This window comes from Butyrivibrio sp., from assembly GCF_024699075.1.
The window spans coordinates 1-52,622 of sequence record NZ_JAILQF010000075.1; the positions used below are offsets into that span (position 1 = coordinate 1).

The 52,622-nt window shown below is 39.7% G+C and carries 39 protein-coding genes, 1 tRNA gene and 1 pseudogene; 39 read left to right on the forward strand and 2 right to left on the reverse strand.

What is annotated here, in order from left to right:
• Nucleotides 1-33: 33 nt before the first annotated feature.
• From K6G87_RS02760 to proB, 6 genes are all read left to right on the forward strand, one after another.
• A complete protein-coding gene (locus tag K6G87_RS02760; RefSeq protein WP_296833576.1) occupies nt 34-864 on the forward strand; it encodes an MYG1 family protein in 831 nt (276 codons plus the stop codon).
• Nucleotides 865-1,069: 205 nt separating this feature from the next.
• The gene (locus K6G87_RS02765) at nt 1,070-1,339 is read left to right on the forward strand and encodes a hypothetical protein (protein WP_296833579.1); all 270 of its coding nucleotides are present in this window, start codon (nt 1,070-1,072) and stop codon (nt 1,337-1,339) included.
• Nucleotides 1,340-1,371: 32 nt separating this feature from the next.
• The gene (locus K6G87_RS02770) at nt 1,372-2,523 is read left to right on the forward strand and encodes a glucose-1-phosphate adenylyltransferase (protein WP_296833581.1); all 1,152 of its coding nucleotides are present in this window, start codon (nt 1,372-1,374) and stop codon (nt 2,521-2,523) included.
• Nucleotides 2,516-3,634, forward strand: coding sequence for a glucose-1-phosphate adenylyltransferase subunit GlgD (gene glgD / locus K6G87_RS02775; RefSeq protein WP_296833584.1), 1,119 nt, complete (start codon nt 2,516-2,518; stop codon nt 3,632-3,634). The genes K6G87_RS02770 and glgD overlap by 8 nt, the downstream gene beginning before the upstream one ends.
• 373 nt (nt 3,635-4,007) lie before the next feature.
• A complete protein-coding gene (locus tag K6G87_RS02780) occupies nt 4,008-5,321 on the forward strand; it encodes a flagellar hook protein FlgE (RefSeq protein ID WP_296833587.1) in 1,314 nt (437 codons plus the stop codon).
• Between the two features lie 323 nt (nt 5,322-5,644).
• Nucleotides 5,645-6,442 carry a glutamate 5-kinase gene (gene proB / locus K6G87_RS02785; RefSeq protein ID WP_296833590.1) on the forward strand — a complete coding sequence of 266 codons (798 nt, stop codon included), beginning with the start codon at nt 5,645-5,647 and terminating at the stop codon, nt 6,440-6,442.
• A 118-nt stretch (nt 6,443-6,560) separates the two neighbouring features.
• Here proB and K6G87_RS02790 read toward each other — a convergent pair whose 3' ends face one another.
• Nucleotides 6,561-7,136 carry a hypothetical protein gene (locus K6G87_RS02790; RefSeq protein WP_296833593.1) on the reverse strand — a complete coding sequence of 192 codons (576 nt, stop codon included), beginning with the start codon at nt 7,134-7,136 and terminating at the stop codon, nt 6,561-6,563.
• Nucleotides 7,137-7,276: 140 nt separating this feature from the next.
• On the opposite strand from K6G87_RS02790, the gene K6G87_RS02795 reads away from it, so the two are divergent.
• The 16 genes from K6G87_RS02795 to K6G87_RS02870 all read left to right on the forward strand — a co-directional run bounded on the left by K6G87_RS02795 (nt 7,277) and on the right by K6G87_RS02870 (nt 27,435).
• On the forward strand, nt 7,277-10,408 hold the full coding sequence (locus K6G87_RS02795) for an FtsK/SpoIIIE family DNA translocase (RefSeq protein ID WP_296833596.1): 3,132 nt from the start codon (nt 7,277-7,279) through the stop codon (nt 10,406-10,408).
• A gap of 116 nt (nt 10,409-10,524) precedes the next feature.
• Nucleotides 10,525-12,195 carry a formate--tetrahydrofolate ligase gene (locus K6G87_RS02800; RefSeq protein WP_296833599.1) on the forward strand — a complete coding sequence of 557 codons (1,671 nt, stop codon included), beginning with the start codon at nt 10,525-10,527 and terminating at the stop codon, nt 12,193-12,195.
• Nucleotides 12,196-12,287: 92 nt separating this feature from the next.
• Nucleotides 12,288-13,523 carry a chitobiase/beta-hexosaminidase C-terminal domain-containing protein gene (locus K6G87_RS02805; protein WP_296833602.1) on the forward strand — a complete coding sequence of 412 codons (1,236 nt, stop codon included), beginning with the start codon at nt 12,288-12,290 and terminating at the stop codon, nt 13,521-13,523.
• A 101-nt stretch (nt 13,524-13,624) separates the two neighbouring features.
• The gene (locus tag K6G87_RS02810; protein WP_296833605.1) at nt 13,625-14,500 is read left to right on the forward strand and encodes a sulfide/dihydroorotate dehydrogenase-like FAD/NAD-binding protein; all 876 of its coding nucleotides are present in this window, start codon (nt 13,625-13,627) and stop codon (nt 14,498-14,500) included.
• A 16-nt stretch (nt 14,501-14,516) separates the two neighbouring features.
• Nucleotides 14,517-15,917, forward strand: coding sequence for an NADPH-dependent glutamate synthase (gltA, locus tag K6G87_RS02815; RefSeq protein ID WP_296833608.1), 1,401 nt, complete (start codon nt 14,517-14,519; stop codon nt 15,915-15,917).
• 202 nt (nt 15,918-16,119) lie between these two features.
• Nucleotides 16,120-16,593, forward strand: coding sequence for a hypothetical protein (locus tag K6G87_RS02820; RefSeq protein WP_296833611.1), 474 nt, complete (start codon nt 16,120-16,122; stop codon nt 16,591-16,593).
• Nucleotides 16,594-16,617: 24 nt separating this feature from the next.
• On the forward strand, nt 16,618-17,097 hold the full coding sequence (gene rlmH / locus K6G87_RS02825; RefSeq protein WP_296833673.1) for a 23S rRNA (pseudouridine(1915)-N(3))-methyltransferase RlmH: 480 nt from the start codon (nt 16,618-16,620) through the stop codon (nt 17,095-17,097).
• Complete coding sequence (locus K6G87_RS02830) at nt 17,094-18,149, forward strand: PhoH family protein (RefSeq protein WP_296833614.1); 1,056 nt, start codon at nt 17,094-17,096, stop codon at nt 18,147-18,149. The genes rlmH and K6G87_RS02830 overlap by 4 nt, the downstream gene beginning before the upstream one ends.
• Before the next feature lie 22 nt (nt 18,150-18,171).
• Nucleotides 18,172-19,431 (forward strand): hypothetical protein, encoded by a 1,260-nt coding sequence (locus K6G87_RS02835; protein WP_296833616.1) that lies wholly within the window; start codon nt 18,172-18,174, stop codon nt 19,429-19,431.
• The gene (gene ybeY / locus K6G87_RS02840) at nt 19,415-19,924 is read left to right on the forward strand and encodes an rRNA maturation RNase YbeY (RefSeq protein WP_296833620.1); all 510 of its coding nucleotides are present in this window, start codon (nt 19,415-19,417) and stop codon (nt 19,922-19,924) included. Before K6G87_RS02835 ends, ybeY begins: the two co-directional genes overlap by 17 nt.
• A 64-nt stretch (nt 19,925-19,988) precedes the next feature.
• Nucleotides 19,989-21,518 carry a hypothetical protein gene (locus K6G87_RS02845; protein ID WP_296833623.1) on the forward strand — a complete coding sequence of 510 codons (1,530 nt, stop codon included), beginning with the start codon at nt 19,989-19,991 and terminating at the stop codon, nt 21,516-21,518.
• A complete protein-coding gene (locus tag K6G87_RS02850; protein ID WP_296833626.1) occupies nt 21,515-22,753 on the forward strand; it encodes an aminoacetone oxidase family FAD-binding enzyme in 1,239 nt (412 codons plus the stop codon). The genes K6G87_RS02845 and K6G87_RS02850 overlap by 4 nt, the downstream gene beginning before the upstream one ends.
• 92 nt (nt 22,754-22,845) lie before the next feature.
• Nucleotides 22,846-24,510, forward strand: coding sequence for an NAD(P)/FAD-dependent oxidoreductase (locus K6G87_RS02855; protein ID WP_296833629.1), 1,665 nt, complete (start codon nt 22,846-22,848; stop codon nt 24,508-24,510).
• A 24-nt stretch (nt 24,511-24,534) separates the two neighbouring features.
• Nucleotides 24,535-25,116 (forward strand): 5-formyltetrahydrofolate cyclo-ligase, encoded by a 582-nt coding sequence (locus K6G87_RS02860; protein WP_296833632.1) that lies wholly within the window; start codon nt 24,535-24,537, stop codon nt 25,114-25,116.
• A 29-nt stretch (nt 25,117-25,145) separates the two neighbouring features.
• Nucleotides 25,146-26,213 (forward strand): class II aldolase/adducin family protein, encoded by a 1,068-nt coding sequence (locus K6G87_RS02865; RefSeq protein ID WP_296833634.1) that lies wholly within the window; start codon nt 25,146-25,148, stop codon nt 26,211-26,213.
• A 70-nt stretch (nt 26,214-26,283) separates the two neighbouring features.
• A complete protein-coding gene (locus K6G87_RS02870) occupies nt 26,284-27,435 on the forward strand; it encodes a lactonase family protein (RefSeq protein WP_296833636.1) in 1,152 nt (383 codons plus the stop codon).
• Nucleotides 27,436-27,632: 197 nt separating this feature from the next.
• On the opposite strand, the gene aroC is transcribed toward K6G87_RS02870, so the two are convergent.
• Nucleotides 27,633-28,736, reverse strand: coding sequence for a chorismate synthase (aroC, locus tag K6G87_RS02875; RefSeq protein WP_296833638.1), 1,104 nt, complete (start codon nt 28,734-28,736; stop codon nt 27,633-27,635).
• Between the two features lie 329 nt (nt 28,737-29,065).
• Here aroC and K6G87_RS02880 point away from each other — a divergent pair, with 329 nt between their 5' ends.
• From K6G87_RS02880 to K6G87_RS02960, 17 genes and pseudogenes are all read left to right on the forward strand, one after another.
• Nucleotides 29,066-30,199: a M15 family metallopeptidase gene (locus K6G87_RS02880; RefSeq protein WP_296833640.1), complete on the forward strand. Its 1,134-nt coding sequence runs from the start codon at nt 29,066-29,068 to the stop codon at nt 30,197-30,199.
• Between the two features lie 159 nt (nt 30,200-30,358).
• A complete protein-coding gene (tgt, locus tag K6G87_RS02885) occupies nt 30,359-31,540 on the forward strand; it encodes a tRNA guanosine(34) transglycosylase Tgt (RefSeq protein ID WP_296833642.1) in 1,182 nt (393 codons plus the stop codon).
• A 249-nt stretch (nt 31,541-31,789) separates the two neighbouring features.
• The gene (gene yajC / locus K6G87_RS02890; protein ID WP_330669684.1) at nt 31,790-32,158 is read left to right on the forward strand and encodes a preprotein translocase subunit YajC; all 369 of its coding nucleotides are present in this window, start codon (nt 31,790-31,792) and stop codon (nt 32,156-32,158) included.
• Between the two features lie 227 nt (nt 32,159-32,385).
• Nucleotides 32,386-33,480 carry a 3-isopropylmalate dehydrogenase gene (gene leuB / locus K6G87_RS02895; protein ID WP_296833644.1) on the forward strand — a complete coding sequence of 365 codons (1,095 nt, stop codon included), beginning with the start codon at nt 32,386-32,388 and terminating at the stop codon, nt 33,478-33,480.
• A gap of 23 nt (nt 33,481-33,503) precedes the next feature.
• Nucleotides 33,504-35,099, forward strand: coding sequence for a glycosyltransferase family 39 protein (locus tag K6G87_RS02900; protein WP_296833646.1), 1,596 nt, complete (start codon nt 33,504-33,506; stop codon nt 35,097-35,099).
• A 16-nt stretch (nt 35,100-35,115) separates the two neighbouring features.
• Nucleotides 35,116-36,789, forward strand: a complete 1,674-nt coding sequence (gene ilvD, locus K6G87_RS02905) for a dihydroxy-acid dehydratase (RefSeq protein WP_296833649.1) — start codon at nt 35,116-35,118, stop codon at nt 36,787-36,789.
• A gap of 122 nt (nt 36,790-36,911) precedes the next feature.
• The gene (ilvB, locus tag K6G87_RS02910) at nt 36,912-38,585 is read left to right on the forward strand and encodes a biosynthetic-type acetolactate synthase large subunit (RefSeq protein ID WP_296833651.1); all 1,674 of its coding nucleotides are present in this window, start codon (nt 36,912-36,914) and stop codon (nt 38,583-38,585) included.
• A gap of 77 nt (nt 38,586-38,662) precedes the next feature.
• Nucleotides 38,663-40,162 carry a L,D-transpeptidase family protein gene (locus tag K6G87_RS02915; protein WP_296833654.1) on the forward strand — a complete coding sequence of 500 codons (1,500 nt, stop codon included), beginning with the start codon at nt 38,663-38,665 and terminating at the stop codon, nt 40,160-40,162.
• Between the two features lie 69 nt (nt 40,163-40,231).
• Nucleotides 40,232-41,314: a glycosyltransferase gene (locus tag K6G87_RS02920; protein WP_296833656.1), complete on the forward strand. Its 1,083-nt coding sequence runs from the start codon at nt 40,232-40,234 to the stop codon at nt 41,312-41,314.
• A gap of 276 nt (nt 41,315-41,590) precedes the next feature.
• Nucleotides 41,591-44,200, forward strand: coding sequence for a 1,4-alpha-glucan branching enzyme (gene glgB, locus K6G87_RS02925; RefSeq protein ID WP_296833659.1), 2,610 nt, complete (start codon nt 41,591-41,593; stop codon nt 44,198-44,200).
• Nucleotides 44,201-44,224: 24 nt separating this feature from the next.
• The gene (locus K6G87_RS02930) at nt 44,225-45,253 is read left to right on the forward strand and encodes a mechanosensitive ion channel family protein (RefSeq protein WP_296833662.1); all 1,029 of its coding nucleotides are present in this window, start codon (nt 44,225-44,227) and stop codon (nt 45,251-45,253) included.
• A 218-nt stretch (nt 45,254-45,471) separates the two neighbouring features.
• A tRNA-Thr gene (locus K6G87_RS02935) sits at nt 45,472-45,544 on the forward strand.
• A gap of 272 nt (nt 45,545-45,816) precedes the next feature.
• The gene (argH, locus tag K6G87_RS02940) at nt 45,817-47,196 is read left to right on the forward strand and encodes an argininosuccinate lyase (protein ID WP_296833663.1); all 1,380 of its coding nucleotides are present in this window, start codon (nt 45,817-45,819) and stop codon (nt 47,194-47,196) included.
• A gap of 166 nt (nt 47,197-47,362) precedes the next feature.
• A complete protein-coding gene (gene asd / locus K6G87_RS02945) occupies nt 47,363-48,448 on the forward strand; it encodes an aspartate-semialdehyde dehydrogenase (protein ID WP_296833666.1) in 1,086 nt (361 codons plus the stop codon).
• A 195-nt stretch (nt 48,449-48,643) separates the two neighbouring features.
• A complete protein-coding gene (locus tag K6G87_RS02950) occupies nt 48,644-50,035 on the forward strand; it encodes a hypothetical protein (RefSeq protein ID WP_296833669.1) in 1,392 nt (463 codons plus the stop codon).
• Nucleotides 50,036-50,126: 91 nt separating this feature from the next.
• The gene (locus K6G87_RS02955; protein ID WP_296833671.1) at nt 50,127-52,259 is read left to right on the forward strand and encodes a DNA topoisomerase; all 2,133 of its coding nucleotides are present in this window, start codon (nt 50,127-50,129) and stop codon (nt 52,257-52,259) included.
• Nucleotides 52,260-52,287: 28 nt separating this feature from the next.
• Nucleotides 52,288-52,622 (forward strand): annotated as a pseudogene (locus tag K6G87_RS02960) (UDP-N-acetylglucosamine pyrophosphorylase); the annotation flags it as partial.

Genomic DNA, 52,622 nt, shown 5'->3' on the forward strand with positions numbered 1-52,622 from the left:
TTGTCATAAACATGAAAGGTAGTAAGGTTTAATATGGATAATAATTATATTTATGAAGTCAAAGAAGCTATTACACATGGAGGCGTATTCCACTCGGATGACGTTTTCTCAACAGCTTTTATACAGATACTTAATCCTGAAATAAAGGTTAAAAGACTTATGCAGGTACCGGAAGACTTTGACGGACTTGTATATGATATAGGACTTGGAAGATTTGATCATCATCAAAAGGATAGAAGAGTAAGAGATAACGGAATCCCTTATGCGGCATTCGGACTTCTTTTTGAAGAGTTTGGAACACTTGTAATGTCCAAAGAAGATGCTGTAATATTCGACGAGACTTTTATTCAGCCAATCGATAAGTCAGATAATACAGGATCATTCTGGATGATCTGTGATATCATAAGCGACTTTAATCCTGACTGGATCGAGAACCAGGACAGAGATGAGGCTTTCTGGAGAGCAGTAGCTGTTGCCAAGGAGATCCTTGTCAATAAATTCAGACAGATCAATGCCAATCGTAAAGCGTATTATCTGGTAAAAGAGGAAGTGGATGCCTGCTCAGGCCCTGTTCTTGAGCTTTCAAAGACTATTCCCTGGGATGAAGCCGTTAAAGGAACAGATATCTTATATGTTATCTATGCATCTGAAAGAGGCGGCTACAATGTACAGACTGTACGTGTTGATGGAACTGAGGAAGAGAAGAAGCCTTTCCCTGCAGACTGGAGAGGAAAATCGGCAGATTATCTCCAGAAAGTTACAGGTGTTGATGGAATAACTTTCTGCCATAATTCCGGATTCCTTTGCGCGGTTAAGACTATAGAGGATGCACGCAGGATCGCAGAACTTGCAGTAAAAGCATAAATACGATTTTTTAGAATAATGATAAGAAAGCAGAAACTACCATATGGCGGTTTCTGCTTTCTTATTTTATCTGGCAAAAAGCATGCCGGAAATAATTAAAAAGTTGCGATATTACAAGCTTTTTACTTGAAGCACCTCTTAGAATGGCTTAAAATGAATATAGATTATCGCAATTTTCCATCGCGTTTTATTTGGGAGTAAATATATGCCTGATGAAATTAAGATGTCTGTATCCGGGGCTGTCAAGAATAAAAGCGGCCAAAAGGTTGTCTACGTAACCTTTGAAGATAAGGAACGCTCCGCTGAAGGGGTGCTTCCTGAGGGGAAGATACTAAAAAACACTGGTTTCACACAGGAAGAAATTAAAGCTTTGGAACAGTATATGATAAGCCAGAAGGATGCCATTATTCAGATGGCCAGAACTGTTAATCCTATGAAAGCTTTTTTGTCAGATGGAAAAAATTCTCATCACTAAAATCTAAAATAATAATCAAAAGGGAGGTACTTATGGCAAAGAATAATATGCTGGCAATGGTACTTGCTGGAGGAAGAGGAAGTCGTCTCAAAGATCTTACCAACAAGGTTGCAAAACCGGCAGTAGCTTTTGGCGGAAAGTACAAAATCATTGATTTTCCACTTAGTAACTGTGCTAACAGTGGTATTGATATTGTTGGTGTTCTTACTCAATATGAATCAATTCTTCTTAACAGCTACGCTGGTGCAGGAAGAATATGGGGACTGGATAGTAAAGATAGCGGTGTATTTATCCTGCCTCCCCGTGAGAAAGCTGATAGTGGCCTTAATGTTTATAGAGGTACAGCTGATGCTATCTCACAGAATATTGATTTTATAGATTCTTATGAACCTGAATACCTTCTTATCCTTTCAGGTGATCACATTTATAAGATGAATTATGACAAGATGCTTGATGCTCATATTGCTAACAAGGCAGATGCTACGATCGCAGTTATTGAGGTTCCCAAGAAGGAAGCAAGCAGATTCGGTATCATGAATACAGCTAATGACGGCCGCATCGTAGAATTTGAAGAAAAGCCTGCTCATCCTAAGAGTAATCTTGCTTCCATGGGTATTTATATCTTTACCTGGAAGCAGCTTCGCAGAATGCTTGTTGCTGATATGAACAGTAAGACTTCCAATCACGATTTTGGTAAAGATATCATTCCTACAATGCTTAATGATGGTAAGTCTTTGTATGCTTACAAGTTCAAAGGGTATTGGAAGGATGTAGGAACAATTGATTCTCTTTGGGAAGCTAACATGGATCTTATCGAAGAGGGAAGTGAGCTTGATCTTGGAGACAGTTCCTGGAAGATCTATACAGAAGATGCTACAGAGCTTCCTCAGTATATCGGAGAAGATGCTGAGGTAAGATGTGCTTATATCACTCAGGGTGTTCAGGTTCATGGCAAGGTTGAACATTCGGTTCTCTTTACAAGCAGCATTGTAGGAGCAGGTGCCAAGGTTAAGGATAGTGTCCTTATGACAGGTGCTGTAGTTGGAGAAGGAGCAAAGGTTACAAGAGCCCTTGTTGCTGATGGAGTTACTATAGGAGACGGCGCTGTAGTAGGCAGTGCTAAGAGCGATAACATCTTGCTTGTAGCTCATGATATTGAGGAAGGAGGAAAATACTATGGCTAATGCATTGGGAATAATTGCTCCTGCCGGAACCTATATGAGAGTAGAAGGTTTGCAGGATTTCAGACCTATAAGCGCATTCTCTTTTCTCGGAAGATATCGTATTGTAGACTTTCCGGTATCAAGCCTTTCAAATAGTGGAATTGAGCGTATACAGCTTTTTGTTAATAATGAAAATCCAAGATCACTTGCAGAGCATGTTGGTAATGGACGTAGCTACAACATCAACTCAAAGAGAGGTCTTCTTCAGATGATGTTCAGTCACGAGAGTGCACTGAGCGATATATATAATACTGATGTTAAGGCTTATATTGAAAATCTTCCTTCAATAGAGAGATGCCACCAGAAGTATGTTATCATTACTCCCGGTTACATGGTATTCAAACAGGATTATGATAAGCTTCTTACAGAGCATATCAATTCAAATGCAGATATAACTCTTTTGTATCACAAGGTCAATAATGCAGATACATCATATCGTAACTGTTATACTCTTGACCTTAACAGACAAAAGGGCTTTAAATCTATGCGCATAAATACATGTACTGCTGCAGATAAGAATATCTTCATGGATACATATGTTATGCACAAGGATCTGTTTATAGAGCTTCTCAAAAAAGCCAGAAAGCTTTCTGCAATAGCCAGACTTACAAATATAATCGATGCCGAGTCTGAAAATCTTGATATAAGAGGCGTTCAGCATAAGGGATACTTTGCAGCAATCACAGATTTCAGAGCTTATTATGAAGCTAACATGGAACTACTTAATCTTGATAAGACAGAGAGCCTCTTCTCAGATAACTGGCCTATCTATACTCATACAACAGACTCTTGTCCTGTTCAGTATAGAGCATCTTCATCTGTTAAAAAGACCATGGTCGCTAATGGATGTATCATCGAGGGTAATGTAGAAAACTCGATCATTGGACGTGGTGTTGAGATAAGGAAGGGCGCAATTGTACGTAACTGCATCATCATGGGACATTCTGTGATCGAAGAGGGCGTTCGCATTGAAAATATGGTAGTTGATAAGTGGGCCAAGATCACAGCCAGACAGAATCTCGTATGCCCCGAAAACGAACCGGGCTACATCAGAAGAATGGACACAATCTAAGCTTTTGCTTAATGAGGAATCGCTTTTGATGCATGATTGAGTGCTGTATACAAATACAATTACTGGATTTTGCATAAGGAAATTTATAATGATCCCTTGGAGATTTGGTATATTCGTGGAAGTTGATATTAGATTTTTAAGACAAGAAAATCTCATATCAACTTCCACGAATATACATATCCCAAGGGATCATATAATTTTCTCTATCCAAAAGTCTGGTTAATTATTTGATGGGGCATGCCGATATATAGACTGAAGTATATAGGTGCATTCAAGGATGACCGCACTGATATCCAAATGGCTATTCGCAGTATATTCAGGGAAGAATTATTCCGTACATAACGGAATGTGTGATACCAGGAAAAGAGGTTTTATGCTTAGGTCTTTATACTCAGCGGTCTCAGGACTTAATATCCATCAGACAGAGATGGATGTAATTGGTAATAACATAGCCAATGTTAATACCAATGCTTACAAATCACAGGCAACTAATTTTTCTGATATTCTCTATCAGAGTAAATCCAATGCTTCTGGCCCTTCAGATACCAGAGGTTCAATAAATCCAATCCAGGTAGGTCTTGGCGGCATGGTTGCTGCTATTGATACTAATATTACAACACAGGGATCGGCGCTTACTACGTCTGCTCCTTTTAATATGATGATCACAGGAGATTCCTTCTTTGTAGTAACTGATGGTACTAATCAGTACTATACAAGAGATGGTAACTTCTATGTTGATGGTGAGATCAATGAGATAGGAGATGCGGCAGATGATGAAGGATATCTGGTAACAGCTTCTCTTGGTTACTATGTACTTGGCTGGGAATCTGCTGATGGAGCGACAGTAGATACAGATGGAGCTATAGGCAAGATAATGCTCATGGGTCCTGATATTGAAGAATCAGCCGGAGAGCCGACTACTTATATTACTGTAAAAGGTAATGTAGACAAGATGGATTCAGCTATTTATACAGACGTGGGACGTGGCGTTTCAGCTGCTGCACTTATTCCTGGAGATGATGGATACGAGTCTTACAATCTTAACTTCTCACTTACAGATGCAGGAGATGATGATGAAAGTACCTATCTTCTGACTCTTACAGGAGTTACGGATTCGAATGGTGATGCGGTTGATTTTGAAGAGCAGGAGATTGAACTTACTTATAGCCCATCAGATGGTACACTTACAAGCGCAGGTACAGCAGTAGTGACAGTTGCAGGCGTGGCTATTACCATAGATGTAAGCGGTACTACCAATTACAATTCAAATGGTGTTACAACTCTTGCAACATCAAGAGGCGATGGCGATGGTAATGGTGAAGGACAGGAAAATGGCATCATGTCCGGAATTTCAGTCCAGAAGGATGGCAAAATATATGCCAAGTATACAAATGGTGATACAAGGCTTCTTGCTCAGATGGCTACAGCAACATTCCTTAATGCTACAGGTCTTGTAAATGAAGGTAACAACCTGTATTCAGCATCAAATGCATCAGGTGATCCTAATATCGCACCTGTTGATGTAGATGGAGGCTATATTAGTACAGGTGTTCTTGAAGCAAGTAATGTTGATCTGTCTGATGAGTTTACAAGAATGATTACAGCTCAGAGAGCATTCCAGGCTAATAGCAGAGTTATCACAACATCAGATACAATGCTCAGTGAACTTAAGAATCTGAAGCAGTAATGATCATAGTCATCTGCCGCTTAAGATGGTCAATGGGAAAACTTAATTCCTGTTGCCTCATATCTTTGATTGAAACTTTATCCTTAAAGGGTGATTGGTTTTGATCATATAATAAGTACAAAATGACTTATAATACAGGATATGTACAGAATAATATGTGCATATTCTGTATTTTTATGCAGAACTTGATTGCAGGCAAGGACTAAACTAATTATAATAGTTAAGAAATTGGTACATGGAATTACATGTTGTGGTTTTAACACATACAATCACATCTTGCGTTTTAACCTGCCTAATCAAATAGTAAGGAGAAGCTTTTAAAGATGGCACTTTCAAAGAAGAGAATAGTAGTAAAAGTAGGAACTTCTACAATTACAAATGACAATGGAGATATCAATATAAGACAGCTTGATCATTTGTGCAGGGCTCTTTCTGCAGTTGAGAATATGGGTTATGATCTTGTCCTTGTAAGTTCAGGAGCTATAGCTGTAGGTGCAGGCAAGATGCGTCTTCAACAAAAGCCTAAGGATCTGGGACTTAAGCAGGCAGCAGCTGCTGTTGGTCAGCTTGAACTTATGCATCTTTATGACAAACTTTTTGGAGAGTATGGAAGGCTTGTAGGACAGATACTTCTTAGTAATGAAGATGTACAGAATCCTGAAAGAAGAGAGAATCTTACCAATACCTTAAATGCACTTCTTGAAAACCATATTATTCCTATTATCAATGAGAATGACTCCATAAGCCATGCTGAGATTGAGTCTGATCAAAAGCTCTTTTCCGATAATGATATGTTATCTGCTGTTGTTGCAGTATTCTGTGAGGCAGCAAAGCTTATAATACTTTCAGATATAGACGGTCTTTATGACTCCAATCCTAAGAACAATCCTGATGCAAAGCTTATCAGCAGGGTAGAGAATATAGATGAAGAGCTTCGTAACAGAGCAGGAGAATCCGGCTCCAACAGAGGAACAGGCGGAATGATCACCAAGATGGATGCAGCAGAGCTTGCTACAAGCAGGGGAATCGATGTTCTTATAATTAATGGTCAAAGGCCTGAACAGATATATGATATCCTTGATAAAAAAATTGTCGGTACTCTTTTTGTAGGGAAAAAGTAAACTTTCAGATATTAAAATCATCGGATACAAATAAAGTCATATAATTCAGAATGAAATAAAAACAGCCGGTCAGCGGATATCCCGCCAGCCGGCTGTATTTTGCATTATCTAAAAATAATTACTGATTAGGAAGCTCTGTATACTTATCATAGATCTCAGCAAGATATGTCTTTACCATTTCGATATTGGCCATCTTGCGAAGATTCTCATTGCCCATTCCTACAGCGATCTCATCTGCAAGAAGAAGCATGTTAAAGATGCTGAGCTTGAATTCGTCTCTTGTCATTGTTTCGATCTCGAGGTGAATAAGTGGAGCACCAAGCTTCATTGTAATGTTATCATCTGAAATACCTGCTTCCATTATCTTGGTATCAGGATCAAAGGTTACATAAAGAATGAGAGATTCTTTCTCGTGTTTCTTTAATGTAATAGGTGTCTGATGGCTCAGTTCAAGCCACTCATAATAATCAGCTACATCAGGATTAAGAAGATATTCAGTGAGCTCTTCTCTGTGTTTCTCTACATACTGAAGATAGCTGCTGGCATTAGGGCCTGTATAGTTGAAGTCTACCTTAAGACCGTTATCAGTCTGAAGGAGTCTGCATTTCTCAGCAACATCTTTGATCTTGAATGAGGAAGTATCGTTACCTACTTGTTTGAAGGACCCTGAGTCCATAACCTGTTTAAATTCCATTAGTGTTACTCCTGCTTTCTATATGTTACAACCAATTATACTGTGTCAAATACGGCACCGCATAAAGTATAGCATAAACCATTCTAAAATGGTATACTTAAAAGAAAACAAAAAGTCTTTTATCAAGGGTCGGGGAGAATATGTCAGGTTCAAATTCCAGTGTTAGAAAGACCAGATCTTCTGAAGAAAGTAGGGCGTCAAGAACTTCATCTTCAAGGAAGTCTTCCAGTAAGAAAAGCGCCGGTACCGGTAGTAAGAGATCTGTATCTAGAAATGTATCCAAAGAAAATTATATAGATGCCAGGATGTACGAAGAACAAGATGATCTTGGATATGCTCTTAAAAGTGAGATAACTGCAATTGTCCTTATAGCTGTGGCAATTGCTCTTTTCCTGTGTAACTTCGGTTTGCTTGGAGCTTTTGGCGGCTTTTTAAGTAAGATCATGTTCGGCCTTTTCGGGTTACTTGCTTATATTATGCCTTTGCTTGTGGGCGGGATGGTTGTATTTTACATATCCAACCACGGAAGTGCTCCTGCTGTGCGCAAGATTCTAGCTTGTATTGGCCTTGCTATTATTCTTGGCGTAGTATTCGACATTGCAGTAGGCCGTCCCTATGTAGCTGCTTTCAGCGTATCCGGAATATATGAAAATGCTGCTACAGGACGTAACGGTGGTGGAGTTTTGTTTGGCTCTTTAGCTTTTCTTCTTATCAAGACTTTCTCTCTCATAGGTACTGTTCTCATTCTCTTTGTTGCAGCAGCTATCTGTGTTGTAGTCCTTACAGAGAAGTCTCTTATTAAGGGAGTAAGAAAGGGTACACATATCCTTAAGGAGAAGGCAGCTGAAGATGCAGCCCTTTACCAGGAGCAGGTTCGCGAGCGCAGAATGCGTATCGAAGAAAGAAGAGAAGAGGCAAGAAGAGAAAAAGAGCTCCTAATCCAGCAACAGGAGGATGAGAAGATCCTTAGAATGGATCACTATGTATCAGGTGTTGATACCAATACTGATCTAAGAGCAAGTGGCGATTTTGAAGATAAAGACAATACTTCTGATGTTCAGGAGTACTTTGATGAAACACAAGATACTGATGAAGAGATTCAGGATTATCCTGAAACATCTGATTTTGAGCCAAGGATCCACACCTCTTTCTATGTTCCTGATAATTCAGAGGTTCATGATGATATTCATGAGATAACCTTTAATGCGATGGGAATGGAGAAGATGCAGGAAGAGGCATCACATAATGCAGAAGAGAGGATGCAGGATTCATCTGAACAGGCGCAGGGCTCATTTGAGAAGGCTCAGAGTTCATTTGAACAGGCGCAGGGCTCATATGAAAAGGCGCCTAGACAAAGTGCTGAAATATATGCAGGTACTGATCTTAAGAGTGCTCAGATGGAGACCATGGTAGAATCTGACGGTCAGCACAGATTTACCGGTAAGCTAACAGCCCGTCTGTCAGAAGAAGCTGAAGATGAGGCTTCAAATGATGATATCCTGATCCATTCAGATGGCAAGGATTATGGTAATGGAATATCTGAAGAAGGATATGTTATCTATGGTCAGGATCATGTTTCAGCATCAAGAAATACTCAGAAAATAGATTCAATGGCCAAAGAACCTTCATATATGCCAGGAGAGATAAGCTATTCAAATGGCACGTCTCCTAAGGACCAGGTTGGCAGAGAAAGCGCTGCAAAAAGGCCGGCTTTTGAAGGCACTTCTGCAGATACAAGTCAGGGAAGCATGACTGCCAAGGCTGCAACACAAAATGCAGCAAAGCCGCCTAAAAAGTATAAATTCCCGCCTACAAATCTCTTGAATCCCAGTATGGGCAATAAAAATGCTGATTCTGCCAAGGTTTTGAAGCAGACTGCTGCTAAACTTGAAAAGACTCTTAAGACCTTCGGAGTAAATGTTACTATAACTGACATAAGCCAGGGTCCTACAGTTACAAGATATGAACTTCAGCCTGAAGTAGGTGTCAAGGTTTCTAAGATTGTAAATCTTCAGGATGATATAAAACTCAATCTTGCAGCTACTGATATCAGAATAGAAGCACCTATTCCCGGTAAAGCCGCTGTAGGTATTGAGGTTCCTAATAAAGAGAATGTTACAGTGTCACTTAGAGAACTCCTGGAATCAAGAGAATTCAAAGAGTCCAAGGCTGATCTGTCATTTGCTGTCGGCAAAGATATAGGCGGCAAGACAATCGTAACAGATATAGCCAAGATGCCTCATGTACTTATTGCAGGTGCGACAGGTTCAGGTAAGTCAGTATGTATTAATACCATGGTCTTATCTATCATATATAAGGCTAAGCCTGAAGATGTCAGAATGATAATGATAGACCCTAAGGTTGTAGAGCTTTCTGTATATAATGGCATACCTCATCTTCTTATCCCTGTTGTCACAGATCCCAAGAAGGCTGCTGCAGCACTTAACTGGGCTGTTGCGGAGATGACAAGAAGATATAAATATTTTGCCGATGCAGAAGTTAGAGATCTTAAAGGTTATAACGAATATGTAGAAGCTCATATGGCAGAAGATGACAGCCTTAAAAAGCTTCCTAAGATCATTATCATAGTAGATGAGCTTGCAGACCTTATGATGGTATCTGCTAATGAAGTAGAAGAAGCAATATGTCGTCTTGCCCAGCTTGCAAGAGCCTGCGGTATTCACCTTGTTATCGCAACCCAGCGTCCTTCTGTAGATGTTATAACAGGTCTTATCAAGGCCAATATGCCGAGCCGAATAGCATTTGCTGTTTCAAGTGGTACAGACAGCCGTACCATCCTGGACATGGTTGGTGCTGAAAAGCTTCTTGGAAAAGGTGATATGCTCTTTTATCCTCAGAGCGTAAGTAAGCCTGTAAGACTTCAGGGCGCTTTCGTCTCAGATGGTGAGATAAGCCGAGTAACAGACTTCCTTAAAAAAGACTCAGCAGATGATACTTATGACACAGAGATCCAGGAAGCTGTTCAGAAAATGGAAGGACAGTCAGGAGCTTCTTCATCAGATGGCAACGGACAGGGTTCTGGTCCTGATAGAGATGAGTATTTTGCTGATGCAGGAAGATTCATTATAGACAAAGAAAAGGCATCAATAGGTAATCTTCAAAGAGTATTCAAGATTGGTTTTAACAGAGCTGCCCGCATTATGGACCAGCTTTGTGAAGCAGGAGTAGTTGGAGAAGAAGAGGGCACAAAGCCAAGGAAGGTTTTAATGACCAAGGATGAGTTCGAGGCTTTATTAAATAGTCAAAGGTAAAATATGATTCATAAGTTTTAAATATTGGATTGATTACCTGAAGGATATGACATATATTTATAGAAAGCCAGGTCTAAAGTTGATGTGGTCAATTGCAATTAATAAGGAGGAGCTTTATGAAAACAGACATTGAGATAGCACAGGAAGCGGTTAAGTTACCAATTAAGGAAATAGCAGCAAAGGTAGGAATGACAGAAGATGATATCGAGCCTTATGGTAAATACAAGGCCAAGATCACAGAGGAATTCCTTCAGGGATTAAAGGACAAGCCAGCCGGCAAACTGGTTCTTGTTACTGCTATTAACCCTACACCTGCAGGAGAAGGCAAGACTACTACAAGTATAGGACTTGCTGATGCTCTTAACAGGATCGGAGTTAAGACTGTTGCAGCTCTCCGTGAGCCATCACTTGGACCTTGCTTTGGAATTAAAGGAGGAGCAGCAGGCGGCGGATATGCACAGTGTGTTCCTATGGAAGATATCAATCTTCACTTTACAGGGGATTTCCATGCAATAACATCTGCTAACAACCTTCTTGCAGCACTTCTTGATAATCACATCCAGCAGGGCAATGAACTTGGTATTGATACAAGACAGGTAGTATGGAAGAGATGTATGGATCTTAACGACAGAAGTCTTCGAAATGTTGTTGTAGGTCTTGGTGCCAAGGCTGATGGCTTTGTAAGAGAAGATCATTTTGCTATTACAGTTGCTACTGAGGTAATGGCTGCGTTCTGTCTTGCCAATGATATAAGTGATCTCAAGGAAAGACTTGGACGTATCATAGTAGCTTATACATATGATGGAAAGCCTGTTACAGCCAAGGATCTTAATGCAGTTGGTTCTATGGCAGCACTTTTAAAGGATGCCATTAAACCTAACCTTGTACAGACACTTGAGCATACACCAGTTATCATTCATGGCGGACCATTTGCTAATATAGCACACGGATGTAACTCTGTTCGTGCTACTAATGCAGCACTCAGACTTGCTGATGTTGCTATTACAGAAGCAGGCTTTGGTGCTGACCTTGGAGCTGAGAAGTTCCTTGACATCAAGTGCCGTCAGGCAGGTCTTAAACCTGATGCAGTCGTTCTTGTTGCAACAATAAGAGCTTTGAAATATAATGGCGGAGTACCTAAGGATCAGCTTTCTGTTGAGAATCTTGATGCACTCAAAAAAGGTATCGTGAACCTTGAGAAGCACATCGAGAACCTTCAGCAGTATGGAGTTCCGGTTGTTGTAACCCTTAACTCATTTACATCTGATACAGAAGCTGAAATTTCTTATGTAAGACAGTTCTGTAACGATCGTGACTGCGACTTTGCTCTTTCAGAAGTATGGGCTAAAGGCGGAGAAGGTGGCGAAGAGCTTGCCCGCATGGTAATGAATACTCTTAACAACAAAAAGAGCAACTATGCACCTATCTATCCGCTTGATATGTCACTTACAGATAAGATAGAAGCAGTTTCTACTAAAATCTACGGAGCAGACGGTGTAATATATACACAGGCAGCTGCAAGACAGCTTCAGAAGATAACAGAGCTTGGATTTGGTAATCTTCCTGTATGTATGGCCAAGACTCAGTATTCACTTTCTGATGATCAGAAGGCCCTTGGAAGACCTAAGGATTTCAAGATTACCGTTAGAGAAGCATATGTATCAGCAGGAGCTGGCTTTGTTGTAGCTATGACAGGCTCTATTATGACTATGCCTGGTCTTCCAAAGAGACCGGCAGCATTTGATATAGATGTCGATGAAAACGGCAAAATTACAGGACTGTTCTAATAATTATATTTTATTAGTATGGGAAAAGATGAAAAAAATATATATGTATTTTGATCTTTTTTACCAAATACAGTTAAGACATGAGGTTTAATATGAAGTGTCCAAAATGCGGAGATTATATACCGGACGAAGCAATGTATTGTCCTTCCTGCGGTGAAGAAATTAAGATAGTACCTGATTTTGATCCGCTTGTTGAAAACAGGATTGATGAGTCATTATCTGATCTTGCCAATAATCTTAGTGATACAGGAGAGCTGTCAGAAGACGAAGACTACTATGATGAAGAAGATGATGATGATTTTGATTCTCACGAAGAAGGTCATATATTCGGCAGTTATAAAGTGACGATATGCATTATGTGTATCATTCTTATAACTCTTCTTGGAAGCATAGTTTATTATCTGATCAATGCTGATACATCATCAGGTAATAAGAATGAGACCCCATCCGTTACAAGTGCAACTTCTATAACAGACAGTGCTGATGAGGCAGAATCTTTAGATGAGTCAGGTTCACAGACAGATGGACCTGCAGCTCCTGAATTTTCTGTAGCATCGGGAACTTATGATGAAGTAATTGAAGTTTATATTGAGGCGGGAGAAGGCTCCATTTATTACACTATAAATGGAGTAACTCCTACTCTGGCTGATTCTATCTTCAATGGAGTAGATCCTATAGTTTTTGATAAAAACGGTATTTATACATTACAGGCTATTCTTGTTGATAATGACGGAGTCAAATCAGAGGTTGCAAGCGTTACATACGAGATTGCCATGCCGGTACCTGATGCTCCAACTATCATAGAGGATAGCGGCAATTATAACGTTGATACCCAGATTGCTGTTGTGACAGCTGAAGGAACTAATGTGTATTACACAACAGATGGCACCGATCCAACTGCAACATCCACTTTATATACAGGCCCTGTAAGTATGCCTTATGGTGATTCTGTATTTAAATTCGTTGCGATTGATAATGAGACAGGCGCTGCAAGTGAGATAGTAGAGCGTACTTATTCACTTCACTATACAGTTAGTGTCACACAGGATCAGGCTGCTTCGCTACTTATAGCACAGCTTGTTGAGAAGGGATACCTTCTTGACGGAAGCGGGGCTGTAGCAGGTAAGGATGGATATAATACATATTCAGTAACATCTACTGAGGTTATATCAAGCGGCGATTACTATGTATTTACAGAATACTATATGGCAACTGATGGAAGTGTTACACCCACAGGACTTTTATACGCGGTAAATGAGCACGATGGATCTGTATATCGTCTAGGCACAGACGCTACAGGAAGTTACTTCCTCAAACAGCTTTCATAAAAATAGCTTTGATACTTTACCACGTTTAAGTGTTGCAATGTTTTGCAATTTGTTTTATGATACTGAAAGTTGAAATTTTTTAAGTAAGGAGAAACAGGACTATGTTCAAGATTTTGGAAAGAAATGAGCTGGCAGCCCATATTTATCAGATGGTTGTCGAAGCTCCACGTGTAGCTGCAGGATGTCTTCCTGGACAGTTCCTGATCGTACGCGTAGATGAAGATGGGGAGCGTATTCCTCTTACAATCTGCGATTATGACAGAGAAAAGGGAACAGTTGAAATAGTAGTTCAGTCTATCGGCGCTGAAACTAATCAGATTGCTAAGATGCAGGCAGGTGACAGCTTTGCAGACGTTGTTGGACCGCTTGGAAATCCTTCAGATCTTACTAAGGAAGATCCTGAAGAGCTTAAGAACAAGAAGATCGTGTTCATAGCTGGTGGCGTTGGAACAGCTCCTGTTTACCCTCAGGCTAAATGGCTTAAAGAGCATGGAGTAACAGCAGATGTTATTATCGGTGCAAAGAATAAGGATCTTGTAATCCTTGAAGAGCGTTTCAAGACAGTATGTAATCTCTATGTAACAACAGATGACGGTTCATACGGAAGAAGCGGTATGGTTACAAAGTGCCTTGAAGACCTTGTAGCAGAAGGCCATAAGTATGATCTTTGTATCGCTATAGGCCCTATGATCATGATGAAATTTGTATGTAAGCTTACTAAAGAGCTTAACATTCCTACAGTTGTTTCAATGAATACTATCATGGTAGACGGAACAGGTATGTGTGGTGCATGCCGTCTTACAGTAGGAAATGAGGTTAAGTTTGCTTGCGTTGACGGACCTGAATTTGATGGTCACCTTGTAGATTTTGATCAGGCAATGAACAGAATGAAGCTTTACAAGAATGAGGAAACAAGACTCAAGCTTGCTGAAGAAGAAGGCGAAACACACAAGGGTCACTGCGGAGTTTGCGATTAAAATAGGAGATTAACAAATGGCTATAGAAGTAGATGTTTTGAAGAGAGTTCCTGTTCGTGAGCAGGATCCAAAGGTTCGTGCTACGAATTTTGAAGAAGTATGTCTTGGTTATAACAAAGAAGAAGCTGAGGCCGAAGCAACACGCTGCCTTAACTGTAAGAATCCACAGTGCCAGAAGGGATGTCCTGTTGCCATTGATATTCCTGCATTTATCCAGGAAGTTAAGGTTGGTAATGTAGAAGGCGCATATCAGATCATAAGTCAGTCATCTGCACTTCCTGCAGTATGTGGACGTGTATGCCCTCAGGAATCACAGTGTGAAGGTAAGTGTATCAGAGGATTCAAAGGCGAGCCTGTATCTATTGGTAAGCTTGAGAGATACGTTGCAGATACAGCACGTGAGATGGGTATTGTTCCTGAAGGAGCAAAAGAGAAGAAGAATCACAAGGTCGCTGTAATAGGTTCTGGTCCATCCGGACTTACATGTGCAGGAGATCTTGCTAAACTTGGATATGAAGTTACTATATTTGAAGCACTTCATGAAGCAGGTGGCGTTCTTGTATATGGTATTCCTGAATTCCGTCTTCCTAAAGAGAAGGTTGTAAAAAAGGAAATCGAGAACGTAGAAAAGCTTGGCGTTAAGATTGAGAAGGACGTTGTAATCGGTAAGAGTGTTACTATCGACTCTCTTATGAAGAATGAAGGTTTTGATGCTGTATTTATAGGATCAGGAGCAGGACTTCCAAAATTCATGCACATCCCGGGAGAGCAGGCTCTTGGTGTATTCTCAGCTAATGAGTTCCTTACACGTTCTAACCTCATGAAGGCTTTCAGCAGCGATTCAACAACACCTATCATGCATCCTAAAAAGACAGTTGTAGTTGGTGGTGGTAACGTTGCTATGGATGCTGCAAGAACAGCACTTCGTCTTGGTTCAGAGGTACATGTAGTATACCGTCGTTCTGAAGAAGAGCTTCCTGCTCGTAAGGAAGAGGTTGAGCATGCTAAGCAGGAAGGTGTAATCTTTGACCTTCTTAACAATCCTGTTGAGATCCTTACTGATGAGGAAGGATGGGTAAGAGGATGCAGATGCATAAAGATGGAACTTGGTGAGCCTGATGAATCAGGAAGAAGAAGTCCTATAGAGATTCCTGGTTCTGAGTTCGAGATTGAATGCGATGCAGTAATCATGTCACTTGGAACAAGTCCTAACCCTCTTATCAGCTCCACAACAGAAGGCCTTGATATCAACAAGCGTAAATGTATTGTTGCACAGGAAGAGAATGGTCAGACTTCAAAAGCCGGTGTATTCGCCGGTGGTGATGCCGTAACAGGTGCAGCTACAGTTATCCTTGCTATGGGTGCCGGCAAAGCAGCTGCTAAGGGTATTGACGAATATCTCAAATCTCTTGATTAATTTTAAAATTTTCTTAAAGAAAAATTTACATATTAAGGGCGTACGGGTACAACCTGTATGCCCTTTTGTGGTATTATATAGAAGATTGAGTTTTTGCTGTTTTTGTAATATGAAGCCATGAATGCAGTTATAACAGGGGGAATGTGCTTGAAGTATATACTATCACTGCACATTAATTGGTTAGTTGGAGGAAAATGGATTTATGGGATACAGATCTAATGAAGATATGGCAGAGGACAATCATTCCTCAGCTGTCGTATTGATAAGTGTCGGATGTATAGGTCTTCTGGCAGATATATATATGCTTATCAGGAATCCCCTCGCAATGCCTATGTTTAATAAGTATATGACAACAGGTATAATGGGCTCTTTGTTTGTGCTTTTCATTGTCATGGGAGCACTTGCGATGAGAAATTATAAACGCTTTAATGAAGCCGCAGTCAAGGAAAGTACACTTTCAGAAAAGATTCATGAATGGTGTCTTGATAATCTTACGGCACAGTCGATTGAGGATGCTCTTGGCAATAACAATGAAGATAGTGAAAGTGGTGACGGAGTAGTTTTTTATCAGAGAACAGCTTATATGAAGGAGCGCATCAAACAGAAGTTTTTGAATCTGGATGATGACATGCTGGACCGCTTTGTAGAGACTTATTACAGTGAGATTTTTTCATAGAAAAAATACAGAAAGTGTGAAATTATTAAAATCAGTATACTTTGTGTTGGTAAAATAAAAGAGAAATATTGGAATGACGCTATTAAAGAATACATGAAGCGTCTTACGAGATATTGTAAACCTGAGATAATCGAGGTTGCAGATGAGAAGACACCGGATAATGCCCCTGAATCAGTAGAGACTATGATAAGGGACAAGGAAGGGGAGAAATTATTAAAGCATATAGATCCAAAGGCCAAGGTTGTAGCCCTTGCCATAAAAGGAAGGAAGGTTGATTCACCAGGATTTGCTAAGTGGATAGATGATTATGCGATTTCTGGCTGCAGTCATATACAGTTTGTGATCGGCGGATCGCTTGGACTTAGCGATGAGGTCTTAAAAAGAGCCGACGGACAGATCAGTTTTTCAGATATGACCTTCCCTCATCAGATGATGAGAGTAGTGCTTTTGGAACAGGTATACAGATCATATAAAATTCTTAGCGGGGAACCATACCATAAATGAATGAATTAACCGAGATCAAGATCGTTCTCACAGTAGACGAGATGAGAAATATATTTGGCCGCAATGACAGCTACATGAAGAAGATTGAAGATAACCTTGGAGTTGAGATCACTGACAGGGGAGGCCAGATACATATAGTTGGAAGGCAGAAGGATGCACAGAGCGCAGCTGATATTATAAGACAGCTTGCCAAGCTTTCAACAAATGGAAGCAGTATCGAGGAACAAAGCGTAGACTATGCAATAATTCTCAAAGAGGACAGAGATAATATGGATAATGAAAATATAAATGAAACAGACAATGACAGTGTCCTTTTGGACATTGATTCAGATCTTATCTGTCATACAACGACAGGTAAGCCTATAAAGCCCAAGACACTTGGTCAGAAGAAATATGTTGATTCTATAAGGTCACACATGATAACCTTCGGCCTTGGACCTGCCGGAACAGGTAAGACTTATCTTGCAATGGCAATGGCTATCACAGCCTTTCAGAGGGAAGAAGTATCAAGGATCATACTTACAAGACCTGCTATAGAAGCAGGAGAAAAGCTTGGATTTCTCCCTGGTGACCTTCAAAGCAAGGTAGATCCCTATTTAAGACCCTTATATGATGCTCTGTATCAGATAATGGGAACAGAGAGATTCCTTGCCAATATGGAAAAGGGTCTTATAGAAGTGGCTCCTCTTGCATACATGAGAGGAAGAACTTTGGATAATGCTTATATCATTCTTGACGAAGCGCAGAATACAACACCTGCACAGATGAAGATGTTCCTTACAAGAATAGGTTTTGGTTCCAAGGTCATAGTTACAGGTGATGCTACGCAAAAGGACCTTGCGCCAGGAACCGTTTCAGGACTTGATGTAGCCCAGAAGGTTCTTAAGGATATTGATGATATTGCCGTATGTTCTCTTACAAGTAAGGACGTAGTACGTCATCCGCTTGTACAGAAAATCGTTAAGGCTTATGAGGATTATGAGAAAAAAGAGACAGCCCGTTCTGAGAGAAAGGCTGCCATAAAGAGAGAGATAAGAAAAAGAAAACAGTAATTAAAATGGGGAGCGTTATAATATGGATATCAAGACAACAGGTGATGAAAATGTTTCTGAGGCGGATATTCGTAGTGAAAGTAAATTGTCCAAATATATAAAAAGTGCTGTAAGTATTGCAGCTTTTTGTTTTGCTTCAGCTTTTTTGATGTTTGGTGCAGGCAAAGCGTATAGCCTGTCTGATGAAGAGATAATCAGAAATGTTATTACAGTTCTTATAGAGAGCGGTCTTATAGTGTTTTTATGGGAGGAGTGTCTTATAAGAGGAAGTCTTGTATATGGTAATGAGAAGCATATGAATCGCTTTTTTATTATATACATAGTTGCATTTTTTGCAGCCCTTTTGTTTCCACTTGTCAACAATCTGATATGGCCTTATCTTAGTATTTTTGTTCTGATGTCACTTTTTTCAAATTCTATTATAGGAATTTGCAGCGGATGCGCTCTTTTGAATGTAACGCTGCTTTTGTGTAGTGAATCATCAGTTCAGCCGTTTTTTATATACCTTATTGCAGGTGTTGTTGCCATAGTTCTTTTTCAGCATGTAGGAGATAAGCTCCAGTTCGGGCTTCCGATATTTATATCGATCATGCTCCTGTTCGTACTATTGGTTTCATATCACGTGCTGTTTTTGAACCAGACATTTTCGCTTGCTATGCTCACTGTTCCTATTGTTAATGTAGTTATAAGTTCGCTCCTTCTTCTTGTACTGTTGAATGCATTCAGCCTTCTTGTAATAAGAGGCAGCAATGATATGTACATGGAGATCAATGATCCTGAATTTGAGCTTTTAGTCAAGATCAAGAACAAGGACAAGAGAGAGTATTACAGAGCTGTGCATACAGCCTATCTTGCAGATAGAATAGCTGCGGATATTGGCATAGACAGAAGAGCAACCAAGGCATGCGCTTACTATCACAGAGTAGGAATGCTTGATGGAAAGCCTGAAGATATGGAGGTATCAAAGCCTTATTATCAGCGCTATCAGTTCCCGGAATCTGCAGTATCTCTTTTGGAGGAATATATCAAATACGGCAAGACTGCACCGGTATCCAAGGAAGCTACGATCATTAACTTGTGCGAAGATCTTGTAAATAAATTAATGACTATTTTCGAAAAAGATAAAACTGCTAAAATAGATAGTGACAGAATGATCGAAGAGATGATCGAAAGAAGACATATAAGTGGATGCTTTGATCATTCAGACATTTCAATTGCGGAGCTTAACAGAGTAAGTAAGCTTCTTAAAAAGGAGAAATTGTATTATGATTTTCTGCGTTGAGAATGAAGTTGAAGCAGAATTTGATTTTGACATTGAAGAGATTGCACGCAGCGTATGTGAAGAAGTTCTTAGAAGTGAGAACTTTCCTGAAGAAGCTCAGATCAATATGCTTATCACAGATGATGAAGGCATACATGAAATGAACAAGCAGTTCAGGGATATAGACAGGGAGACAGACGTTTTGTCTTTTCCCAATATTGAATATGAAACCCCGGGAGACTTTTCAGTTTTAAATGGGCCTTTTAGATGCGACATGATAGATCCTGACAATGGAAGCATATATCTTGGGGACATAGTAATTAATGAAAAGAGGGTAAGATCTCAGGCCCTTGAATACGGACATAGTGAAAAAAGAGAATTTGCATTTTTGACAGCTCATTCCATGTTCCATCTGTGCGGTTATGATCATATGGAAGAGGATGAAGCGAAAGTAATGGAACAGAAACAAAACGACGTACTTGAAAGGCTTGGTATTACTAGAGATGGCAATTAAAGTAAGAGACAGGATTAAACCGGATACCTTTTCTATAGCTCTGTTTGTGATGATCTGTTTTTTTATGATTACCAGAATTTTCCTTCTAAGGATCATCAAAAATGAGGGTTTGGGAATATTTGCTTCGCCGATGGATCTGTTCATGATCGGTTACGGAGTGTTTGTTTTTGCGCTGGAACACGCAATCTCTGCAGTTATAAGACTTTATGAAAAAAAGAAACAGTTTATAAATGCAATGGATACCGTAAGAAAAGCAAGAACAATAGCCTTTGCTTCAGGAATTATAGTTGGTGGCCTGATCCTTATCTTTTCTTTTTCTGCATCAGAAAAGCTTTTCGGCTCAAGGATAGGCTTCCTTGCACTTATTGCAGGAGCAGCTGCCATTATCTTTATCAGCTGCCAGGGAGCAATAAGAGGAATGCTTGAGGGTTTTGGGCAGAATCTTTATTCTCTTTTATCAGAGTTTATATTTGCTATAAGTATCCTTCTCTTAACACCTACATTTGCAAGTATCTCTTACAGATACGGGCTTAAAGCCAATGCGCTTTTGAAAAGGACTGATCTTGCATCAGGATACGGTGCCTGCGGAGCACTTATAGGAGTGTGCGCAGCTTCTCTGATAACACTTATATATTTGCTTATTGTTTGGAAGTTAAAGAGCAGCAAAATAGATGATATTGTCAGAAGCGGAGAACCAAGATATCTTGGAGCAGGACCTTCTTATGGGAGAAATGTTCTGGCATTTTCACTTGCTTTCTCACTTCCTTTCTTTATAAATCTAATAGATGAAGCTATGTATGTTGGCTCTCTTGATCATACAGCAGCCCAGTGGGGAAGCTGGTATGGCGGCGTACTTCCTATCATCATGATAGCTGTATCTGTTGTGGTTATCCTGCAGATGAGAAAGGTGTATGAATTTTGTGCCATGATCGTTCATTCGGACAGACATGGAGCTATTGATATTCTGGCAGAGTTCTCCAGATATCTTGTAATACTCCTATTCCCGCTTTCAATGTTTATGCTGGTTCTTGCAGATACAATTCAAAGAGCGGTATATGTTACTCCTACAGATTCAGCGGTTACAATGATGGGGCATGCATCACTTCTTGTCTTTTCTGCACCTATTGGAATTTTGATAAGTGCCATATTATTAAGGCTCAGGAAGCTTAGAGCCCTTATCCTTAATATAGTTGTAGCTATCATAGTGCATATCCTGACATTTTGTTTTATGTCATATGGACTTAATAAAGAGATGACAGCTGTTTCATATGCAGATTTTATGATGTATCTTGTGCTTGGAACAATGGGATTCTGGGAGATCATGAGAATGCTCCACTACAGACATAACTGGATCCAGTGCTTTGTTGTACCGCTTATCTGCAGTGGTGTGGCAGCTTTAATAGTCTTTTTCCTTAATATGGTCTTAATTAATGTTATAGGAGAGATCCTTACCATACTTGTATGCTTTGTTGCAGGCGGATTTTTGTATCTCTTGTTCCTACTTATCCTAAGAGGAATATACGAATACGAGATCGAGAGAATTCCGGGTGGCGGATTTGTGCTCCTTATAGCCAGAGGTTTTCATTTTGTATGAATAAGAAGATTATTGTAGCAGGTGCAGGAGCGGCCGGTATGTGCGCAGCAATTACAGCGGCAAGACAGGGCGCTTTTGTGACTCTTTTGGAAAAAAATGATATAGCAGGCAAGAAGATATCGATGACAGGAAACGGTCGTTGTAATCTGACTAATGAAGCGATGAGCGCATCATGCTATAATTCAGGTGCCAGTAAGAGAATGGAGGGCTTTCTCGAAAGATTCGGCGCAGATGATACGGTCAGCTTTATGAACTCACTTGGTGTTATAACTCAGAGCGAAGAAGGATACATATATCCGATATCGGGACAGGCAACAACTGTTCAAAATGCTCTTATTGATGAAATAAAAAGACTTGGAATAGAATATATAAGCGGCCGCCAGCTTAAGAAAATAACTCCCCTTGGTCAGGGAATGGGCTTTGAAGTCAAGGCATCAGGCGATGTATATAAGGCTGATGCAGTAATTATAGCAACAGGTGGCCTGTCAGGGCCTAAATCAACCATGTCTACAGGGGACAGCTATTATATAGCAAAGAGCCTTGGCATGTCGGTAACAAATACTTATCCGGCTCTTACATCTCTTCTGTCATCTGATAAGGACCTTCCAAGTGCTTATGGTGTCAGGATGATGGCAAATATCACAATTGAAGAGATTGAAGGCCTAAGTGAGTATGGAGAACTTCAGCTTACTTCAAAAGGAATCTCAGGAATTCCGGTTCTTCAGCTAAGCGGAAGAGTAGCTGAATATCTTGCTAAAGCTGCTTCAAATAAAGTTACTGCAGTCATAGATTTTTTTCCTTCATATTCTGACCTGGATTTTGAGAATATGAAAAAAGAGATCACAGACCTTGCGTGTGGCAAAAGCTATATTCAGGTACTTGACGGTATCTGCAATCATCTTATAGGTGTAATGATCCTTGGAAGATGCGGCATAGATAAAGATAGTATTGTAGATAAAAACAGCCTTGATAAGCTTAGCCATGTAATTGATAACTATAGAAATGTAAGAATAAGTATACAGGCAGTTTCTGACTATGCTTCATCGCAGGTCACCAGGGGCGGAGTAAGCCTTGATGATCTGACAGATGACCTTGAGTCAAAGACATGTCCGGGAGTATATATTGCAGGAGAGCTTGCAGATGTTGATGGAAGATGCGGAGGATATAACCTCCAGTGGGCATTTACAAGCGGAAGCATTGCAGGATGTGCTGCAGCAAAAACCTATATGGATTAAGAACTGAAGCAGTGAAAGTCTGTATGGAATAAGAACTGCAGCAGTGAATGTCTGTATGGAACAAGACATGCAGCAGTCAAATAGGATAATTTATGATCAGAATCAGTAATATAAAAGTTAAAAATGGTGGAGATGCCTCTTTATATGTTAACGGTGTTATGAAGCCGGAGGCTCTTTCTAAAAGCCTGTATCATGTATGTGCCAAGGCTTTGAAAATTGTACCTGATAATATTAAAAGGCTGAGTGTTTTCAGGCATTCAATAGATGCCCGAAAAAAGCCGGACATATATGATGTATATACAATTGATATAGAACTCAATATCAATGAGAAGAAGGCACTTCAAAAAGCGCATAATAAAAATGCTCAGCTCTTTGAAGCTGTACAATACAAGCGTCCTTCATTTGGCGATGATGTAATGGCTAATAGTCCTGTAGTAGTTGGCGCAGGACCGGGAGGGCTTTTTGCAGCCTATGAGCTTGCACTTAGCGGCTTTAAACCTATACTCATAGAAAGAGGAAGAGCTGTAGAGGACAGACAAAAGGATGTAGAAAGTTTCTGGAAGACAGGAGTTCTTGATACAGCATCTAATGTTCAGTTTGGTGAGGGCGGAGCAGGTGCCTTTTCTGATGGTAAGCTTAATACTATGGTACGTGATAAGGACGGAATAGGAAGAGCAGCGCTTAAGATCTTTATAGATCACGGCGCACCTGAAGAAATCTATTATGAGGCAAAACCTCATATAGGTACCGATAAGCTTGTAGATGTTGTCAGGAATATCAGAGAAGATATTAAAAAGCTTGGCGGAACAGTACTTTTTGAGACCAAAATGACAGGACTGATTGTGTCTGATCAAAAGGTTACAGGAATAAAGATAGAAGATAGAAATGGCGCAGAATCTGTAATAGAGACAGATACAGTTATTCTTGCCATAGGACATAGCGCAAGAGATACCTTTGAAGCACTTGTAAAAGATGGCGTATATATGGAGCCTAAGGCATTTGCTGTAGGTCTTAGAGTAGAGCATCCTCAAAAGAAGATTAACATGTCTCAGTACGGAATCGAGGAAAGTCCTACACTTCCGGCTTCTCCCTATAAGGTAGTTCACAACACATCTTCCGGAAGAGGCGTATATTCTTTTTGCATGTGCCCTGGAGGATATGTGGTTAATGCTTCATCCGAAGAAGGACACCTTTGTGTTAATGGAATGAGCTATTATGCCAGGGATTCAAGAAATGCTAATAGTGCGATAATAGTAACTGTTAAGCCTGAGGATTTTGGAGGAGAAGGCCCTCTGTGCGGAGTAGAGTTCCAAAGAAGGCTTGAAAAGAAGGCTTTTGAACTTGGACAAGGCAAGGTGCCTGTAGAATATCTTGCTGATTTTAAACAATCAAAAAGGCAAGAAGAAGTAAATGGCAGGGAGAGCTGGAATACCCCATGTATAAAGGGCGACTATGTATTTTCAGATGTCCATGACCTTCTTCCTAAAGATCTTAAAGAAGCTATTGATGAGGGAATGACAGCTTTTGGCCATATGATAGAGGGATTTGATGCTGATGATACGCTTATGGAAGGTATTGAGAGCAGAACATCATCCCCTGTAAGGATCACAAGAGGCGACAATCTGCAGGCTATAGAAACAAGTGGCCTTTATCCTTGCGGAGAGGGCGCAGGATATGCAGGAGGGATCATGTCAGCAGCTATGGATGGTATGAAGGTTGCAGCACGCATTTGCTCAGAACGCTGCCCGCGCAGATAATGCGCTTTTATAGAGGAGTTAGGTGTGGATAAAGATAGTTACAGAAAGATTGCTCTTGAAAGAAGAAACAGGTTAAATGAGGAAGACAGGGCTTATAACAGTGCAAGGATCATGGAAAGAATACTTGCATCGAGTGCTCTTAAGCATGCTGATAATGTCCTTGTGTACTGTTCTTATCTTTCTGAAGTTGATACTTTGGACCTGATAAAGCGTCTTCTTCACCTCGGCAAAAATGTATACTGCCCTAAGGTAACAGATACAAAGAATAGGGAGATGGACTTTTTTAAGATCTCGGATTTAAGCCAGATAAAGGAAGGTTTCCATGGCATACCAGAGCCTGTTACTTCGCGTAAATATGCAGCATCAGCTGACAGGATTCATTCAGATACGCTTATGATCCTTCCAGGAGTTGCATTTGACAGAGAGTGTAACAGGATAGGTTATAAAGGCGGCTATTATGACAGATATATACCCAAAGTTCCGGGAGCTGTACTTATAGCAGTAGCCTTTGATGAACAGATGTTTGAAGATATTTTTCCAATGGAGAGTCACGACATAAAACCTGGCGAGATATATACTCCTACAAGACATCTGCGCGCAGATTAAATTTAAATCAGAAAGCAGGAAAGTTTTATATGGATCCACGACAGGAAATAATAAATATAGGTAAACAGCTTCACGATCAGGGACTTCTTGTAAGAACCTGGGGTAACATATCATGCAGACTTGATAAGGACCGCATTCTTATAACACCAAGCGGCATCATGTATGAAGACCTGACTCCTGATATGATAGTAGAAGTTAATCTTAAGGACCTTTCTACAAAGAGCAAATACAAACCTTCAAGTGAATTGCTGGTACATGTTGCCTGCTACAATGCAAGAAGTGATGTAAGATTTATAATCCATACACATCAGGTATTTGCTACAGTTGCAGGATCTCTTGGCGTCAAGGAGATAAGAGCTATGGTTGACGGTGATGATATAAGGATTCCATGTGCGCCTTATGCACTTCCCGGAACCAAAAAGCTTGCAGCTAATGTCAAAAAGACTATTGAAAAGTACAGATCAGAAAATGGCATAGTCATGTCCAATCATGGAACCATATGCATGGGTACAATAAGTGATGAAGCACTTGAATGTGCAATGGAGATGGAAGAAGCTTCAAAACGCTTTTTGCATGGATATTGTCATATGGATATAGAAAGCGAGTTTATTGAAGGCTTCAGCTCTCATATAAACAGCGGCAAGATAATATATGATAAGCCTGACACTCCTTACAGGATCAAGAAGATCCATGAGGAGATTTATGAAAGAAGGCCTGATGTTAAATATGTAATTCACAATAAATCAGAAGCCTGCAGGATCGTATCAAGACGTGCTACGCATATGAAGCCTCTTCTTGATGACTTTGCTCAGCTTATCGGTACCAGCGTCAGAATTCCCATCAATCATCATGGTCATGATGGAAGACGAGTTATTGTGAGAAAAAATATTAATGCGGTATTTGCTCTTGACGATGGAGCCTTTTGTCTTGGAGAGACCAAAGATGATGCGCAGGCAGCAGCACTTGTGCTTGATAAAGCCTGTATAGCTCAGATAGCGGCATCCAGATATGGAAGTGCCAACTTCCTTTCCTACAGAGATTGTATTAAGATGAACAGACACTATAGAAACTCTTATTCCAAGCTGGCAAAAAGATGATTGTTGAGCCGCCTATAACTGTGTTAAAATGGGGTTAGATTTTATATCCATATTTATGGAGGACATCAATATGACAGAAACAATTACAAATGAAGAGGTTAACGAAGCTACCTCAGAAGAATCAACTAAAAAAGTTGAAACAGCTCCTAAAAAGGATGCTGCAGAAGGTAAATATGTAGCTTACGTATCAAGCTATACAAATGGAACAGGTGATAAGTTCGGCATTCGTGTTTATGATGTAGATGTCAAGAATGGCCGTATGACTGAGAAGAGTAAGATCAAGATCACAAACTCTTCTTATGTAACCGAATCCAGAAATAAGAAGCACCTTTATTCCATTACCGATTTTGGTGTTGAAGCTTATGACATTAAGAAGGACGGTTCTCTTAGTCTTATCAATGAAGCTTCTATCAACGGAATGAGAGGATGTTATCTTTCTACAGACTATGAAGATAAATTCCTTTTCTGTGCCGGATACCATGATGGTAAGATCACTGTATTAAGACTTCTTGAAGACGGAAGTATAGGTGAGATCACAGAAGAGATCTACCAGAAGGGACTTGGTTCTGCAGCAGGACGTAACCATCGTCCTCATGTTCAGTGCGTTCGAATGACCAAGGACAATAAGTTCCTGTGTGCCTGTGATCTTGGAATGGACAGGATCAATGTCTATAAGCTCAATCATGAAACAGGCCGTCTTGAAAATGCTGACGTTATCCACTGCGATCAGGAGTCTGCACCAAGACATATAAAGTTCTCAGAAAATGGTGAATTCATTTATGTTCTTACAGAACAGAAGAATTCTATAGACGTATATCATTACAGAGTAGATGATCATGATATTCCTGATTTTGAAAGAATACAGTCTATATCTACAATAGATGAGCCTGATATTCAGGGTATTGCAAGTAGTGCGCTTATGTTCTCACTTGATTATAACTATCTTGTATCTTCTAACATGGGAGAGAACTTTGTAGATATATACAGAGCAGATAAGAGAACAGGTAAGCTCAAGAAGATTCTTGGACTTCCTATTTCAGGAGAGTATCCTAAGGATGCAGCTTTGTTCCCTGACAATAAGCATCTTGTATCTCTTAACCATGAGTCCAATACAATGACTTTCTTTACAGTTAACATGGCTCAGGGAATCATTGTTATGAATGGACCGGAGATAAGTGTAGATCAGCCTAACTGCATCGTATTCCATAAGATAGCAGAATGATCCTTATATACTAAAATATAATGGCCCGATGAGTATTTATAGCTCATCGGGCTGTTTTGATATTATCTTGTAATGTAATTCTTTTAAAATATCATCTTGCGAACTGATTCTTTTAAAATATCAACTTTCGAACTGATTCTTTTAAAATATCATCTTGTGACTTAATTCTTGTAAATAATCTCTAGTGACGTGTTAAATCATATGTTCTTATAGAAATCTGTGATATAGTCTGCTCTTGATGCCATGTTGGAGATCATTGCATCAAGAAGTGTTATTGCGGCCATGCATTCAACTACTACAACAGCGCGCGGTACAACAACAGGGTCGTGTCTTCCACCTATTACTATATCTATAGGGCTTCCATCCTGCTTCACAGTAGACTGCTCCTTGGATATGGAAGGAGTAGGCTTTACGTGGCAGCGAAGAATGATTTGAGAACCATTACTGATTCCGCCGATGATACCACCTGAGTGGTTGGTTGTAGTTGTGATCTTTCCGTCTTTAGATGTGAAGCCGTCGTTGTCTTCAGAGCCTTTATATTTTGATACAAGGACACCGTCACCGACTTCAACAGCCTTTACAGCACCAATTGACATAAGAGCCTTGGCCATGGAGGCATCAAGCTTGTCAAAAACAGGATCGCCAATACCTGCAGGTACGCCGTCTATTTTGCATTCAATAACGCCGCCCACAGAGTCGAGTTCTTTTCTGCACTCTTGTATATAGTCATAAGCCTTGGCTGCAGCATCAGCATCTGGCATGCATACCGGATTATCTTTGATGATTGAAGAATCAAATCTTTCAGGGTCTATGCTTACAGGCCCTATGGACTTTGTATAGGCAGTTAATGTGATGCCCATCTGTTTTAGGAGCTTTGAGCAAAGCGCTCCTGCAGCAACTCGGCCAATGGTCTCGCGTCCTGATGAGCGTCCGCCTCCTCTGTAATCTCTAAAACCGTATTTTTGATCAAAGCCAAAATCTGCATGACCGGGTCTGTAATAAGATGCTATCTGACTGTAATCTGCAGACTTTTGAGAAGTATTTCTTATCATAAGTGAGATAGGAGTGCCTGTCGTTCTTCCTTCAAAAACACCTGATAAGATCTCGACTTTATCATCTTCCTTTCGGGGAGTTGTAACTGAAGAGGTTCCTGGCTTTCTTCTGTCCAGATATTCCTGGATATCTGCCTCACTAAGTTCCATTCCTGCAGGAAAACCATCTATGACGACGCCAAGAGCAGGGCCGTGTGACTCTCCCCAGGTTGTGATTTTCAGGTGATTACCATATGTTGATCCAGACATTATATGTCCCCCTTACAGATATTTTCTGATAAAACTGAATTCATTATACATTATTAAAGCATAAATTCAATAATGCAGAAAGGCTGTTTATAATAATATATGAATAAATATGAGGCGTTGCAACAAGGATGATAACTAAAATTTTTAATCCAAATTATATCTTTCAGGGTGTATAATAATAAAAATATTTGAAGTATTTTTGCACAGTTGGATGCATGTTGCTAAAAAAACTACTATCAAATTTGTAAAAAGTGTTCAAAAATACTCAAAATGTAGTATAATAGCTTTATGATATACCGAGAATGCAGGGGGAGCCAAGCTTAGGTGCAATGAAAAACAAAGATGTTTCATTTGAGCCGACGTTTCGGGAGAAAGCAGTTCGGCGAATAGGGAAATTCGTAAAAAAGAATAGGAAGTTCTATTTGTTCGGTGTCATCGCTGTTGCAATAGTAGTCTTCGTAACGGCATTGGGTAGTGCTGTTTATGATAATAGAAAGCGAATTCTTAGTATTGCATGTGTTCTTTTATTCTTTGTGTCTTCCAGCAGTTTTTCATATCCGGTTTTACCAATGGATGTAAGCTTTGTATCAGAAAGCATCCGTCAAGAGGATGACTATGGTACTACTTATATTGCTGCTGAAGTGGAAAAGAAAAATGTAAAAGATACAGAGACTATAAGCATAAGTGATCAGGATGTTCCGAAAAGTGATGAACTTGAAGATGCAGACTTTTCAGAAGAAGCTGTTTATGATGGTAACGGCGAGCTTCTTGGAAAGGTTTCTGAAAGTGATCAGATAAGTATTTCTGAGATCCTTAGTGCTTCTGACGAAGAAGATACTACTCAGATGGAGGATGCCGACAAGACTCAGGCAGGTAGCGAACAGTTCTCAGCAGATGACTGGAAGCTTATGCTTGTTAACAAGCAGCATCCAATACCTGATAATTATGTATTTGAGACTGCTCAGATATCAAGCGGTGGTAAGCTTTGTGATAAGAGGATAATATCTCCTCTTAAGCAGATGATAGAAGCGGCAGCTGCTGATGGAGTAACACTTATAATATGTTCTCCATACAGATCCAACAACCGTCAGGAGATGCTCTTTGGAAGGAAGGTTGACTATTATCTGGAGCAGGGATATGACTACATGGAGTCATATGCGCTTGCATCACAGGCAGTAACTATTCCCGGATCATCAGAACATGAGATAGGACTTGCTCTTGATATCATAACTGACGGATACTGCTCTTTGGACGAGGGATTTGGTGATACACCTGCCGGACAGTGGCTTAGTCAGAATTCATACAAATACGGTTTTGTAGTACGTTATCTTAAAGGTAAAGAAGAGATAACAGGAATCGAGTATGAGCCATGGCATATAAGATATGTCGGAACATCTGCAGCAGCAGTTATGTTTGAAGAAGGCATATGCCTTGAAGAGTTCTGGGACGAGTATATATACTGATAAATACAGATGATCAAAGAGTAAATATACTTATAGTTAGCGCTTTTATTGTGAGTTTAATTGAAAAATAAAGAATATATGGTATATTATGGATAGGGGCATGTGCTACATGTCCCTATATTTTTCTGTTTATAAGACTATGTTATGAAAAGAGGTTCTATGTACAAATTATTAAAAACAGAAGGCAGGGCTAAAAGAGGTGAATTTCAGACAGTTCACGGTACTATTCAGACTCCTGTGTTTATGAATGTTGCAACTGTTGCAGCTATTAAGGGAGCTGTTTCTACTGAAGATCTTGAGGGCATCAAGAATCAGGTAGTATTGTGCAATACCTATCATCTTCATCTTAGACCCGGCGATGATAATGTATATCGTATGGGCGGCCTTCATAAATTTATGTCATGCAATAAACCTATACTTACAGATTCAGGCGGCTTCCAGGTTTTCTCCCTTGCAAAGACAAGACGTATCAAGGAAGAGGGCGTATACTTCCATTCTCACATAGATGGTCATAAGCTTTTTATGGGACCTGAAGAGAGTATGAGAATACAGTCTCACCTTGGAAGTACAATAGCCATGGCTTTTGATGAGTGTCCATCTGCAAGAGCAGATCATGAATATGTACAGATGTCTGTTGACAGGACTACAAGATGGCTTGAAAGATGCAAGAAGGAAATGGACAGACTCAATTCACTTCCTGATACAGTTAATCCTCATCAGATGCTCTTTGGTATAAATCAGGGTGCGATCTTTGATGATATCAGAATAGAGCATGCAAAGCGCATAAGTGAGATGGACCTTGACGGATATGCTGTAGGAGGCCTTGCTGTTGGCGAAACACATGATGAAATGTACCATGTTCTCGAACAGGTAGTTCCTTATCTTCCTAAGGAAAAGCCTACATATCTCATGGGAGTTGGAACACCGGCCAATATCCTTGAAGGCGTAGAAAGAGGAATAGACTTTTTTGACTGCGTATATCCAAGTAGAAACGGACGTCACGGACACGTATATACCAAGAAGGGTAAGCTCAATCTTCTTAATGCACGTTTTGAGCTTGATTCTCATCCTATCGAAGAAGAATGTCAGTGTCCTGCCTGCAGACGCTATTCAAGAGGATATATACGTCATCTCCTTAAAGCTGGTGAGATGCTTGGCATGAGACTTTGCGTACTTCATAATCTTTATTTCTATAACAATATGATGGAAGAAATAAGGAATGCCCTTGATAATGGCAATTTTGCTGCTTATAAGAAACAGACACTTGATGGCTTTAGAGAATATGAAGAACTTTCAACAGCTCCCGGAAGTGATATTGCAAAGAACTGGCGCAAGGGGTGATGATGAAAAAATGTGCTGTAAAGATGTAAATAGTACAGATATAAGAAAATATGATTATCTTTAAAGATGTAAATGGCATAGATATAGAGAAAATAAGATTATCTTCATATTTGTTAATTTAGACGATTTTTAATTAGAAATTTTTAATAAAAACGCACTTGTAAGTGGACTTTTTATTGTGTATCATTTAAAGGTAGCTTTTTTGAAAGCTTTTAAAAAGAATTAAAGAGGGATCCGGAGGAAAACCAAATGTATTCAGATTTATTTACAATGGCTGCTACTGCTGTAGATAATACAACTGCAGGAATGAGCTATTATCTTGTTATTCTGGTTGTAATGTTCGTATTTATGTATTTCATTATGATCAGACCACAGCGTAAGCAGGAGAAAGAGAAGGCAGCTATGATGTCAGCTCTTGCTGTTGGTGATAGCGTTCGTACAACAGGCGGATTTGTTGGAACAATCATTGATATCCATGACAACATGGTAATCGTTGAGTTTGGTAACAACAAGAACTGTCGTATTCCTATGGTTAAGGAAGCAATCGTTGAGATCGAGAAGCCTGAAGATGCAGTTAAGCCTGTAGAGACTAAGGCCGACAAGAAGAAAAAAGACTGATAATAAAAGGATGGCGAGAAAGTATAACTTTCCTGTCATCTTTTTTTATGGTTGTACACCTTAATGATAATATATGATACAATTTAATGAAGATGATTTTTAATCGTGTTTATAGGTGCAATATTAATGTTGTCATGTCTGATACATTAATTTTGCACCTTGTACTTTGAATTTTTTTAAGCTAAGATGATACTTAACTTTTGCGAAAACTGAAAGGGGAGATAACATTGAAGCTGAACATTACATGTATTCCCGGTGATGGGATAGGACCGGAGATTGTTGCTGAGGCTAAGAAGGTTCTTGAAAGCGTAGCCAAAGTATATGGACACGAAATGATCTTTACAGATGTACTTATGGGAGGATGTTCAATTGACAAGTACGGAGTTCCTCTTACACAGGAGACTATAGATACTGCCAAATCTTCCGATGCTGTACTTATGGGTTCCATAGGTGGCAACACTTCTACATCACCATGGTATAAACTTCCGCCAGAGAAGAGACCTGAAGCAGGACTTCTTGGTATACGTAAGGCACTGGGTCTTTTTGCAAATTTAAGACCTGCATATCTGTATCCTGAGCTTAAGGATGCATGTCCGCTTAAGACTTCAATAAGCGAGAAGGGCTTTGATCTTATGATCATGCGTGAGCTTACAGGCGGTCTGTATTTCGGAGACAGAAAGACAGAAGAGATTGACGGACAGGAAGTTGCAACAGATACACTTGTTTATTCAGAAAAAGAAATTAAACGAATTGCTATCAGGGCATTTGATGTTGCAATGAAGAGAAGGAAGAAGGTTACATGCGTCGATAAGGCCAATGTACTTGACTCTTCAAGACTTTGGAGAAAGGTTGTAACCAAAGTCGCAGAAGATTATCCTGAAGTAGAGCTTTCATTTATGCTTGTTGATAACTGCGCTATGCAGCTTGTAAAGGATCCTGCACAGTTTGATGTGGTTCTTACAGAGAACATGTTTGGAGATATCCTTTCTGATGAAGCCAGCATGATAACAGGTTCTATAGGAATGCTTCCTTCAGCATCACTTAATGAGACAAGCTTTGGCTTATATGAGCCTAGCGGCGGCTCAGCACCTGATATAGCGGGAAAGGATATAGCTAATCCGATAGCTACTATTTTATCTGCGGCTATGATGCTTCGTTATACTTTCAGCCTTGATAAGGAAGCAGACTCTATAGAGAATGCGGTTAAAGAGATTTTGCAAAAAGGCTATAGAACAGGCGATCTTAAAAACGCAGAAACAAGTAGCGATATGATATGTTCCTGCTCTAAGATGGGAGATATCATCGCTTCACAGATCAAATAGTAGATGGTTAGTGAATTGACGGGATGATTAAAAAGGAAAAGAAATCTGACAGAGGAATGGTAATTTCAAGGATCCATTATAAGCCTCCGCATCTGCATATTTCTGAAGATCCTCAGGATATAGCAGTTGTACTTGTTGTACTTGCAATGTCCCTGTATTATTTCTGGAGAATGTTCTATATAACTCCTTCCTATGAAGAGATCCACGATTATTTTTACTTTATAGGAAAGGGGCCTATATATACAGCAACCAACTGGTCAGCAGAGGGCAATCATATAGGATATAACTTCCTTGCTTCGCTTCTAAATCTTATGGGACTTCCCAAATTTGCAGCAATGCGAGGAATATCCTGTATAGCAGCATCGGCGAATCTTATCCTTTTGTACAGATTGTCAAAAAGATATTTTACACATTGGATTGCTTTTGCAACTATTGTTACATATAGCGGATTTGAGCTTGTAAATGTTTTAAATATTCAGGGCAGAGGATATACATTATCAGTAACATTATTCCTGTTATCAGTATATCTTTTTAGCAGGCTTACACTTACTGAAAGTTTTAGTAATATCCAGTATATTTATCTGGTTATCATTTTTGTTTGCGCCCTTTATATCTGCTTATGGAATGTTAACTGGATCATTCCTATGTGTGTTGCGGTTCTTTTTTATCTTCTTGTCAATGGCTTAAGGACCAGGAGAGTAAGCGGCACAGTTGGCAACAACATATATTTTAAGCAGCTGTTCAATATCCTGATCTGTGAAGTTGTTGCATTTTTTATTGCAATTGTACTTTATACAATTAATATACTTGGAAGCGGAGCTTCAAAGCTTTTAAGTGATGGCGGATTTGAAGGCCTTTCAAGGATTCAGATAGTATCTAAAGATCCTGTCAGAGCTTTCCTTGAAGGAATTGGCATCATCAAAAATTCTTTTGGAATGATAAGGCCGGAAGGTTCTACTTATTTTATGAGATGGTATCATTTCATATATGATTTCTCAGAGAGTTTTACACCTGGATTTGCTTATGTTCTCATGCTGATATGTTTTGTTTCCATATTTGTCATGATCGCAGGATGCATTCTGTACTTTGAGGAGAGCAGAACCTGCATAAGACTTATAATCCTGGGACAGATGCTATGGATGCCGTTTTTACTTATTTTTTTTAAAGAAGTACCTTCCTATGAATCATATATGTTCATGGGAGCTATAATGGCGATAGCTGTGAGTTTTGTGATCAATAATTTTATTTTTACAATAAAGAGATTGAATATTCCGCACATTGCTTACTGGCTGCCGCTTATAACATCTATAGTATATTTCTTTATGGGAGTATTTGGTAAAACCTTTTTTGCCCCATATGATAAAGAGATAGATGAGACTTATCAGGCACTTATCATGGTAGACCCTAGGGAATATGATGAGCCTGTAGTTACTGACACTATGCAGGAATACCTGATTGATTTTCTGTATGATATTGAAGCTTCAGATGATATAGATAATGCGGATTATCTTCTGATAAGAAGAGATACGTACAATGATGCAGGTGTGGCCTTGTCTGATAATGTTAAAAGCATGCACAGGTCATACGAGAATGGCAGTTACATTATTTTTACAAAATAGAACAGGAGAGAAGACTATGAACAGTGACAGAGTTTTAAGAGGATTGCAGCAGGCACCTCACAGAAGTTTGTTTAATGCACTTGGCTTTACAGAAGAGGAACGCAGAAAGCCACTTATTGGTATTGTATGTTCACAAAGTGATATCATTCCGGGACACATGGAACTTCAGAGAATTGCTGAAGCTGTCAAGCTCGGTGTAGCAGAAGCTGGTGGTATGCCTGTAGTAGTTCCTGCGATCGCTGTATGCGATGGTATTGCAATGGGACACATCGGAATGAAGTATTCTCTTGTTACAAGAGATCTTATAGCAGACTCTACAGAGTGTCTGTGTAAGGCTCATGGCTTTGATGCTATGGTAATGATCCCTAACTGTGATAAGAACGTACCTGGCCTTTTGATGGCTGCAGCACGTTGCAATATTCCTACAATCTTTGTTTCAGGCGGACCTATGCTTGCCGGACATGTTGACGGACGTAAGAGATCACTTTCTTCCATGTTCGAAGCAGTTGGTGAGGTTACTGCCGGCAAGATCAGTAATGAAAAGCTTCTTGAATATGAAGAGAAGGTTTGTCCTACATGCGGAAGCTGTTCTGGTATGTACACAGCTAACTCAATGAACTGTGTAACCGAAGCTATCGGAATGGGACTTAGAGGTAACGGAACTATTCCTGCAGTATATTCTGCAAGAATCCGTCTTGCCAAGAAGGCCGGATACAAGATCATGGAGCTTTTGGACAAAGATATTAAGCCAAGAGATATCATGACTAAGGCTGCATTCGAGAATGCACTTGCAATGGATATGGCACTTGGATGCTCTACTAATACAATGCTTCATATTCCTGCGATTGCTCATGAAGCTGGTGTTGAGATCGATATGGAATATGCTAATGAGATCTCAGACAGAACTCCTAACCTGTGTCACCTTGCACCTGCAGGTCCTACATATATGGAAGACCTTAACGAAGCAGGCGGTGTATATGCTGTTATGAAGGAACTTACCAAGAAGAATCTTCTTCATACAGACCTTATCACATGTACAGGTAAGACAGTTGCAGAGAACCTTGAGGGCGTTGAGAATCTTAATCCTGAAGTTATAAGACCTATCGAGAATCCTTATCTTCCAAATGGTGGTATTGCTGTACTTAAAGGAAATCTTGCACCTGATACAGGAATCGTTAAGAGATCAGCAGTTGCTCCTGAAATGATGGTTCATGAAGGACCTGCACGAGTATTCGACTGCGAAGAAGATGCAATATCTGCAATTCTTGGCGGCAAGATCGTAGATGGTGACGTAGTAGTTATCAGATATGAAGGACCTAAGGGCGGACCTGGAATGAGAGAGATGCTCAATCCTACATCTGCTATTGCTGGTATGGGCCTTGGCTCAACTGTTGCGCTTATCACAGATGGAAGATTCTCAGGAGCAAGCCGTGGAGCATCAATTGGACATGTATCACCGGAAGCAGCAGTAGGCGGACCTATCGCTCTTGTAGAAGAAGGAGATATAATCTCAATTGATATCAACAATAACTCTCTTAACATGAAAGTATCTGATGAAGAGCTTGCTAGAAGAAAAGCAGCCTGGAAGCCAAGAAAACCTAAGATCACAGATGGCTATCTTGCACGTTATCAAAAGCTTGTAACAAGTGGTAACACAGGAGCTATCCTTAAGGTTCCGGATATAGACTGATATAAGAGTCATAAGACATGAGAGCGTACATACTTTTATGTACGCCATGTCTTTGCATCTATATTAAAAGTATTAAAATTATATTTATTACATACATATTTTGCTATAAGGAGTACATTATAATGGTCTTAAATGGTGCAGAAATCGTTCTTAAATGTCTGAAGGAGCAGGGCGTTGATACAATATTCGGATACCCGGGCGGAACGATTCTTAATATTTACGACGAGCTTTATAAGCATTCAGATGAATTCAATCATATCCTTACAAGCCATGAGCAGGGTGCTGCACATGCTGCTGATGGATATGCAAGATCAACAGGTAAAGTAGGTGTCTGCATGGCAACATCAGGCCCCGGATCAACAAACCTTGTTACAGGTATAGCTACAGCATATATGGATAGTGTCCCTATGGTCGCTATCACATGTAATGTTAATCTTCCTGCACTTGGTAAGGATTCTTTCCAGGAAGTTGATATTAATGGTATTACAATGCCTATTACCAAGCATGGATTCATTGTAAAGGATGTTAAGAATCTTGCTGACACTTTAAGGAGAGCATTTGAGATTGCAAGATCCGGACGTCCCGGACCTGTTGTAGTTGATATCACAAAGGATGTTACAGCTGCAAAATGCGATTATACACCGGCTCAGATTTCTGATCCTAAAGAGAAGAAGAAATATACCAAGGAAGAAATAGAGAAAGTTGCTGCAATGATAGCAAAGTCTAAGAGACCTTTTATCTATGTGGGCGGCGGCGCAGTTATTTCAGGAGCTTACAAGGAAGTCAGAAAGCTTGCTAAGACTATTCAGGCTCCAGTATGTGATACTCTTATGGGTAAGGGCGCATTTGATGGTACAGATGAGCTCTATACCGGAATGATAGGTATGCATGGAACCAAGACATCCAATTATGGAGTTAGTAAGTGCGACCTTCTTCTTACCTGTGGTGCAAGATTTTCTGATCGTGTTATTGGTAATCCCAAAGCTTTTGCCAAGGGTGCAAGGATCGTTCAGTTTGATATTGATGCAGCAGAAATTAATAAGAACATCAAGACAGATGCATCTATAGTAGGAGACCTTAAAGAAATCCTTACTGATCTTCTTAAGGTTATTAGCCCTATGAAGCATGATGAGTGGATCTCTGAGATCAAAGAGATGGAAAAAGAGTTCCCGCTCTCTTATGATAAGAGTAAACTTACATGTCCTTATGTTATAGAAGAACTTGATAAGATCACAAAAGGCAATGCAATAATCACAACAGACGTAGGCCAGCATCAGATGTGGGCAGCTCAGTATTATAAGTACAGAAATCCAAGGACCTTCCTTTCAAGCGGCGGCCTTGGAACCATGGGATATGGTCTTGGCGCTGTAATAGGTGCGCAGATGGGCAATCCTGATAAGATCTGTGTCAATGTTGCAGGCGACGGATGCTTCAGAATGAACATGAATGAACTTGCAACTGCAAGCAGATACAATATTCCTATCATTGAGATAATCGTTAATAACGAAGTACTTGGAATGGTACGTCAGTGGCAGAATCTATTCTATGGACAGCGTTATTCGCAGACAGTTCTTACTGATAAGGTTGATTATTGCAAGGTCGCAGAAGGACTTGGATGTAAGGCTATCCGTGTTACCAAGAAGTCAGAGGTTGCAGCAGCTCTTAAGGAAGCAATAAATACCAAGGGACCTGTTGTCATCGATATGGTAATTGAAAAGGATGATAAGGTATATCCTATGGTTCCTGCAGGAAAGCCTCTTACAGAAGTTTTTGATGCAAGTGATGTAGAAGAATAAAAATAGTATTGCGTTAATATTGAAGCGATATTTAAAAAAATACAAGCAAATTTTTATAATTGTGGTATCATGAGTATATGAAAACAATTATTAAATGGCTTAGTGGTATATTTATAGTGATCGTGATAATGACGGCTTTGGCGTATATGGCGCTGGCAGTCTATTATCACGACCATTTTGTTTTTGGGACATGGGCAAGAGGACATTATATAACAGGACTTAGTGTTAGTCAGGCAGCAGAACTTCTTAATGAAGAATATGAGACAGCTGATCTTACTGTTAAAGACAAGGAAGGCAAGAAATATGAAATAAATGCAGAGGATATTGGAGTTAAAGCTGACTTTACAGCATCTCTTCAAACTGCATTTGATCGTCAGAATGTCGTATCCTGGATCGTAAATACGATTAGTGGCAAGGAACTTACCATGGTCCCTGAAATAACTTATGATGAAGATGCTCTTGAAAAGGCAGTTTCACTCTGGCCTTTATTTGATCTCAAAGAAGAAGACAGAACTATAGAAATAGTAAACGTGGCATATGAAGGTTATCAGCTAATAGATACTATGGATGATGTACCTGTCTATGATGAGATCTTAAAGCAGGTTGATATTGCTGTAAGAAGCGGCGTGGGAGAACTTGATCTTGAAAACTTTGATTCCTGCTATAAGGATCTTGAACTTACTGACAAGATGGAGTCTGTAAAGAAAACTTATGAAAAGATAAGTAAGCTCCAGGATACAGGAATTGTCTATAAGTTTGGAAGTCAGGAGATAGAGTTTGATGGCTCTTTTATCAGTGATGCTATTGTGACTGAAGAACAGCTTGAGGATATGTCATCACAAAAGACAAGGAAAAGTGAACCGGGAAGTGGCGAATTTATTTCCGGAGGAGAGGAAGTATCTTTTCCCAAAAGTTATTCTATAGAAAATGGATTCATAGTCGACTATGCAGGCAATCTTATACTTAGCGAATCAGCTTTGTATGAGAGCATGCAGGAGCTGTGCGGTCAGTACGATACAGTTGGTGCTGCCAGATCATTTATTTCAAATGATGGAGATACTATAAAAGTTAATGGCGGTACCTATGGCAATAAAATAGATAATGACAAGGAATTTGAATATCTTATAAGTTCTATATTAAGCGGAACTAAAGAAACTCATGAGCCTTTTTATGAGCAGCTTGCAGCAGAGCAGGGAACTGATGATATTGGAGATACATATGTGGAAATAAGTATTGATGATCAGCACCTTTACTATTACAAGGACGGCGAGCTTGTGCTTGACTGCGATATAGTAACAGGCAATGTGAAACTGGGAAGAGATACACCAACAGGTGTATACTATGTCTATGGCAAGGCCAAAAACAGGTATTTAAGGGGAAGGGGCTATGTGTCATTTGTAAAGTTCTGGATGCCTGTATATAAGGGCGTCGGAATACATGATGCCAGCTGGCGCGATGAGTTTGGAGGAGATATATATACTGATTCAGGGTCACACGGATGCATAAATCTTCCGTCCGATAAGGCTGAGGAGCTTTACGGATATGTCGAAGTTGGTACCCCTGTTGTGATATACTGAGCATATATAAATGGGGTAAGCGAAAGGGTGTTACAATAAATATATTATTTTCGCTTATCGGGAGTGATTATGGGAAGTTCAACAGAGGAATACTCACGTATTCCTATTCTTATACCGGCCTACAGACCGGACAACAGCCTTTTAAGACTAATCAGAGAACTTGATAGCATGAAGCTTCGCCAGATCGTTGTTGTAGACGATGGAAGCGGAGCTGAATTTGCGCGCATTTTTGACCAGATCAGCAATGAATATGGATGTAAAGTTGTGCACCATAGTGTCAATCTTGGCAAGGGACGTGCGATAAAAACAGGATTTAATTATATCCTATGCCATTATAAGGATGCGATCGGATGCGTTACGACAGATTGTAACGGAAGTTTTAAATCTGAAGATATAAGGAAGGTTGTTGACAGCCTTATTGATGATCAGAGTAAGCTGATCATGGGACGAAGAGTTCTTGAGGGTGCCAGGGATTATACCGGCAAAGCTGTAACGGGATATAAGGTCCTTCAGCTATCTTTTAAATATCTTGTTGGAATAGAGATACATGATCCGCAGTGCGTTTTAAAAGGTATACCAATTTCATACATGAAAAAGCTGATGACTATCTGGGGTGAGGGTTATGAATTTGACACCAAGATGATCACAAGCTGCAAGAAATTCCAGGTTGGAGTAAGAGAAGTACAATTATGTACGGAATATGAAAAGAGAAGAAACGTATATAAATACCGTACTATCAAGGACAACATACCTATTTATCTGACCTTTGTGTCTTATATCTTTACTTCGATAATTGCTACCATAGTCGATCTGTTTTTGTTTCAGATGCTTAAGGGTATGTTCAATAATGTAAGGATCCTTGATGATACGGCTATGTATATTCCTATCGCAACCGGACTTGCAAGAACGGTATCTGCTTTTGTCAATTACAGACTCAATTTAAGACTTGTATTTAGAAGTAAGAAAGATTCTATAAAAACGCTGCGTAAATGGGTACTGCTTGTTATAGTGCAGGCTATTTTAAGTGCTACGGCTGTTACGATCATTCATATGCTCCTTCCATGGTCAGAAGAAGTACTTATAAAAGTGCCGGTTGACTTTGTATTGTTTTTCCTTAGTTATTATGTGGCTAAAGAAAAAGTATACGGATAAAAAATACAGATGCAGGGATGTTAAAGCAGTAAGTGCAAGATGCTAAGTTATGTGGTACAATACATAGAAAGTACATCCATGTACTTTTAAACATGTACCAAATCAGATGTTTCGAATTAGTAAAGGTTTTTCTACGGAGCTTACATGATTTCATGTTTTTGCTCCAGACCCAAAGAGGGTGTGGGGAGTCTTATATAATATTTCTCTTATCCTGAAAAGGGTCATAAAGTTACATTCAGCACCAAAAATTAAAGAAGTTGAAACGGAGGGACCCACGTGAGCAACAGACTTTATAAGTTGATGAACTGGCCGGAGATTGAAGAGATCATCTATTCAGACGGACATGATCCGCACAGAATTCTTGGAGCACATAAGGTTGGTAATCAGATACTGATCCAGACATTTCGTCCTGATTATGCAGAGATAAAGGTTGTATCTTCTGATGGCAAGACCTACAAAATGGACCTTGAGGATGATGCTGGATTCTATGCAGCACTTCTGCCATATAAGGCTAATTTCTCTTATCACTACATATTGGTGGATCAAAGCGGTAAGGAATATGTATCACATGATCCATATATTTATGAACCCGTCATTACAAGAGAAGACTGTATCAAGTTCTCAAGCGGAATGCATGACACCATTTATGAGAAGCTTGGTGCTCATTTTATGACACGTGACGGAGTAGAAGGTGTTAACTTTGCTGTATGGGCACCTGATTCAGCAAGAGTATCTGTTATCGGTGATTTTAACAACTGGGATGGCCGTATACATCAGATGCGCAGAGTTGATGATTGTGGTATATATGAACTCTTTATTCCTGATGTTGTTGAAGGTCAGGAGTACCAGTTTGAATGTAAGACAAGAGGCGGAGAGATTTTCCTTCGTCCTGATCCTTACGGAACAAGGACTAAAGACTATAAGGGTGAGGTATCAGTTGTAGCAGCACCTGCATCCTATAAGTGGAATGATAAGGCATGGATGACCCAGCGAAAGAGTTATGATAAGGCAGGAAGCGCTCTTTCAATAAGTGAGCTTTCTCTTGATGGATTTGCTCAGACTGCTTTTGAAGATAATGAAGAAGTAACCTATGCAGCTCTTGCACAGCGTGTGATCCATTATGTTAAAGCTAATGGCTTTAATGCAATTGAGCTTCTTCCTGTATGTGAGCACGATGAAGTTCACAAATTTGATGTTAACAGCTTCTACGCTATTAAAGGAGAATATGGCTCAGCTTCAGATTTCATGGGATTTATTGATGCATGCCACAATGAAGGTATTCGCGTTATCCTTGACTGGACAGCAACTTATTTTCCTAAGAGAGATTATGGTCTTTCATATTTTGATGGTCATGCTCTGTATGAATATGAAGATCCGGGTAAGGGCATACAGCCTGGAACACAGCGTCTTATATTCGACTATGGACGCAAGCAGGTAACCAATTTCCTATATGCTAATGCTTTATACCTTTTGAAGAATTTTCATATAGATGGTTTACGCATAACAGATATATCCAAGGTACTCTATCTTGACTATGACAGAAAGCCGGGCGAATGGACACCTAATATCTATGGCGGCTATGAGAACCTTGAGGCTGTGGAGTTTATGCGTGAACTTACACAGAAGATCAATCAGCTTGATCAGGGAATCCTTCTTATCACCAAAGAAACAGCTTGCTGGCCTCATCTTACTGATACAGTTGAAGAGGGCGGACTTGGATTTGACTATAAGTGGAATAATGGCTGGTCACATGACTGCCTTGAATATATGAAGTATGATCCTTTGTTCAGAGGTCAGCATCATAATGAGCTTACTTTCTCTATGATGTATTCATATACAGAGAAATTCATCCTTGCTCTGTCACATGAAGACGTTGGCGGATATCCTATGCTTAAGGAGATGATGCCGGGAGATGATGATCAGAAGGAAGCTAACGTAAGACTTACACTTGCATATATGATGGTCCATCCTGGTAAAAAGATGCTCTATCATGGCAGAAATGCTGTGTCCATGGAGCGTGGTCTTCAGATGGAGAACTTTATATATAAGCTTAACATGATGTATTTTGATCATCCTGCACTTTATGAACTTGATGATGTTACAGACGGTTTTGAGTGGATCAACTCAATGGCAGCTGATCAGTGTATGCTTGCATTTGTCAGAAAGAGCAGCAAGGATGAGGAAGAACTTCTTGTTGTCATGAACATGGCTGGTGTTGAAAGAGAGTTCAGAGTTGGTGTTAACCATGATGGACGTTATGAAGAAATCTTTAACACAGATTGCAGAGACTTTGGCGGAAGCGGCATAATTAATGACAGAAAAATAGAAGCAGAGCTCTTTGAAGCTGATGGTCGCAGATATAGTGTACCTGTAAAGCTTGCTCCTCTATCTCTTGCTGTATTTACCTATATTCCTTATACTGATAAGGAAAAGAAAATCAGAAAGATAAGAGAAGAAGCTCACGAGAAGAAGCTCGAAGAGCAGGAGAAGAGCCGTTCAATGCTTCTTAGTAAGCATGAGAAGGAAGAAGCCAAGATGCTTGCTGAGCTTAAAGAAAAATATGAAAAAGAGCTTGCGCAGCAGCAGAAGGCAATCGAAGAAAAGTATGACAAGATCGAAGAAGAAAGAATCTTTGCCATAGTTTCAGATGCTGCTATTGAAAAGCTTTCAGAGACAACTGATGGTGTAAGGACTACAAAGAAACCTTCAAAGGCTTCTTCAAAGAAGAGTACCATTACAAAGTTCCCTGAAGGAAAAGAAGTAAAGAAGACTACTAAAAAGAAGACAACAACTAAAAAAGCTACAACTAGTAAGGCTTCTTCTTCAAAATCAAAGACTACAAAGAAAAAGTCTTCAGGGGATAATACAGGTAAAGATAAGACCTGATAGTTTTAGAGGAAATATTTTTATATGTTAATTAGTAATTTGTTTAATAATCTTATAGGGACTGCACTTTATCAGGGTGCAGTTCCTTCTGTGATTAAAAATACTGTTTTGGCTTCTACCGCATCATCTGCTGCATCATTAGAAGCTGTGAGCAGCGAGGAGGAAATGGTTTCACAGACAACCGAACAGGCTGCTGAAACCCTTGCTATGATTTCGGGAACAGACGTAGATCCTAATGCTATTGAAAAGTTTTGGAATGAGCTACCGGATAAGCTGCTATCTTTAGGAATAAAACTGGCATTTGCATTAATTGCTCTTATAATCTGCTGGAAGATTATAAATGTAGTAGTTAAGGCTGTCCGTAAGTCTATGGAAAGAGCAAAGTCTGATGAAAGCATCATCCACTTTGTTTGCAAATTCTTTGAAGTAGGACTTAAATTCCTTGTTATAGTAATGATAGCTACTTCGCTTGGATTTGATTCTGCAAGTGTAGTTGCTCTTCTAGGATCAGCAGGTGTTGCTATAGGTCTTGCTGTTCAGGGAACTCTTTCTAATCTTGCCGGTGGCGTAATGATACTTCTTGTAAAGCCATTCAGACTTGGAGACTATATCATTGAAGATACTCACAAGCATGAAGGTACGGTCAAGGAGATATCCTTATTTACTACAAAGCTTATAACACCTGATAACAGAGTAATCATAATACCTAACGGTGAGCTTTCTAATACATCACTTACCAATGCAACAGGTAATAAAGTAAGACTTCTTCAGGTATATGTTGGCATATCCTATAACGAAAGCATTGATAAAGCAAGAAGCGTACTTGAAGAGGCTATGAATTCAAGTAAGTATATACTTAAAGATCGTGAAATGATGGTTGTTGTTAATGATTTTAAGGACAGCAGTGTTGAACTCCAGTTAAGAAGCTGGGTTAAGTCCTATGACTATCTGGCATCAAAATGGGATCTTAATGAAAGAGCTAAGAAGGCACTTGATCAGGCCGGAATAGAAATTCCTTTCAATCAGGTTGATGTGCACATGAAAAAGGATTGAATGAGGTTATAATAAGCTGTCGAATTCTGTGGCGCTTGCGATATTTGCTATCGCTAATGAATTCGAAGCTTTTGAGCAAAACTCATTTGTAGAGAGAATATGGGTGCCTGGAAAGCTAATGCGCTTAGCGTAAATCCAGTCTTGAAAAAGAATAATCCTGCTAGTATAATGATTTTTGTTGGTTCGCTGAATTTATGCGTATCACAAATATATAAGTTGCTGGAATGGCGCAGTTGGTAGCGCAACTGATTCGTAATCAGTAGGTCGAGGGTTCGAGTCCCTTTTCCAGCTTGGGTACCAGTTGCATCTTTTGGATGTGACTGGTATTTTTTACACCTACATTATAAAATTACAAAGTATGATTGTATTAAAATAGTAAACATGGCAGATGATAAATAAGAAGCCTTTCATGCGGCGGAAATAAGAAAACAGATGAAAAAATGAATTTCGCACGAATAAAAATGCATAAAATATTTAAAAATATACATTTTAAACTTGCATTGCCATAATTGATGTGATAAAGTAGCATTCATAACATGTATAAATATACAGGAGGAATTCATATGGCACAACTTTGGGGCGGCCGTTTTAAAGGCAAAACAGACCAGCTTGCATGGGATTTTAATGCATCTATAACATTCGATAAAAGACTTCTGGAGGTAGATGTAAGAGGCTCCAGAGCTCATGTGGAAATGCTTGCTAAAAAGGGAATCATCACAAATGAAGATAAAGATGCTATTTTTAAGGGTCTTGACTCTATCATGGCAGATGTGGAAAGCGGTAAGCTTGTGATCACCACTGAATATGAGGATGTTCACAGCTTTATCGAAGCTAATCTCATTGACCGAATAGGTGATGCAGGCAAGAAGATGCATACAGGAAGAAGCCGTAATGACCAGGTTGCGCTTGATATGAGACTATATACAAGAGATAAGGTCAAGGAAACTGAGGAACTTATCTATGATATGCTCGGAACTTTGCTTGATCTTCAAAAAGAGCATATTGATACCTACATGCCAGGCTTTACACACCTTCAGAAGGCACAGCCTCTTACACTTGCCCATCACCTTGGTGCATATTTTGAAATGTTCAAGCGTGACGCCCTTCGTATGAAGGATATTTATAAGAGAATGAACTATTGTCCTCTTGGAGCTGGAGCGCTTGCTGGTACAACCTATGAGCTCGACAGAGAATATACAGCAAAACTCCTTGGTTTTGAAGGCCCGACTTTAAACAGTATGGATTCTGTTTCTGACAGAGACTATCTTCTTGAGTTCATGTCAGCTCTTTCCATAATGCAGATGCACCTTTCAAGATTTGCAGAGGAAGTTATCATCTGGAATTCCAACGAGTACCAGTTCGTGACAATAGATGATGCCTATTCTACAGGCAGCAGCATTATGCCACAGAAGAAGAATCCTGATATCGCTGAGCTTGTACGTGGTAAGACAGGCAGGATCTATGGTGATATGATGAGTCTATTTACAACAATGAAGGGAATTCCTCTTGCATATAATAAGGATATGCAGGAAGACAAAGAGGTGGCCTTTGATTCTATGGATAATGCCCTAAACTGCCTGATTCTCTTTACAGATATGCTCAGAACTTTAAAGTTCAATAAGGACGTTATGGAAAAGAGTGCTATGAAAGGCTTTACCAATGCAACAGATGCAGCAGATTATCTTGTTGTTAAGGGAGTTCCATTCAGAGATGCACATTCTGTGATCGGACAGATCGTTCTTCACTGTATTGAGAACGACTGTGCCATCGACGATCTTGATATTGATACCCTTAAGAAATTCGATCCGCACTTCGATAATGACATATATGATGCGATCTCACTTAAGACCTGTGTAGAGAAGAGGCTTACAATAGGAGCCCCTGGTATTGCGGCTATGCAAAAAGTAATTGCAGCAAATGAAGCGTTTTTAAACGAAAAATAAGCAGACATTTTTTGACCATTTGATCAAATGACATATGAAAGTGATCTTTTTAAAGCAAAAAATGTATAATTTATCTCTTTTCACAGAGAAAAAATAAGATTATAATAAACAGCAAATTAACGCGCTAAAGTATAAAGTGCGTAAAAGTTCGAAGAGGAGCAATATTATGAGTGAAAAGTTGAAAGTAGCAGTCCTTGGTGCAACAGGTATGGTTGGTCAGAGATTCATCTCTATTCTTGCAGATCATCCTTGGTTTGAAGTTAAGACAGTGGCTGCCAGCCCAAGAAGTGCAGGTAAGACCTATGAAGAGAGCGTTGGAGATAGATGGAAGATGGATATTCCAATGCCGGAAGCTGTTAAGAACCTTATTATTAAGGATGTAACAGATGTTGAGGGTGTAGCATCAGATGTTGATTTCGTTCTGTCAGCTGTTAACATGAGCAAGGATGAGATCAAAGCAATAGAAGAAGAGTATGCTAAGACAGAGACTCCTGTTATTTCCAACAATTCAGCTCATCGTTGGACACCTGATGTTCCTATGATCGTTCCGGAGATCAATCCACAGCACAGTGATGTTATTGAATATCAGAAGAAGCGTCTTGGAACTACAAGAGGTTTCATCGCTGTTAAGCCTAACTGCTCAATTCAGAGCTATACACCTGCTCTTGCTGCATGGAAAGAGTATGGCCCTTATGAAGTAGTTGCTACAACATATCAGGCTATTTCAGGTGCAGGTAAGAACTTCAAGGAGTGGCCTGAAATGGTAGGTAATATCATCCCATTCATCTCAGGTGAAGAAGAGAAGTCAGAGCTTGAGCCTCTTAGAATCTTCGGTCATATCGAAAATGGTGTTATTGTTCCTGCTGAAAGCCCTGTAATCACAACACAGTGTATCCGTGTTCCTGTTCTTTATGGTCACACAGCAGCAGCTTTTGTAAGATTTAAGAAGGAAGCTACTAAGGAAGAACTTATCGAGAAGCTTGTATCCTTCACAGGCAAGCCTCAGGAACTTGGACTTCCATCAGCTCCTAAGCAGTTCATCCAGTATCTTGAAGATGACAATCGTCCTCAGGTATCACTTGATGTTAACTACGAAGGCGGAATGGGTGTTTCAATCGGAAGACTTCGTAAGGATACAGTATATGACTGGAAGTTCGTAGGTCTTTCTCACAATACACTTAGAGGAGCTGCAGGCGGCGCTGTAGAGTGCGCTGAGCTTATGAAGGCTCTTGGATATATCCAGGCAAAATAATATTTTTGCATGAATTATGAGTTTATTTATTACTAAAATGAAGTATTAACAGAAGACTTTATTTTGTGAAAAATAATTCAATAATTTAAATGAATCTTGTTATAGAAATCTATGAGGATTTGTTTTATAATAAGCGTTGGTGTCGACATTTTAACTATGTCCACTGACGCTTATTCTATTGGGAGGAATCTTATAATGATTACTTTACAGATCTTGATTGCAGCTCTGGTTGCAGAATTGCCCTTTTCAGGCAATACATTCAGTGTATGGGATATAGCCCTTATTGGACTTATTACTATTGTAGTCAGATTGGCATTTGGCAAGTTACTTAAAATTCATGGCCTTGCAAATGCAATTTCTTTTAATCTTTCACTTATGACAGCAGCAGTACCGATGATCCATTATATCTGGTGGCATGCATCTAATGAAGCAGAGTATTCCGTATCTTCTAACGTATGGATGCTTATATTATGCGGTATTATATGGTTTGTTTTCTGGAGATTCATTAATCCATGGTACTATACCAAGGTTGATGATTCATATGTAGCTATGAGCTATATACCTTATTTTGAGAACAGCGTAGTATTAAGAGTTATAGACGGTATTATCCAGCTTCTTCCTATGACTATATTTGTAGCTTTTGTATGGTACGGATTTGCAGGACATTTCAGCCCTAAGGCTATCGCTGGCCTTGTGCTTGCAAATGTTGTATGGGTAGCAGTATTCCTTTATCTTGTTGCAAGAGCACAGAAGAATCATCCTGAAGCTGTTATTGAGGATGTTAAGGATCCATATTCTGATCATGTTGAGAACGAGACAGAGTCACGTTTTGAAGTTAAACTTTCAGACAAGAACTACAAGCTCTTTACAGTTTGCAAGATCCTTGTTCTTTATGCAGCATTCTGTCTTGATGGCCTTTATTATGACAGAATTCATAATGATCTTAATGAGGTATTTTCACGTACAGCAGGTATTCCTTTCCTTATTTCTGTACTTGCTATACTTGCAGCATACCTTCTTCAGGAGAGACTTAGTCTTAGACTTATCGTTAATAAGAACCGTTTCGGTATCCACAAGATCTTCAGCTTTGGTGAAGTTGTAGATGAGAAGGATATGGTTGATTACGAGCTTATTGGCAAGAACGGAAGCGGACTTGCTCTTACATACTTTAATGACAACAATAATAAAGAGATTCGTTTTGATGGAGCTTATGAGAACATAACAAAGTTAAAGAACTACATCACAAGCGAAACAGCTATTGAAAGATTTGTACCTAAGACAGCAGCTCAGAAGAAAGAAGAGCTTGAAAAGAGAAGAGCTGAAAAGGCAGCACAGAGAGAAGAAGATAAGAGAACAGCTCCTGAAAGAAAAGCTGCCAAGAAGGCAAAAAAGCTTGCTGAAAAGGAAAGAAAAGAAGCTGAAAGAGAGCTTTCTAAAGAGAGAAGCAAAGTCGAGAAGGAAGCAAGAAAGAAGCACGAAGAAAGAGAAAGACTTGCTAAGAAGAGAAAAGAAAAAAGAGATAAAGAACGTGCAGAAGCTTCTAAGAAAGAATCAGAAAAAGAGAGCAAGGCTGAGAAAAATGCCTGATAAGGGATTTGCCTAACCTGCAATTTTTAAGGTCATGTCCATGGGCATGACCTTTTTTCTTTCAAATAAACTGATAAGGATAAGGATTATAATGCCAAAAAGCGTTTATATTGCGGAGAAACCAAGTGTTGCTCAGGCTTTTGGAGCTGCGCTCGAACACGCTGACAACGAAAAGTACAGAAAAGCAGACGGATACTGGGAATCAGATAATTCCATAATCACATGGTGCGTTGGACATCTTGTAACTATGAGTTATCCGGAAGTATATGATGAGAAATATAAAAGGTGGCAGATGGATACGCTTCCTTTTATACCTCAGGAATTTAAATATGAGGTTATTCCGTCAGTTCGAAAACAGTTTAATATCGTAAGTGGTCTTCTGAACCGTGAAGATGTAAGCACAATATATATCTGCACTGACTCGGGACGAGAGGGTGAGTATATCTACAGACTTGTTGATCGTCAGGCCGGGGTTAAAGGTAAGGTCAGAAAGCGTGTATGGATCGATTCCCAGACTGAGGAAGAGATCATAAGGGGAATAAGAGAAGCCAAAGATGACTCTGAATACGATAACCTTGGCTCTGCAGCCTATCTTCGTGCCAAGGAAGACTATCTGATGGGGATTAACTTCTCAAGAGCTCTGACTCTTAGATACGGATATAATATCAAGACATATCTTGGAGCAGAAAAGGGAGTTGTATCAGTCGGAAGAGTTATGACCTGCGTTCTTGGAATTGTCGTAGACAGGGAGCGAGAGATCAGAAACTTTGTAAAGACCTCTTTTTACAAGGTTAATGCTGCGCTTGTGATAGGCGACAGGAATCCTGATGCTGAGTGGAAGGTTCAGGCTGAAAGTAAATATGATCAGTCACCTCTTCTGTATTCAGAAAAAGGCTTTAAGAAAAAAGAGGATGCGGATGCCCTTATAGACCTGTGCAAAAAATCTGCAAGTCCTCTTGAACTTACTGTTTCAAAGGCTGAGAAGAAGAAGGAGACCAAGAATGCTCCACTTCTTTATAACCTTGCTGAGCTTCAGAATGACTGCTCAAGATTCTTTAAGATCAATCCTGATGAGACACTTGCTGTAGCCCAGGAACTGTATGAAAAAAAGCTGACAACTTATCCAAGAACAGATGCCAGAGTTTTATCATCAGCTATATGCAAAGTTATAAATAAGAATATATCAGGCCTTCAGAATTATCCACAGGCGAGCGTTTATGCAAAGTCTATACTGCAGCATGAATCCTATAAAGGAATAGCAAAGACCAGATACTGTGATGATAAGGCAATAACAGATCACTATGCTATAATCCCTACAGGTCAGGGCCTTTCAGCTCTTTCGGGCTGTTCTGCCACAACGCAGAAGGTGTATGAGATAATTGTCAGAAGATTTCTGGCTATCTTCTTCCCGCCTGCTCAGTATCAGAAGGTTGGTCTTGATCTTGAACTTACACTTTGTGAATCCAGAGAAGGACCAGATGGAGGACAGATTCCTTATAAAGAACACTTCTATAGCAACTTTAAGGTTTTATCTTCTAAGGGATACCTTCATGTAATGGATTATTCTTTTTTCAAAAAGAAGGATAAAGAAAGTGATCAGGAAGGAAATTCTGATAACGAAGACCAGATGACAGATGAGGCTTTCTTTGAAGAGCTTCAGAAGATCAGAAAGGGAAGCAAGATTCCGGTTTCTGATATGTCTGTCAAGGAAGGCGAGACAGCACCTCCTAAAAGGTACAATTCCGGAACCATGATCCTTACTATGGAAAATGCCGGACAGTTCATAGAAGATGAAGAGCTTCGTTCACAGATAAAAGGAAGCGGAATAGGAACCTCTGCTACAAGAGCAGGTATCCTTACCAAGCTTTTTGCCATAAAATACTTGAATCTTAATAAGAAAACGCAGATAATAACACCGACCCAGCTGGGCGAAATGGTATACGAAACAGTTGCCATCTCGATGAAGCCTATGCTAAATCCGGCTCTTACAGCCTCTTGGGAAAAGGGACTTACTGGAGTTTCTGAAGGCGAGATTTCTGAAAAAGAATATATGGATAAGCTTGATGATTTCGTATCAAGAAGGACTAATCAGGTCAAAGAGAACAATTATAAGAATCAGCTCATGCAAAGGTTCAGAACAATTGACCAGTATTATCCGGAAGCCAAGACTTCATCAAAAAATACGACAAGAAAGTCATCAAAGACTTCTTCAAAGTCAAAGTAAGAATATAAATTATAAAAGGAGAGTCATTATGTTAGAAGCTTATACTATTAAAAACATGTATGATCTTAATGAGACCATAGCTGCAGATCTGTTTGAAGGAGCTACATATCCCTGGGAAGTACTTTCCAAGATCAAGGATTTTATAGCAGAGCTTGGACCAAAGCTTCCTAAAGATAAGTTCGAGCAAAGAGGCGAGCACGTATGGGTAGCAAAGAGTGCTACAGTATTCGATTCTGCTTATCTTGGAGATTACTGCATTATCGATGAGGATGCTGAGGTACGTCAGTGCGCTTTCATTAGAGGCAATGCCATTGTTGGTAAGGGAGCTGTAGTAGGTAACTCTACTGAGCTTAAGAACGTAGT

What these genes read in the sequence shown, in the direction of transcription:
- K6G87_RS02760 (WP_296833576.1), top strand. Translation starts at nt 34, where the DNA reads ATGGATAATAATTATATTTATGAAGTCAAAGAAGCTATTACACATGGA.
- K6G87_RS02765 (WP_296833579.1), top strand. Translation starts at nt 1,070, where the DNA reads ATGCCTGATGAAATTAAGATGTCTGTATCCGGGGCTGTCAAGAATAAA.
- K6G87_RS02770 (WP_296833581.1), top strand. Translation starts at nt 1,372, where the DNA reads ATGGCAAAGAATAATATGCTGGCAATGGTACTTGCTGGAGGAAGAGGA.
- glgD (WP_296833584.1), top strand. Translation starts at nt 2,516, where the DNA reads ATGGCTAATGCATTGGGAATAATTGCTCCTGCCGGAACCTATATGAGA.
- K6G87_RS02780 (WP_296833587.1), top strand. Translation starts at nt 4,008, where the DNA reads ATGCTTAGGTCTTTATACTCAGCGGTCTCAGGACTTAATATCCATCAG.
- proB (WP_296833590.1), top strand. Translation starts at nt 5,645, where the DNA reads ATGGCACTTTCAAAGAAGAGAATAGTAGTAAAAGTAGGAACTTCTACA.
- K6G87_RS02790 (WP_296833593.1), bottom strand. Translation starts at nt 7,136, where the DNA reads ATGGAATTTAAACAGGTTATGGACTCAGGGTCCTTCAAACAAGTAGGT.
- K6G87_RS02795 (WP_296833596.1), top strand. Translation starts at nt 7,277, where the DNA reads ATGTCAGGTTCAAATTCCAGTGTTAGAAAGACCAGATCTTCTGAAGAA.
- K6G87_RS02800 (WP_296833599.1), top strand. Translation starts at nt 10,525, where the DNA reads ATGAAAACAGACATTGAGATAGCACAGGAAGCGGTTAAGTTACCAATT.
- K6G87_RS02805 (WP_296833602.1), top strand. Translation starts at nt 12,288, where the DNA reads ATGAAGTGTCCAAAATGCGGAGATTATATACCGGACGAAGCAATGTAT.
- K6G87_RS02810 (WP_296833605.1), top strand. Translation starts at nt 13,625, where the DNA reads ATGTTCAAGATTTTGGAAAGAAATGAGCTGGCAGCCCATATTTATCAG.
- gltA (WP_296833608.1), top strand. Translation starts at nt 14,517, where the DNA reads ATGGCTATAGAAGTAGATGTTTTGAAGAGAGTTCCTGTTCGTGAGCAG.
- K6G87_RS02820 (WP_296833611.1), top strand. Translation starts at nt 16,120, where the DNA reads ATGGGATACAGATCTAATGAAGATATGGCAGAGGACAATCATTCCTCA.
- K6G87_RS02830 (WP_296833614.1), top strand. Translation starts at nt 17,094, where the DNA reads ATGAATGAATTAACCGAGATCAAGATCGTTCTCACAGTAGACGAGATG.
- K6G87_RS02835 (WP_296833616.1), top strand. Translation starts at nt 18,172, where the DNA reads ATGGATATCAAGACAACAGGTGATGAAAATGTTTCTGAGGCGGATATT.
- ybeY (WP_296833620.1), top strand. Translation starts at nt 19,415, where the DNA reads ATGATTTTCTGCGTTGAGAATGAAGTTGAAGCAGAATTTGATTTTGAC.
- K6G87_RS02845 (WP_296833623.1), top strand. Translation starts at nt 19,989, where the DNA reads ATGATTACCAGAATTTTCCTTCTAAGGATCATCAAAAATGAGGGTTTG.
- K6G87_RS02850 (WP_296833626.1), top strand. Translation starts at nt 21,515, where the DNA reads ATGAATAAGAAGATTATTGTAGCAGGTGCAGGAGCGGCCGGTATGTGC.
- K6G87_RS02855 (WP_296833629.1), top strand. Translation starts at nt 22,846, where the DNA reads ATGATCAGAATCAGTAATATAAAAGTTAAAAATGGTGGAGATGCCTCT.
- K6G87_RS02865 (WP_296833634.1), top strand. Translation starts at nt 25,146, where the DNA reads ATGGATCCACGACAGGAAATAATAAATATAGGTAAACAGCTTCACGAT.
- K6G87_RS02870 (WP_296833636.1), top strand. Translation starts at nt 26,284, where the DNA reads ATGACAGAAACAATTACAAATGAAGAGGTTAACGAAGCTACCTCAGAA.
- aroC (WP_296833638.1), bottom strand. Translation starts at nt 28,736, where the DNA reads ATGTCTGGATCAACATATGGTAATCACCTGAAAATCACAACCTGGGGA.
- K6G87_RS02880 (WP_296833640.1), top strand. Translation starts at nt 29,066, where the DNA reads ATGAAAAACAAAGATGTTTCATTTGAGCCGACGTTTCGGGAGAAAGCA.
- tgt (WP_296833642.1), top strand. Translation starts at nt 30,359, where the DNA reads ATGTACAAATTATTAAAAACAGAAGGCAGGGCTAAAAGAGGTGAATTT.
- yajC (WP_330669684.1), top strand. Translation starts at nt 31,790, where the DNA reads ATGTATTCAGATTTATTTACAATGGCTGCTACTGCTGTAGATAATACA.
- K6G87_RS02900 (WP_296833646.1), top strand. Translation starts at nt 33,504, where the DNA reads ATGATTAAAAAGGAAAAGAAATCTGACAGAGGAATGGTAATTTCAAGG.
- ilvD (WP_296833649.1), top strand. Translation starts at nt 35,116, where the DNA reads ATGAACAGTGACAGAGTTTTAAGAGGATTGCAGCAGGCACCTCACAGA.
- ilvB (WP_296833651.1), top strand. Translation starts at nt 36,912, where the DNA reads ATGGTCTTAAATGGTGCAGAAATCGTTCTTAAATGTCTGAAGGAGCAG.
- K6G87_RS02915 (WP_296833654.1), top strand. Translation starts at nt 38,663, where the DNA reads ATGAAAACAATTATTAAATGGCTTAGTGGTATATTTATAGTGATCGTG.
- K6G87_RS02920 (WP_296833656.1), top strand. Translation starts at nt 40,232, where the DNA reads ATGGGAAGTTCAACAGAGGAATACTCACGTATTCCTATTCTTATACCG.
- K6G87_RS02930 (WP_296833662.1), top strand. Translation starts at nt 44,225, where the DNA reads ATGTTAATTAGTAATTTGTTTAATAATCTTATAGGGACTGCACTTTAT.
- argH (WP_296833663.1), top strand. Translation starts at nt 45,817, where the DNA reads ATGGCACAACTTTGGGGCGGCCGTTTTAAAGGCAAAACAGACCAGCTT.
- asd (WP_296833666.1), top strand. Translation starts at nt 47,363, where the DNA reads ATGAGTGAAAAGTTGAAAGTAGCAGTCCTTGGTGCAACAGGTATGGTT.
- K6G87_RS02950 (WP_296833669.1), top strand. Translation starts at nt 48,644, where the DNA reads ATGATTACTTTACAGATCTTGATTGCAGCTCTGGTTGCAGAATTGCCC.
- K6G87_RS02955 (WP_296833671.1), top strand. Translation starts at nt 50,127, where the DNA reads ATGCCAAAAAGCGTTTATATTGCGGAGAAACCAAGTGTTGCTCAGGCT.